This window comes from uncultured Pontibacter sp. (assembly GCF_947492645.1).
GTDB lineage: Bacteria > Bacteroidota > Bacteroidia > Cytophagales > Hymenobacteraceae > Pontibacter.
Genome location: NZ_CANLMZ010000005.1, coordinates 173,015 through 230,685, shown reverse-complemented (window position 1 = coordinate 230,685; position 57,671 = coordinate 173,015). Strand labels below are relative to the sequence as shown.

The following is a 57,671-nucleotide window of genomic DNA, read 5'->3' as shown; positions in this document are numbered from 1 at the left end:
TGCCAACACCCAGGACTCCACATGGCACAATCAATTTCAGCCTTCCGTTAACTGTGGCGTAAATGGCCCTGGCACAGGCTACCGCGCCGATTCGCTTACTATAGTAGAGGCTACACGCATACTTTCGCAGCACAAGCCTAACCTGATGCTCATAAATCTGATGGAGCCGGACGGCTACGCCCATGCAGGTAACTCGGCCTACTACTTAAGAAGTATTTCCAGGTCCGATACGTATGTGAAGCAGCTTTGGGACTATCTGAACAAAAGCAGCTTTTACAAAAACAAAACAACCCTTTTGATTACGAATGATCACGGCAGGCACCTGGATGGAGTTGATGGGGGATGGATGGAGCATGGCGACGATTGTGAAGGTTGCAGGCGCATTAGCTTGCTTGCCATTGGGCCGGACTTTAAAAAAAGAACAACGGTAGCCGCAAAGCATACACTCATAGATATTCCTGCTACTATATCGCCGCTGATAGGCATTAAGCTGGAGAAAGGGGAAGGGCAGGTGATCAGGGAGATATTTACAAAGAAAGCGCTAAAGCAACTGGATGCGGGAGTAAAAACGGTGCAGTAAAATATAACGAACTTCGAGGCCAAACCAGCAGGCGCTCATATTTTCAGGTATAGGATTAAAAGAGGGGAGATAACAGGAGGGACGTGAAAAAAAGATGCGGATAAACAGTAAAGCAGGTTTGCTTAGATCAGCCTGTCTTGCCTTGATTTGGTTGCTGAATGCATCCATACTTGCTCTGGCTCAACCGGAGCAAAAATATACTTTTAGCTCCCAAACGCAGGCTGCCTTCCCAATACCCTACCAAAGCGACTTATTCGACAGCGAAGAGGTGCTTCAGTTTACTTTACTGGTAGACTACAAAGAACTCTTAAAGGACCGTGGCGATGAAAGGGTATACCACAAAGCCTCCATACACTATCAGACCGGGACAGGGCAAACTACTGCAATAGATTTAAAGGTGCGGGTAAGGGGCAAGCACCGCCGCGACCCGAGCGTGTGCAGGTTCCCGCCGCTGCTGCTCAACTTTCCAAAAAAAGCTGTCGCGAACACCGTGTTTGCAGGCACCGATAAACTGAAACTGGTTACCCATTGCATCGGCGAGAAGTATGTTATCCGGGAGTACCTGGTTTATAAATTATACAACGAGCTAACCCATCTCAGTTTTAGGGTAAGGCTGTGCAAGATAGAGTATAAAGATGTGGAAGGCAACCGGAAAATTGGTAGCAACTATGCCTTTCTGATAGAGGACGAGGACGAGATACTGAAGCGGAACAAAGGCGAGAAAATGCCCGAAGAGCTACTCATCCGTATGGACGCCACCGACGACAGGACAATGGCAAAGCTGGCTCTTTTTCAGTACATGATCGGCAACACCGATTGGTCTGTGCCTTACCGCCACAACATAAAGCTGCTGCTCTTAGAGTCATACTCTAAGCCTGTGCCTGTGCCTTACGACTTTGACTATACCGGAATCGTTATGCCGCCTTACGCCAAGCCCCCGCCCGAAATAGGAATCACATCGGTGCGGCAGCGCATTTTCAGGGGCTACAGTTACCCCGACGACGTATTGGCTGAGTTAGTACCTTTCTTCAATAACCGCAAAGAAGCTATTTACCAGGTATATAAGGGCAATCACCTGCTAGACGAAAAATACCGAAAGCAGACACTCCGTTACCTCGACGAGTTCTACGAGACCATCAACAAACCAAAAGACTTTGAGCGCCAGATTGTAAAAGCAGGGCAGCAGAATGAAAGAAGTAGTGTTGTAGTTAAGGGGCTGGATTAGCCGCCGAAGAGGGCATAAAACCTGTTATGATAGCAGATCCTTTATAGCCATGATCAGGAAAGCAATGGTGCCGCCGTATACGGCCACTTTAGTTACAGCCGAAGCATTTTGTAAGAAAGCAGTATGCTGATTATACTTTATGATGCCTAACATTGTAAGGGAAAGGTACACGAACAAAATCAGGGGGATAAGCGTGAAGATAATTTCTCCTATTTTCTGCATGGCTAAGGGCTTGTTAACAGCACAAAGATAAGGGCTTTTTTTGAAGCTGCTTTTGCGTTTTAAAAACAAGGCCTCCAAAACATATGCTCCGGAGGCCTTTTAAATAATTAGTTACAAAACAGCTTAGTAAGCTCTTCCTGCTTTGTTCTCCACGAAATTCATGAAAGCGCGGTTTACAACGCCGGTACCTCCCGGAGTCGGGTAGTTGCCGGTAAAGTACCAATCGCCTTTATGGTTTGGGCAGGCCTGGTGCAGGTCTTCAATAGTTTGGTAAATTACCTGTACTTCAGCTTTTACCTGAGGGGCTTTTACAATCTCAGATACCTTTGCGGAAATCTCTTTTGCTGAGAACTGGTCATAGAGCTCTTTCACAAAGTTTTTTTCCTGGAAGGCAGAGGTGCTTTGAGCCTCAACGCATTTCTGGTAAACATCCTGCACCATGTTGCTCTTGCCGGTATCATCCAGCAAAGCCAGCAGGGCTCTAAAGGCCACAAACTCCTTCATCCGCGACATGTCTATGCCGTAGCAATCGGGGTAGCGAATCTGAGGGGCACACGATACAATAATAATTCTCTTTGGCTCCAGTTTGTCCAGCATCTTGATGATGCTTTTCTCAAGGGTTGTACCCCGCACAATAGAGTCATCGAGCACTACCAGGGTATCAATGTTTTTCTTTACAACCTCGTATGTAGTGTCGTAAACGTGCGTCACCAGGTCGTCGCGGCTGTTGTTGTCGGTAATAAAGGTACGCAGTTTGGCATCTTTTATAACCAACTTGTGCGCTCTTGGCTTATACTGCAGTATCTCGTCAAGTTCTGCTTCGGATAGCTTATTGTTCAGGATTGCCTTTTTACGGTAAGTACGCAGGTAATCTTCGATTCCCTTCATCATGCCCAGCCACGAGGTCTCGGCAGTATTAGGGATATAAGAAAACACCGTATCCTTTAGGTTGTAATCTATCGTCTCTAAAATTTGCTGGCACAGCAGGCGGCCCATGTTCAGGCGTTCATTGTAAATCTCTGGGTCATTGCCTCTTGAGAAGTAGATACGCTCAAAGCTGCAAGACATTTTCTCGCCCTGCGGCAGAATTTCTTTTAGCTCAGGGTTACCCTGTTTGTCAATTATCAGGGCATGGCCTGGCGTAATTTCCTTTATCTGGTTGTAGTCAACGTCGAAGGCGGTTTTGATGGCAGGCTTCTCAGAAGCAATTACCACGATCTCGTCATCCGCATAGTAATACGCCGGGCGGATGCCATTCGGGTCGCGGACCACAAAAGCAGCACCATAGCCTGTAAGGCCGGCCATGGCATAACCACCGTCAAAGTCCTTACAGGCACGCTTTAATACGCGCTGCAGGTTCAGGTTTGTCTCGATCAGGTTGGTTATTTCCTTGTTGGTGTAGTCACCTTTCTTAAATTCATCGAACAGCATCTGGTTTTCTTCATCCAGGAAGTGGCCGATTTTCTCAAGTACGGTGGTGGTGTCTGTTTTTTGCTTTGGATGCTGGCCCAACTCAATCAGTTTGGCAAACTGCTCGTCCACGTTGGTCATGTTAAAGTTACCGGCTACGGCCAGAGAGCGGCTGCGCCAGTTATTTTCGCGTACCATCGGGTGGCAATTGTCTACGCTGTTAAGCCCGTGGGTGCCGTAGCGCAGGTGGCCCAAGTAAACATCACCTAAAAACGGCATGTTTTCCCAAATCCATTCTGTGTTGTTTGCCTGCTCCGGATTTTCCTCCTTCAGGTTTTTGAACTCCTTGCCAATCTTCCCGAAAATGCTGTCGATGGCACGGGTCTTAACCGATCTGAATCTGTTAATGTAGTCTATACCAGGAAGTGCATTGATTTTGATACTGGCAACGCCCGCACCGTCCTGACCACGGTTGTGCTGTTTTTGCATCAGCAGGTACAGCTTGTTTACGCCATACATCGGGGTTCCATACTTCTCTACATAATATTCAATCGGTTTTCTGAGCCTGATCAGGGCAATGCCGCATTCGTGTTTAATAGAGTCGCTCATGGGTGCTTTTATTGTGCCAGTAGTCGGTCGATCCAGTTGAGGAGCAGGTCTGGTTTAAAGAACAGCAGCAGCAACGGGAGCGCGAACAACGCCAGCAGCAGTTTATTCGAAAGTGAAATAACTAAATTTTCTTCAGTTTGATTCCTTTTAAGGAAAAGGTAGAACGGAATCTTTATATAGTAGAACAAGGCTACACCGGTAAGCAGAATGCCGGCAACCAGCAGAGCCAGCAGCATGGGGTTACTGCTTAAAGTATAAGCCTCCCAAATGTTTGTGAAAATAAGCAGCTTGCCTATAAAACCAGCCAACGGAGGCAAGCCTGTAAGCGATAGCAAGTATAACAGCGCCATAACCCCTAAGTAAGGGTATGCTTTACCTAAGCCGGAGAGTTGCTCCAGTTGCTCCACACCCAAATCGTCTTCGGCAATCTGCAGGAAAAGGAAAATACCGAAATTCATAAACAGAAGCACCGCCAGGTAAAAAAGTATGCCAGAAGTATAATTGGTGCCGAAAGCCAGCAAGGCGGCCAGCAGAAAACCTGCATGCGATACCGATGAAAAAGCCATCAGCCTGCGCGGTGTTTTTTGCCATACTGCCGTAAAATTGCCAATGGCTAACGTAGCAAGCGCTGCAATGCCCAGGAACAGCTGTACATCCGGAAAGGCAAGGCTATCGGCAAAAGGCGCTACAAAGCGAAGTATAACCAGAATGCCTGCTATTTTGGGGCCTGTAGCGAAAAGCGCTACTACCGGCATAGGAGCACCACGGTATACATCCGGCACCCAGAAATGAAAAGGCGCTGCCGAAATTTTAAAGAAGAAGCCGGCGAAAACAAGTATGGCTGCAACAGTTACAAGCAAACCATTGGCCTGTACAAGTGCCAGCGCAAACCCCTCTGTAGTATAGTTAAGTGTACCGGTAAAGCCATAGAAAAACGACATGCCATACACCATTACGCCCGTCGAAAGCGAGCCGTAAAGTATATACTTTAGTCCGGCCTCTACAGAGCGGCGATTATCTTTAAGTATAAGTGTAAGGATATAAGAAGCAATGGAAACGGTTTCGATAGCCAGGAAAACCATGAGCAGGTTAACCGACTTCGCCATCAGGTTTAAACCCAGCACCAACAAAAGAATAAGCCCGTAGTATTCGCCGCGGCCATGCTTTAGGTGCTCCAGTTGCTTGTTCTGCAGCGATAGCAATATGGTAAAGATGCCTGCCGTACTAAAGAGTATGCCTCCGAACTGCGCTAGCCCATCCGACAAAAGTAGATCCAGGAAATTGGTGCCACCCAAAGTATAGCCCCCTAAAATCTGCACTACCAAGGTGGCGAATAGCCCGGTAAGCGCCAGCCACGGCAGCAGGTGCTTTAGTGTTTTATACTTGAAGAGATCGAGGGTAACCAGCAGCAGAAAGAACCCGGCCAGCAGCAGCTCAGGCAGCAGCGAGCCTGCACCCGCAAGTATGGCATTGATCTTATCAGATAAAAAAGCTGCTTGTTCGTTCACTTATTTTCTAATCGAAGATAAAACCATGTTTAATTGCTCCTGCCCGTTTTGCAGCACCAGCTCTGTAAAGCCTGTTACTGTAACTCCCATTTTATCGAGCAGCAGGTGCGGGAAAATACCGAACAACAAGGTAAGTATAGCTAGCGGCACCAACATCAAGTACTCTCGTTTGGTAAGATCAGAGATCACGGCGTTTTCGCGCAGCTCTGGGAAGATCCAGTACTTACCAAAGAACATGCGCTGCAAGGCCCACAAGTAATAAGCAGCACTAAGCAGTAAACCAACCACGGCTACAACCGTCATCCAGCGCGGCAGCATGCCCGTAACATCCGGTGCGCTAAAACCGCCTAGCAATACCATCAGCTCCGAAATAAACCCTGAGAAGCCCGGCAAGCCAAGTGAGGCAAAAAACGCGATAACCACAAAGGAGGTATAAGCCGGCATTCTGCTGGCAAGTCCACGGAAGTTTAGAATTACCCTGTTGTGTGCCCGGTCGTAAATTACGCCAACCACCAGGAACAGCATAGCTGAGATGATGCCATGGCTGAACATCATGTAAACAGCCCCGTTAACGCCTTCTACTGTAAGCGAAGCAAGCCCAAGCAACACAAATCCCATGTGAGACACCGAAGAGTAGGCAATCAGCTTTTTGAGGTCATTCATGGCAAGGGCACACAGCGCACCGTAGATGATGGACAGCACGCCCAAACCACCTACAAGTACAGAAAAATAAGCGCCTGCATCCGGGAAGATCGGGTAAACGATTCGTATCAGGCCGTAGCCTCCCACCTTTAAAAGTATAGCCGCCAGCAGCACCGAAATAGGAGTAGGGGCCTCTACGTGGGCATCGGGTAGCCAGGTATGCACGGGCACCGAGGGCACCTTAATGGCAAAGCCGGCAAATAGTAGCAGGAAAGCAATAAACCGGAGTGGCAGATCCCAAAGCACAGAGCCTGAAAGCACATGCAGCAAACTGCCCGGTATAAAGTTGGCAGGCTCCATCATGGCCGGTATGCTGAATGTGCGCACCAGTTCCGAGCCGCTGATCACGTTCTGCTGCAGCATTTGCTGTACCTGTAGGATAGCATCCGGGCTGGCAACGCCATTTTGAAGTAAATCTAACTGTGCTGCGGTAGCTGTTGGGTCAATAACAGAAGTATACAACCCGATCATCACGATAAGTATGAAAAGCGAGCCAACCAACGTATAAATAAAGAACTTGATAGCAGCGTATTCCCGTTTAGGACCACCCCAGATGCCTATCAAAAAGTACATTGGCAGCAGCATGAACTCGAAGAAGAGGTAGAAAAGGAAAAAGTCCAGCGCCAGAAAGCAGCCCATCACGCTCGTCATGAGCAACAGGTAGAGCAGAAAATAGCCTTTTACGTTTTTAGTGATCGTCCAGGAGGAGATGACACCGATAACACCGATAATGCCCGTTAGCAGCACCAGGCCTATACTTATTCCATCTACACCTATAAAATAATCTATCTGGAGGCGGCCCAGGCTACCAAGCTCAAAACCGATCCAGTTCAGCTTCTCCACGAACTGGTAACCTGTTTGCCCATTGGCAAAGGCAGCACCATCGAAACGCAGGTATAAAAGTATGGCCAGCACCAGTTGCGCCACAGCACCTGCAAAAGCCACAAGCTTTATAGGCTGTTGCAGTCGGGCAGGCAGCAGCAACACAGCAAGCGCTGCCAGCAATGGTGAGAAGATTAAGCCGCTAAGTATAAAATCCATCAACTGTTTTTATGGTTGATTGTTAATTGCTGTTTGTCAGTTAAGTTCTCCGCTACAGAAGGCGATGCTTTTAATGAGTTCAATCCTCCTGAATCTGAGGCCAAAGATACTTTAAAACAAAACGATATATAGTATAACCAAAATAAATCCGAATAAAGAATAGGCGTAGTAAGACTGCACCTTACCGTTTTGGAGGCCGCGCCCAAAGCGGCCTGTTAATTTAGCGATAGCACCAATAAGCCATACCGTTCCGTCTACAAACCACCTGTCAAACCAAGCCGTTATCTTGGAAAATACTACCACCCATTTGCTGCCGTAGTCTAAAGTATAATCTATAACACGTTTATCAACCCTGTAAAAAACTCTGGATAGTAGCAGCGCAGGCCTCACAAAAGTAAAACGATAGAGCTGGTCAAGGTAAAAGTGGTTGTAAGATAATTTTGCAAAAGCACCGCTTGGCCTCTCCTGTAGTAGTTCTTCGCTTGTTCTGCTGTTGTAGGTGGCAAGCGCTATGGCTATACCCACCGTGGCAAGTAACGCAGAGGCTACTCCAATAAGAATGTGCGGTAAATGGTTGGCATCGTCTTGTAGCCTTACTGCCTGCACCAGGTTTTCGGCAAGCAAAGTAATGGCGTGATTTTTTAAGCTGATGCCCTGCACAACCCAGCTGCCACTAAAGCTCAGCGGGTTTAGCGAGAAGAAGATGCCCATCGAAAGTATGGCTAGTAGAAGCACAGGCACTAGCATGATGCGCTCTGTTTCCAGCTTATGCGTAAACCTGATCTGTTGCACATCAAATGGCGCCCGGAAACTGCCAAAGAACATGAACCACATGTGCCGCGCCATGTAAAAAGCTGTAAGTAAAACCACCACAAACCCCGTGATCGGAACTGCAAAGTATAAACTGTTGCCGTTTGCGCTCATGGTTTGCGCCCAGGCCCAGGCTACGGAAAGTATAGCATCTTTAGACAGGAAACCTGAGGTAAGTGGGATGCCCGCCAGAGCAGCAGCAGCTATCAGGTAAGTATAAAACGTGAAGGGCATGGTTTTGCGCAGGCCTCCCATGTTACGGATATCCTGTGCATCAACGTGGCCTGTATGGTGCATGTGGTGCAGCCCCCGGTGCATGGCGTGTATTATGATACCGGAATTCAGGAAAAGGGCTGCCTTGAAAAACGCGTGTGTTGTCAGGTGGAAAAGTGAGGCATCGTAAGCGCCAGTACCCATGCCCATAACCATGTAACCTAACTGCGATATAGTGGAAAAGGCCAGTACAGCCTTGATATCATATTGCTTAAGTGCGGCAACAGCACCAACTAAAGCAGTAATGGCACCCACTATGGCGATAATCGTAAGGGCATCTGGGGTAAAGAAGGCATAGCAGCGTGCCACTAAGTATACACCGGCTGCCACCATGGTAGCCGCATGTATCAGTGATGAAACCGGTGTTGGCCCCTGCATAGCATCGGGTAACCAAACCTGCAACGGAAATTGGGCAGATTTGCCCACGCAGCCCATGAAAAGCCCCAGCCCGGCAAGCGTTAAAAACAAGGGACTAAGCTCCACCAGCCATGACTGATGGTTTAAAGTATAGCTAAGTATAAAATTGCTGTTAGCCCAGTTGCCATCTCCTATAAGTGTTCTAAGCGCCTCCAGGTCGAATGTTCTGAAGTAAGTATAAAATGCAAACAGGCCCAGCAGCAAACCAATATCACCAACCCTGTTTACCAGAAAAGCCTTTTTGCTGGCAGCAATGGCGGCTGGCTTTTGGTACCAGAACCCAATAAGGAGGTACGATGAAAAGCCAACCAGTTCCCAGAACATAAACAGCAGCAGTAGATTATCTACCAGCACAATCCCGAGCATGCTAAAAGTAAACAGCCCCAGGTAAGCAAAGTAGCGGTGGTAGCCTTTGTCGCCGTGCATGTAGCCTACCGAGAACAGTTGCACCAGCAAAGAGATAAAGGTAACGATCACCAGCATCAGCACCGTGAGGTTATCTAAAAGAATGCCTGCCGTGAAATCTGAGACAAAATTGGAAGGAATGCTAAACCAGCTGGTGCGGCTATGATAGGTGGCGGTGTTCCAGGTTTGGGTAAAAAGCCACACCGAAAGTATAAAAGCTGCCGCTGTTAAGCTGATGCCCAACCAATCGCCGCGACGCGGTAATTTGCGCCCAAACAAGTATAAAACAGCAAACCCGAGCAGCGGCAGCAAGAGCACTACTATGGCTGTAGTGGTCTGTGGCGTGCCAGCCAATGGCTTTAAAAGTTCGGACAGCTCCAAGTTTATACTTTATCGTTTCGGGTATGTGCGTTTTAGGCTGCCAAAGTTAAGTATATTGCTTTAATATATTAAGCATAGTTTACGCTTTGATTGTGTGGCTTCGGAGGCACGCACGCCATCTCCGGCGGGAGGAGTGGTTAACGTAACTATAAGAATTACTTATCTATTGTCGCGATCTCGTTTAAGTTAGCTGTCTTAAAATGCTGGTACACCCGCAGTACAATGGCAAGAGCAACAGCAGCTTCGGCGGCGGCCACAACTATTACAAAAAGCGAGAACAGTTGGCCCTGCAACAGCGCGGGGTCGTGTCTGCTGAAAGCTATCAGGTTAAGGTTGGCGGCATTAAAGATCAGCTCTATACCCATCAGTACCACCACCGCATGGCGTTTGGTGATAACGGCAAGTATGCCCAGGCTGAAAAGTGCAGCACTTAAAAGGAGAATATGCTCTAACGGAATTTGCTCCATGGTTATACTTTCTGTTTGTCTGTGGCAATGTAAGCGGCTCCCATAAGGGCCATCAGCAGCAGCAGCGAAGCTAACTCAAAAGGCAATACAAAATCAGTCATTAATTTGATGCCTATACTTTGCACCGTGCTTTTCTGGTTGCCCAACACATCTAGTTCGGTAGTCTGAAGCCACGGTAAGCTGCTGATATTGGCTTTAAGTATAGCGTAACTCAAGCCTACAAATATAAGCCCGGCCACCAACGTGCCCCAAATCGTGTTCACGTTCTCCGAAAGCACTGACTTATCGTGCACGCGGCTACTTAGCATGATACCAAAAAGTAGAAGCACCAGCACCCCGCCCACATACACCATTAGCTGGGTAACGGCAATAAAATCGGCGAACAGCAGCACGTAAATACCGGCAATGCTTAGCAACGTGATCAGCAGCGAAAAACCGGCATACAGCAGATTGCGCGTTAGTACCATGTAAGCCCCCGAAAGTATAGCCAGTACGGCGAAGATGTAGAAAAGCACGTTTATAAATCGTTTGCTCTTTGTTGGTTTAGTTTTGCTCTATCTGCACTTGTGCCACCTGATTTCTGAGCGAGTCCTTCAAGGCTGACATAACGTACTGTATATTTTGGCCCATCCTTAGGAGTATCATCAACAGGAGAACCATTTTTATAGTATATGGTATTGCTCTTAAATGGCTTTCCACAATAGGTCATAATTAAATTAACCCTCTTACCTTTCCAAACGTAGTTTGTTATCTCTGCCCCTAAACTGTTCCTTTCTTTCTTGACTACAGGGCTACCATAAAGACTTGTATACAATTTGAGAAGCTCTTTTCCATTTGAATTAAGTAACGTAAAATCAATTCTTAATAATTTGTTATTAAAAAAATAATAAGTCGGTTCGGAGATTTCTATATCCCCAATTTTTACATCATCATTTCTTTTAACATAACTCTTTAAACTATGATCAAGATAACCATCATATTCTTTTGAGTAGTTATCATCTAGTTCAGACAAAATAAATCCATAGTATACTAAGTTTGGATAATTTGACTTCAATGATCCTAGCTTGAAGTTTTTGAAGCCATTCTTCTCATCGAGCTTTGATAAATTTTGTCCGTATACATTTACAATGCTCATAAGGACAATTGAAAAGAGTATAATAAATCTCATATCGAACTTTAATAATATTGTTAAATTAATTTTCTTGCGGCCAATGCCGCCGCCTTGGCCGCTGCCATTTCTTCCTGTTGCTTCGCCAGTAGTTGCTTTTTCTCCTCGGCCTGCTCTGGTGTAAGGTCAGTAAAGTGGTAGATCATGTTTTTGATGTCTACTTCCGCGAAGTCGTACACAGGCGTCATGGTCAGGCAATCGGTTGGACAAACAGTAGTACAAAGGCCACAGTAGCAGCATTTGGCCATATCAATATCAAATACCGGCGCGTAAAGTCGTTTTTTTGTACCGTCTGAGGTTACACCGATCTCTTCAGTAGCCTTAACCGACTCGATGGTGATGCAGTTTACCGGGCATACTTTGGCGCAAAGGTCGCATACAATGCAATCGTCGATCTCGTTGTGCAGGCGGTAACGGCCATTGTCTGGTACAGGTATAGCTTCGTAAGGGTACGTTAGCGTTACCAGTCCGTCGGGTTGGTTAAAGTAATTCTCGTCTGTCACGTACTCGGGAGTGCGGCGGTTCTTTGCATTTTTAAAATGCCGCCACGTCAGGCGCAGGCCACTTACCAGCGACTTCACCACATCCCAGAATCCGTATGTATGTTTCACTTCGTTCAAGTTAAGAGTTATGAGTTAAGAGTTATGCGTTCAAATCACTTTAAACTTTTAACCCTCAACTTTTAACTATAATCATATCATCAACAATCGCCAGATGCCTGCTAGCAATACTATGCCCAGGGCAATCGGGGTCAGTACTTTCCAGCACAGGTGCATGAGCTGGTCTACGCGCAAACGCGGATATGTCCAGCGGATCTGCAGTTGCAGAAACAACAGCACAAAGGTTTTACTTAGCAGCCAAAATCCACCCCAAAGTATACTCGACAATTCACCGATGGTACCGGTAGTCCAGTTGGCAAGTTGTAAAGGACCAATGTTTGGAAGCGGCGTATTCCAGCTGCCCAGGAAAAGTATAACCGCTACCAGGCTAACCAGCACCATCATACTATACTCTGCCAAAAACAAAATCGCAAACCTGAACCCTGAATATTCTACGTGGAAACCCGCCACTAGCTCCGACTCCGCCTCCGGAATATCGAAAGGTGCGCGGTTACTCTCTGCCAGCGAGGCGATGAAGTAGATCACAAAAGCAACCAAAAGTATAGGAGCCCGGAAAATATTCCAGGTGGTGATGCCGCCAATGTTTGTGGTTTCCAGGCCCAGCGCCTCAATGCCAAAAAGCCAGTTTGCTTCGTACTCCAGCCCCGGGAAAATCTGCATTAAGACACCCTGCTGGTAACTGATCTCCTGGAAATCCAACGACTGGCAAACCATCACCACCGAAAGTATGGCCAACCCTGCCGGAATCTCATAAGAAACAATCTGAGCCACCGAACGCATTGCACCCAACATGGCATACTTGTTATTAGAGCCCCAGCCCGCCATTAGTAAACCAACCACGTCTAAAGAGATGATCGCCAACAGGTAAAACACGCCGATACCAATACCAGCAGGCACCAAATCGGGAGTGAAAGGGATAACGGCAAAGCCAGCAAAAACTGCAGCAAAAATTAGGATCGGGGCAAGCTTGAAAAGACTTTTATCAGCAGCGGCAGGTACAATATCTTCTTTCTGCAACAGCTTTAAAACATCCAGCACCGATTGCAAAGAACCATACGGGCCTGCCTCGGTTGGACCAAGCCTGTCCTGCATAAAAGCGGCCACTTTGCGCTCTGCGTACGCCAGCACGATCACTATCAAGAGCAACAGCACAAGTGTAAGCACAAAAGCAAGCATAGGCGGTTATGGTTTATCAGCAGGCAAAGGTAAGTTATAATTTGGAGATGTGCAGGTTATAAGCGAGGGTTTTGTATGGGCAGGTTGTAACTCAATGCTATCTTTTTAATGCGAAATTATCGTTTCGAGCTACACGAAAAATTTGGAGAATTTCATAGTTTCGCAATATTCCAGATTTCTCACGGTGTTCGAAATGACAGCCAGAGTTTAAAACAATAAAAAAAGGCAATATCTCAAATGGAATTCATTTATACTCCCAGCTAATCAAATCCCGTTTGCCTTGGTAAGTATAATCGGTTCTCCGTCGGTGATAAGTATAGTGTGTTCGTGCTGTGCCACAAAGCCGCCTTTTTCAGTAAGTAATGTCCAGCCGTCGCCTTTTTCGTGCGTATAGCTGCCTTTGGTGGAGATAAAGGTCTCTACGGCAACTACTGTATTTTTCTTGAAGCGTTGGGTATTATACTTGTCGTAGAAGCAAGGTATTTCGTGCGGTGGCTCATGCAGGCTTCTGCCTACGCCATGCCCTACCAGGTTTTTGATCACTTTAAAGCCGTTCTTTTTAGCTTCTGTTTCTATTACCCTGCCGATGTCTGAGATTCTTACACCTCCTTTTATTCCGCTCAAAGCTTTATACAGCGCAGCAACAGAGGTCTCCACTAATTTATTTAAACCGTTGATATCCTCTCCGAGCACAAAAGAGCCACCATTGTCTGCAAAATAGCCATTTAATTCAGCCGAGACATCAATATTTACCAGATCGCCGTCTTGCAGCACCGTATCAGTAGAGGGTATGCCATGAGCTGCCTCATTATTAACACTAATACAAGTATAACCGGGGAAATTGTAGGTTACCTTGGGTGCCGATTTTGCGCCGAAAGACTGCAGGATTCCATAACCAAAGTCATCCAACTCCTTGGTAGTCATGCCGGGCTTTGCATGTTCCCGCATTTGTTTCAGCGTAGTGGCAACCGCTTCGCTCACATTCTGCATCCCGATCAGGTCGGCTTCTGATTCTATTGACATAGTTTTATACTTTAAATAAATATTACCCCTCCACCAGATGCGGCACAAACTGCGACAGGTTGGTAATAATGCCTTTTTCACGCCTAAAACCAATCGCACAACCTTCACCTGCCCAGAAAACGCCTGCCTGGTATTGGTAGCCATTGTTGTCTTCGGGTAAGTCGCACCAGCGTTGGTATACCTGCTGCTGGTTATCGTACTCTCCTGCTACTTTGGTTACACGTACTTTATCTACTACTTCTACACTCTGCCCTTCGCGGCCAAAGTATGGCTTGCGGATATATTTGCCGCTTATTGGAACAAGATCGGTTTCGAGTAGCAGCGGGTGGTAGGGGTATGCTTTCCAGAGCCAGGCCAGCATGCCTTTGCTTTGGAACAATAAAGTATAAGCCGGGTTAGCGATGACCACGTTGCGCATACTTGCCAGGTAAGTGAGGCTCTGTAGCAGTTCTGGCTCTTCCCAGGCTATTTGCTCCCAGGGCAGCAGTTTAAACAAGAACGGGAACTGTCGCCATTGCTCGGCATCTACCTGCGCCCAGATACCTTTTTCTGCTCCTTCTGTTGATATGTTTACTTCCCCAATAGGGCAAAGGTGCGCTTCAAAACCGGCCTCTGTAGCAGCCTGGGCAATTACAGCACAGTTTGCTTCGTCTTCGGCACTTGCTCCTATGTAAGTCAGGAGCAGGGCAGGGGCCAGGTCGTCATTTAACATGCGCCAGCTTTTTAGCTGCTCTACGAGCGCCTCATACAGTCCGGAGTATTGGTTAGCGTCGTTTTTACCAGCTGCTGCTAAGCTGGCCCATTGTACTACAGCTGTTTCCGGGATAGAGGTAGCCGTATCAGCATTAAACTCAAGCAGCTTCGGGCCCTCTGGGGTTTGAACCAAATCGAAGCGGCCGTACAGGTGCCAATGCCTGTCGTCGTTCCAGGACTGGCGCAGCATTTCCCACAGGTTTTCGGGTATGCCTACTATTTTTAGGAATTCTTCAGGCAGGTTCTCGGGTATGGCCTGCACCATCATATTGTATAAAGTATCAGCGGCCTCAAGTAAAGCCTCTGCCTCTTCTTCTTTTATTACTACAGCCTCGCCGGGCACGTAGTTGGCGCAGCCGTCCTCTACGCACCATTCCCAGCCGAGCCCGCGTACAGCAGTTTCTATATCGCCGGTGTGGGTAGTCAGGCGAACGTTGTTATTTCCTTTAGCTAACATGGATGACGTTTTTGTTATGCGCCGGCACCGCCGCTGCGCCCACGGAAGTAGCCGCTTCTGCCAGTACGAGGCGCTGTAGATTGCTGGCGATAGGTTTGTACATTCTGGCGCCAGGCAGCTGTATTGTTCATCACACCTGGGTTTGCATAGTAACCCGGGCGAGGCGACATCATACGCCCGGCCATATAGCCCATGCCACTCCACCACAGCACACTACCCAGTCCAAAGCCACCCTGGTTGTAGGTGCCTTGGTTTGCTGCCAAATCCTTCATCTGGTTTTCCAGGGCAAGGCCTTGCAGCGTATCAACACGGCCATCATTATACTTCAAAATAGCCATACTTTGGCCCGGAGCAGTTGTGCGCTCATCAGTTATTTTCCATTGGTCTGGTGCTTCTTCGGTGAGCTCTGTTACAATGCCATCGGGTACAGCTACTTCATCGCCGGTTTTCCACTCGTCTTGTTGGGTGTTGGAGTTGCAACTGGTAAGGCCCATGCAGGCAGCAGCAGCCACAATAAATGCATTGCGCTTAAAGTCGCCTATGGTCAGGTATCGTTTTTTCATCAGAATCTATACTTTGGGTATTGCTTAAAGATATACTTTTTACGCAGAATTACCGCGTCAGGGCCAGATTTATACTTAAGATGTTAGCAATTGCCTGTTTGCCAAACTGCTCTCTGCACCTCCTCAGGGCAAGTTACTGCGCTGTTATACTTGGTCGGGAATAGATGCGTAGAATGTTGCGGATCCAGACGAGTATGCACCAAAAATCATCTCTCGCAACAAATTCAGGTGCAACCGCCTTTTACTCCCAGAGCGGGTAATGTTCCAGGTGCACGCGGCGCTTAAAGAAGATGCGCGTGCTTTCCTCGAAAGAGCGGGTGAAGTCGGAAACGTAAAATGTGTGGTCACCAATCAGCTTATCAGACGCCAGGTTATTTGCCTCCAGGTAATCTTTTACATGCTGGGCTACAATCAGGCTGGCATCCAGCACATCAACTTCACCTTTGTAAAAACTTTCTATCTGTTTTTTGATAAGCGGGTAATGTGTGCAGCCAAGTATAAGCGCTTCTATGTGTTGCAGGTTTGGGTCTGACAGGTAAGTATGGATAACACTCTCCGAAATGGAATCGTTAAAAAAGCCTTCCTCGATCATGGCTGCGAGTAGGGGAGTGGCCTGGGATTTCAGATCGATGCTTTTATCTAGTTCATCAACCTTTTTGCGATACACATTGCTGTTTACCGTTTGCTTGGTGCCAATAAGGCCGATCGTTTTACCTGGGTAAGTATGGCCAATGTAGGATACGATCGGGTCGATTACATTAAGGACTTTGGCTTTGCTGCCTACATATTCTTTCACCAACTCGTAAGCCGCCGCTGAGGCCGAGTTACAGGCAATAAGTATCACCTTGCAATTTTGCTTTATCAGCAGGTCGCAGATTTTTACGGCATAAGCCTGAATGGCAGCCGTAGATTTATCGCCGTAAGGCAAATGGGCGGTATCGCCGAAGTATACGATGCGCTCGTTAGGTAGTAGATTCGTAATAGCCTGTGCAACAGTAAGTCCGCCTATTCCGCTGTCAAAAATACCTATGGGTCTGTATTTAATTTCTGGTGCCATGTAAAACGAAATTATATAAAATCAGGCCAAATGAAACATTCACCATTAAATAAAGTACGTTCACCTGAAAAAAGTAGGGTATTGAATGAAAGTTATGCTATTTAAGTTATAATCAAGAATGGCATATTGCAATTTGTAAAGCATCATGTTTATTTTGTTTAATTTTTTGGCGTTTAAAAACAAAATTATAAATTTAGCTAAATCTACTCCACAACTGGCATATGCTTTATGCCAGCCTGCCAAAGGTGATAAACGTGTATCTGGTAAATCTATACTTAACTCTCAACACTAACAGGAGCCCTTATGCAGTCAGCACTTACCATACCTAACCCAACCGTAAAACGGACCTCTCTGTATGGCAGCCTTGCAACCCGATTTGTCTCTTTTTTAGTAGATACATCGCTTCTTGTTTTTTGGTATACGATTATTTTATACTCTACATCAGGAGAGTCTCAGCAACTCTATACCTGGAAAGATTTAATGAGTGACGGCAGCTTTAGTTTAAGTGAGGTAATGGTTGTTGTTAAAATGCTCTTTTTCAATATTTACCTTCCAGTACTGCACTGGCTCTATTATACTTTACTCGAGTCTTCTCCTAAGCAAGCCACTATCGGCAAATTTACACTTGGGCTTAAAGTCACCGATTTGCGGGGCAAGCGCATCAGTTTTGCACAGGCAAACCTTCGTTACTTCTCCAAGCTGCTTTCTGCTTTGCCAATTTTTCTGGGCTTTTTACTTATACTTACCACAAGGCGCAGCCAAATGCTACACGATTATATAGCACGTACTGTGGTAGTTGCAGACTAAGTTTTTCCTAAAAAAATTGTACTCTTATTGCACCCCTTCTTTTTTGTCTCGTATAAGTTAATTGTATTAACAATTAGAAAGGAGGATTGTAATGAGATTTATTCCAACTCGCTTTCATGGTATTTTGGACTATGTAGTGGGATTACTATTTATAGTATCGCCGTGGCTGTTTGACTTTTCAGATGTAGCATCTGCTACCTGGATAATGGTAGCCGCCGGTATAATTGTACTGGCCCAAACTGTTTTTACAGATTTTGAGGTTGGCCTTGTTCGTAAAATTCCGATGCAGTCGCACTTGATGCTGGATTTCGGACTTGGTGTAATTCTGGCCTTATCGCCTTGGCTGTTTAATTTTGATGAGATGGTATATATGCCGCACTTAGTTGGTGGTATATTCTCCATACTGGCTTCGCTTACGACACACCGTGTGCCTAGCAAAGCTTACAATACACAGCACGCACACCAGGATCCAATGCCATAATTTAATTTAGAAGTTTACATGTAAAATAGCAGGCTGGCCTTTTGGTCAGCCTGTTTTATTTTTGCCTGCCTCTCTGGATATTAATCCCTAAATTTGCTTTATGAATTACCTATCAGCAGATAATATATCGAAAAGCTTTGGCGAACGCTGGCTTTTCAAAAACCTTAGTTTCGGCATTAGCCAGGGCCAGCGCGTGGCTTTGGTAGGCGTAAACGGATCCGGAAAAACTACTTTGCTTAACGTACTGTCAGGAAAACTGCCCCCGGACGAAGGCAGCGTGAGCGTGCGCAAAGAAATAAGCATAGGCTACCTTGGCCAGAATCCGGAGTTTGAGGAAGACCTGACGGTACACCAGAACATCTTCTCGATGCAGAACGAGACGCTGGAGCTGATTAGCCAGTACGAAGCAGCCATTGCTAACCCAGACACCGACGCAGCACTAATGCAGAACCTGATGGAGCGCATGGACGAATTGCAGGCCTGGGATTTTGAAGTAAAGGTAAAACAGATTTTATCCAAGCTGGGCATTAATAACCTGGATGCTAAAATAAAGCATCTTTCGGGTGGGCAGCGCAAACGTGTGGCTATGGCCCGTGTGCTGATTGAAGAGCCGGACATGCTGATACTTGATGAGCCAACCAACCACCTGGACCTGGACACGATTGAGTGGCTGGAGGGATTGCTAAGCACCCAGAACTCTACTTTGCTGATGGTTACCCACGACCGTTACTTTTTGGATAAAGTAGCAAACGAAATTGCTGAACTCGATAACGGACAGATTTATACTTACAAAGGCAACTACAGCTACTTTGTAGAGAAAAAAGCTGAGCGTGAAGAAAACGCCGCCGCCGAAACCGAGAAGGCCCGCAACCTGATGCGCAAAGAGCTGGAGTGGATCAGGAGAATGCCAAAAGCACGCGGCACCAAAGCCAAGTATAGAGTAGATGCTTTTGAAGAATTAAAAGAGAAAGCCGCCAAGAAAACAGCAGCCCCACAACTGGAGCTATCAGTAAAAACTACACGGCAGGGCGGTAAAATTATTGAAGTAGAGCATATCTCTAAATCATTCGGCGATAAAAAGATAGTAGACGATTTTAGCTATGTATTTAAGAAGAAAGACCGCATAGGTATAATCGGGCCAAATGGCGCAGGTAAATCCACGTTCCTGAACATGCTGGTGGGCAATCTTACGCCAGATGCAGGTATGATTGATGCCGGCCAAACAACTGTTTTTGGCTATTACACCCAGGACGAACTGGTTTTTAAAGCTGACCAACGCGTAATCGATATTGTAAAAGAGATTGCAGAGGTGGTGGAGATGGCAAACGGAGAGGTGATTACGGCGAGCCAGTTTTTGCAGCATTTCCAGTTTGCGCCGCCGCAGCAGTACACATTTGTAAGTAAGCTAAGCGGAGGGGAGAAGCGCCGTCTGCAGCTACTGCGCGTGCTCATTAAAAACCCGAACTTCCTGATTCTGGATGAGCCCACGAACGACCTTGACATTATTACCCTAAATATACTGGAGGACTTCCTGCTGAACTTTGGCGGCTGCCTGCTGATTGTAAGCCACGACCGTTATTTTATGGATAGGCTGGTAGAGCACCTATTTGTATTTGAGGGTGATGGCAAAATCCGCAACTTCCCGGGCAACTACACCGATTACCGTGAGTGGTTAAAAGAACAGGAAAAGCAGGAGCAGGAAACCAAGCCCATCGCGGCTCCGGTTGCTGAAAAAAAGGTAGAGCAGCCCAACGAAAAACGAAAAGCCTCTTACCAGGAAAAGAAGGAGTACGAGCGACTGGAACAGGAGATTGCGCAACTGGAAACCCGTAAGAACGAAATCATCGAAGTAATGAACAGCGGTACTGCCACAGACCATGAAACTATCAAATCCCTCTCTACAGAGCTTAAAAGTATTGATGAGCAACTGGAAGAAAAGGAGTTCAGATGGCTTGAATTAGCAGAATTGATGTAAGGCCTTATATTCCCTGCTGTTTTAAGCAGAATCAAGAAGTATAAGCTATACTTTAAAATAAAAAAGGGGCAGGTTTCGATACAGAAGCCAGCCCCTTTTTTATTACTGTTATAACATTGTACTTTTTTACTAATTATACTTAATAAGTTGAACTTTAGAAGGAAACTTGAAGTTGGAGCAATAATTCTACAAATAATTGATTGCCAAATTTTAATCAGAGTCAGTCTTTCTTTCCAAGGTATGAAGTACAAATTTACGCTGTTTCAAAAGATTTTCGGGTGTGTTTTAGCTGTTGGTTTTCTCTTTAGTTCTGCCGCTGCCGCACAGGTTAGTATGGGAAAGTATAACACCCATTACAGCCAGAATTTTGATGGTTTTCCTGTTAAGGAAGATGGTGTTTGGGCAAGCGGCACCGAGTACTTTGCCGGTTGGAGATTGCACCGCACCAAAACAGAGCTAATCAAGGATGGTATACGCACCGATTTGAATACATTGGTTGTAAACCCAGGCACAAGTAATACAGGTAACCTTTTTAACTATGGCTCTTCAAATGCTACAGATAGAGCACTTGGTGCGCTGGGCTCAAGTAATGCAGGAGAGTTTGCTTACGGCTTGTTGCTTCAAAACAACACGGGTAGCACTATCTCTGCTCTTGACCTAAGTTACGTAGGGGAGCAATGGCGAACCGGCAATAGAACAACAGGCATACACCACATTACGTTTTGGTATGCCATTAGTAGTGATAAAAACGCCTTTAACCTCTGGCCCTCCGGCGACAAAGGGTGGACCCAGGTGCCGGAATTAACCTTTTTCTCTCCCATATATTTTACAGCTGGCATGGCCTTAGATGGAAATGCCGCTGCCAATCGCAAAATGCTTTTCCATACTTTGCCGGTTACAATACCCGCTGGGTCTTATATCATGCTGCGCTGGAAAGATGCGGATGAACCAGAAGCCGATCATGGTTTGGCTATAGACGATTTCTCGCTGAATTGGAGAACCGATGCCAACTCAGGACCAATTATAATGCCCGTTGAGCTTATGAGTTTTACAGCCACTCCAAACAAAAATAGAGTAGAGCTTCATTGGAAAACGGCCTCTGAACAGGATAATAATCATTTTGTGGTTGAGCGAAGCGCTGACGGACATTTATTTGAGGGCATTGGTCTGGTTAATGGTACAGGCACCTCGAGCCGGACCAACAGCTATACTTTAACGGATGAGCATCCGCTCAACGGCACGTCATACTACAGGCTAAAACAAGTGGATACAAATGGTAAGTTTACCTACTCCCGCCTGGTAAGTGTTTCCAAAGTATTCGCGAAAGAAGAAGTACAGGTATATCCAACTATTACGGCAAGTGCGTTAAACATTCAGCAATCAGCTTTACAAAAGTATAGCTATGCAACTGTTATTGATGTGATGGGCAAGCAGGTGCTGCAAGTGCCGCTTGATGCCGCTAAAGTGCAAAGTATACATGTGGGCCACTTAGGTAGCGGCACGTATGTACTGGTGCTTCAGGATGAAAAAGGCAACCGTGTGAGTAAGCGCTTTAAGAAAGTATAAGCTATAGCAAATATAAAACAAGAAAGGGCTGCTAAGATATTAGCAGCCCTTTCTTGTTTTATACTTATGAGGTATGATTTATACCGAGAAACTGTCGCCGCAACCGCAGGTACGGGAAGCGTTTGGGTTGTTAAAGTAGAAGCCTTTGCCATTTAGGCCGTCCGAGAAATCAAGTTCGGTACCGGCTAAGTATAAAAAGCTCTTCATGTCTACCACCACTTTTACGCCTTTGTCCTCAAACTCCTGATCCATGGGTTTAACCTCATCATCAAAGTCAAGTTTGTACGAAAGGCCAGAGCAGCCGCCACCTGCAACAGAAGCGCGCAAACGGAACGTATCATCCAGCTGTGCATCCTGCTTAAGCCTAATAACTTTCTCTTTTGCTTTATCTGAAACTGTGATCATAATATTTTACTTTTAAGATACCGGATTTAAAACAACACTAAAAACAGTAATCGTGTTCATATCGCGGCCATAGTATAACTTATCAAGTGCCTCATACATATTACGTGCCCTAAAGTATGAAGTCTGCAACTCTTTATCGTCGCGGGCCATCCATTGCACCGTATATGAGCTCTCTTTGTCACGGTAGTTCTGAACGTAGTCCAGCATTTTACGCAGCACATCCACTTTGTCGTAACCAGTTTCTGAATGGAACAGGAACGACTGCTGATGGCGAGGATTTACCGTAATCAGGTCGAGGCGTAGCTTGTTGTCAATCTGCCTGAATTCAAAAAGCAGACTGTTACCGCCTATTCCTAAGTGGTTCTCAATCTGCTTCTGAATGCGTGCACTTTCTACATGCACTTCCGTGTTTGACTCCATTGAGTCCTGTTTCTTAGTGGTGAGACTTAGGCAGCTCTAAAGCTGGTAAACCATTCTTTATTCTATAGTCGTTGATGGCAGTTTTGATTGCATCCTCGGCAAGTACAGAGCAATGGATTTTTACCGGAGGCAATGCCAGTTCTTCCACAATATCCATGTTATCGATAGCCAAAGCCTCGTCTACGGTTTTGCCTTTCAGCCACTCTGTAGCCAGAGAAGAAGAAGCAATAGCAGAACCACAACCAAATGTTTTAAACTTAGCGTCAGTAATCACCTGGTTCTCGTCTACCTCAATCTGAAGGCGCATTACGTCGCCGCACTCAGGGGCACCAACAAGGCCGGTACCAACGTTATTTTTTGATTTATCAAGCGTACCTACGTTACGTGGGTTGCTATAATGATCAATTACTTTATCTGAATAAGCCATAGCTTTTTATTAATTACGTATTGTTAACTTCTAATTATGGATTGAATCAGTAATTATAAAGTATAAACCTGCTGGTAAAGCCATTCATGATCTATAATTACTGATTCATAATTATCTTAGTGTTCTGCCCACTCAATTGTGTCCAGATCGATACCTTCTTTAAACATTTCCCATAGCGGAGACAGTTCACGAAGTTTCGTTACAGCTTCTTTTACGTGATCGATTGCGTAGTCAACTTCTTCGTCTGTTGTAAAGCGGCTCAAGCCAAAACGCAGGGAAGAGTGTGCCAGATCGTCGCTTAAGCCTAGAGCTTTAAGCACATAAGACGGCTCCAAAGAGGCAGAAGTACAAGCAGAACCAGAAGATACTGCAAGGTCTTTCACACCCATCATTAAGCCTTCGCCTTCTACATACTTAAACGAGATGTTTGAAACATGCGGCAGGCGATGCTCTGTAGAACCGTTCACATAAGACTCTTCTAGTGTAAGAAGTTCTTTCTCCAGGCGATCGCGCATGGCAATAATACGCTTGGTATCAGATTCCATGTCCTGCTTTGCGATTTCGGCAGCCTTGCCTAAACCCACAATGCCAGGTACGTTAAGGGTACCAGAACGCATACCGCGCTCGTGACCACCACCGTCCATCTGGGCTGTTACTTTAACACGTGGGTTTTTACGACGCACGTAAAGGGCACCAACACCTTTAGGGCCATACATCTTGTGAGCAGAGAAAGCCATCAGGTCAATGCCATCCGCCTCTACATCCACAGGTATTTTGCCTACTGCCTGTGTGGCATCAGTAAAGAACAAAATTCCGTTCTTTTTAGCAATGGCAGAAATCTCACGGATTGGCTGAATAACACCAACCTCGTTGTTGCCAAACATAACGGAGATAAGGATTGTCTTATCAGTAATTGCTTCCTCTAGTTGCTTCAGGTCGATAAGGCCTTCTGCATTAACTGGCAAGTATGTTACTTTGCCGCCCAGCTTCTCGATGTGCTTACACGTATCAAGTACAGCTTTGTGCTCAGTAGTAACAGTAATAATGTGGTTACCTTTAGAGGCATACATCTCAAAAACACCTTTTATGGCAAGGTTGTCTGATTCTGTAGCGCCCGACGTAAAGATGATTTCTTTTGGAGAACAATTGATAAGTGCTGCGATCTGCTCGCGAGCATAATCAACAGCCTCTTCGGCCTGCCAACCAAATGGGTGGTTACGGGAAGCTGCGTTACCAAACATGTTTGTCATGTAAGGCATCATTGCTTCCAATACACGGGGGTCTAGCGGCGTAGTGGCGTTGTTATCCAGGTATATCGGTAATGTTAGCATATAAATCGTTTTTCTCTACTTTTATCCTGTTACCTAAACAGTTTAAAGAAATTATTAGTTTTGAATCAGATGCAAAATTAACAAAAAAACCTTACTTAGACTAATTACAAACTCAAAATGAAAAACGTAGAACATATAGGGATCGCAGTTAAGAATTTTAGTGAAGCAAACGGTTTATACTTTAAACTTTTAGGGGTAGAGCCATACAAGACCGAGTTTGTGGAATCAGAAAACGTGAATACTTCTTTCTTTAAGGTAGGCGGCACAAAAATAGAACTGCTTGAAGGAACAACTCCGGATAGCGCCATATCTAAATTTATAGAGAAACGCGGTGAGGGCATACACCACATTGCCTTTGAGGTAGAAGATATATATGCTGAAATGGAGCGGCTTAAGAAAGAAGGCTTTACGCTTCTGAATGAACAACCGAAGAAAGGAGCCGACAATAAACTTGTTTGCTTCGTACACCCTAAGAGCGCTAACGGCGTGCTGATAGAGCTCACGCAGGAAATAAGATAATTATCCGGAGATTTTTACATCAACAGCGAGTAGTTAGCAGCCGATAACCAAATATTAAAGCTATGAGTCAGTTAGTTAAAGAGATACAGGCAGCCGAGGAGGAGATAATATTGGGCAATGTTATACTTTACCCAACCGATACAGTTTGGGGGATCGGTTGTGATGCAGAGAACGCACGGGCAGTAAAGAAAATCTTCAAGATAAAAGAACGCGAAGAGTCCAAGTCGATGATTTTGCTGATGGCTGACCTGGACATGCTGAAACATTACGTGAAGGAGGTGCCGGCAGAACTGGAGCAACTGCTACAGGAGCAGGAGCGGCCAACCACGTTTGTGTTATCGGGCGCCCAAAACCTGCCACAAGAAGTAATTGCAGAGGATGGAAGTATAGCAGTACGCATTACGAAAGATGAGTTCAGTCATCGTCTGATCCGTCAGGTGGGCAGGCCAATTGTTTCTACCTCTGCCAATATAAGCGGGCAAGGTACCGCTGCGGCCTTTAAAGATGTATCTGAAAGTATAAAAGAGCGGGTAGACCACGTAGTGCGCTGGCGACAAGACGAAGCGGTGGATGCGAAGCCATCGCGCATTATAAAAATAGAACCGGATGGAAAGCAAAGTATACTTCGGGATTAAATTTTGGCTAAAGGCATCATGACAAGGATAGTTTTATAAAAGATAAAAAAGACACTTTGGGCAAGAGCATGTAAAGCAACCTCAATTGTAAAACGCCGGGAGATAATATTAGATATTTTTCCTATGTCCATTGTCTTTTGTCAGGTACATTCAAGAGGAAAAGTCCTTCGTCTAGAAATTAAACCTTATTTTTGCACCTCAGGCCACGAAAACGTAGCCTGAGGTGTTTGATTTTTACTGATGGAGAAAATAAAATTACCGGAACATTCCATATTTGAAGTAGTGGCCGAGGCTGCTGCGGAACTAGGTGTAGATGCCTATGTGATTGGAGGTTTCGTGCGCGACCTGGTGCTTAAAAGGCCTTCTAAAGATATTGATGTAGTATGTGTAGGCGATGGCATTAGCCTGGCATCGGCTGTAGCCCAGAAGCTTCCGCACAAACCTAAAGTATCCATCTTTAAAAATTTTGGCACGGCCATGCTCCGCGACAATGAATGGGAAGTAGAATTTGTAGGAGCCCGAAAAGAATCTTACCGGGAGCACTCGCGCAAACCAGAAGTAGAACAGGGTACGCTGGATGACGACCTTAAACGCCGCGACTTTACCATCAATGCGCTGGGTATAAGCCTGAACAAAAACGATTACGGCAATTTGATAGATGCGTTTGATGGTATAAAGGACATGAGGCGGCAGCTAATACGAACACCTCTGGAGCCTGGCATTACCTTCTCAGATGATCCGCTCCGCATGATGCGAGCCATCCGTTTTGCCTCGCAATTAGGATTTGACATTGATCCGGATACGTTCGACGCCATCATCGATAATAAAGAGCGCATCAAGATCGTGTCGCAGGAGCGGGTGATTGATGAACTAAACAAGATTGTACTTTCTCCGAAGCCAAGCTATGGCTTTAAATTGCTTTTTGCATCAGGCTTGCTGCAGATTATATTTCCTAAAATGGTGGAGTTGCAGGGCGTGGAAACGATAAACGGCAACTCACATAAAGATAATTTTTACCACACGCTGCAGGTGCTCGATAATGTAGCCGAAGTGTCAGACGATTTGTGGCTGCGGTGGTCTGCCATTATGCACGATATTGCCAAGCCAGATACAAAACGTTATCACCCGAAGATAGGGTGGACTTTTCATGGACACGAGGACCGTGGCGCGCGCATGGTGCCAAAACTGTTCCGGGACCTGAAGCTGCCGTTAAATGAGCACATGAAGTTTGTGCAGAAGCTTGTAAGATTACACCTGCGCCCCATTGCGTTGGTTAAAGAAACCGTAACAGACTCGGCGTTGCGCAGGCTTTTATTTGAGGCAGGCGATGACATTGATGCATTAATGAAACTTTGCCGCGCTGATATTACCTCCAAAAACGATACAAAGGTAAAACGCTATTTACAAAACTTTGATAAGGTAGAGAAACGCCTGGTGGAGGTGGAGGAAAGCGATAAGCTGCGCAATTTCCAGCCAGTAATTACCGGTGAGGTTATTATGGAAACCTTTAACCTGAGTCCATCTAAGATTGTAGGAGAACTGAAAGAGGTACTTACAGAAGCTATATTGGAGGGCAAGGTTAAAAATGAGTTTAAAGCCGCTTATAGTTTCCTGCTACGCGAGGGTGAGAAGAGAGGCTTACAAGTAGCACAGCTTGTAGAATATGGTGGCGCTGATGCACCAGAAGGCGAAGACCAAAGTATAGACCTGTAGTCTTAATTTTATACTTAAAAAAAGGCGAGGCTATCATCTTGGGATAGATATAGCCTCGCCAGTACTCTCATTAAACAACTAAACAAACACTATATCATTAACGGTTCATACTTTTGGTTTAGTATAATTAACATCCAGGTATTGGCCCGCATTCACAATTTCATAGTTAGGGTTATTCTTCATAATGTCTTGCAGCACACCAATGTGTGTCTGTCCCATTATTAACAGTATTCTGTTGCCTTTGTTTTTAAGCTGCGCATTTAAAATGTTAGAGTAGATCTTCAGATTGCGTTCGTAAAAAAGCGAAATAAACTCAGCCCCTATCTGCGTAGTATCTATAGTGCTCCGTTGCAGGCCTTCATAGCTCTTAAAACCCCCATTTTGTACATAGGCCGGCAGGTTATAAAATTGCCTATGGGATAGCTCAATTGTTTCAGGTTTGTTTAAAAAGACCAAAAACTCTCTGAAGGTCATCTTGCCAGCCATGAAATCGGCAGTTACACCCCGGGAAACCTTTTGGAAGTTTTGCAATCCGCTCTGAAACAGCGCTATATTATCGCCTGAGTTTAATAAGCCCTGTGAGGTGCTCTGGTCATAATCTACACAGTAAAGCTGTTCGTGATTTAGCTTACCGGCTAGTTTAAAAGCAAACTGATACACTTCTCCCGTGCCTCCGTCAAGCTCGTTTACTTTAATCTGGCCCTGCCGGTGCAATTTAAAGAGGCTGTCATACCTGGCTTGTTCTGCGGGAGCTCTCTCAATCATGATCATGTCGGGGGCAAAAGCCATCAATACCTCATTTACCTCTGAAATTTCCTGTTGCCTTTTCTGGCTTAAGAAATTGGAGGAGGGCTTGCCGGCATCATGAAACTGGTTAAAGTGTAACGAGCCCAGCATCATGATCTGAATTTTACCAGAATTATCTGCCTGGCTTGTATTATTGCTACTGCTAGTTTGTGAGCCTGAGCAGGAAAGTATAAACAGGAGTAGAGGCAGGAGCAGTAAAGGTTTTTTCATAGTATGGCTTTGTTGCGGCGCCTGGAAATGGCTAGTTTTACTTTGTACTAAGAGGCGGTGTTTAAAAGCCTGACTGCAATTACAGCCAGGCTTTATACTTTATTAACGGCGCTTAATTGAGCTTGGGCCGGAAGTATCAATAGTTGTGTTTTTGGGATTGCCAGCATAAGTGATGCGGCTTGCCCCAGAAGCATCGGCTCGTAAGGTGTTGGCAGCATATACTTCGGCTACACTAGCCCCTGTTACGTCAACATCCACAGAGTTGGCTCTTAAGCTGGCTGCATCTACTTTACCTGCTCCGGTTGCGTCTAGCTTAAAGTTATCGGTACGGCCAACGAATTTGCTTACGGCTGCACCCGAAATCTCAACTCTTAAATCGCGCACATTTACATTTGCATTAGACTGTATGGCGCCTGCAAAGCTCATGCGCAAATTATCCGACGTGATGCCTGCTATGTCGGCTTTGATGGCACCAGAAAGATCTATTGTTTTGATGTTTGGGGCTGTGATCTGGATGAGTACTGGTTCGCGGTCGCCGAACAGGTTGATGTTCTTTTCTGAGGATTCAATCCGCAGCTCATCGCCTCTCAGGCTGGCCTTCAATTTATTTAGTTCATCACTATCGCCTCTAAGGCGCACGCTGTAGTTGCTGCCCTGGCGAAGTTGCACGTGGTAAGGTCCTGTAACCACTATGGCATTAAAGTCATTGTAGTCAAGGGTTTTCGTGTTGCTGCCATATGCGCTTTCATTCAGCAAAACATTTCCGCTTATACTTGCTTCTTCATTCATGAAGCTCTCATCATAGTTGCCATCTTCCGTATCCAGGGTATCAGAAGCACAGGTAAGGCATTCCAGCATGTCGCCTTTTACCTGCCAGGTGTTGCGCACAATTTTGTCGCGGCTGTAGTCCTCGTCGAAGGTGGCGGTAGGTAGCAGGTAAGTAAACTCGCGCGTTAGGCGCAGGGGCTTGTTTTTTGGCAGCCTTAGCTCAACTACAAGTTCCTGGTCACGGAAAACTGCGCCATCTTTAAACTCATAGCTGTTGTCAAAGCGCAGCACAGAGTCCTTTTGCACTACCTGGTACGTGATCATGCGGGCATTTTGCTGTGCTTCGGCTTCTGTTTTGCCTTTAGCCTCAGTACGTTGGATAACTTCTACATCATTACCATTATGCTCCTGCACATCAATGTAAATTCTGTCAAAGTCTAAGTCGGTATCATAGGCATCAAGTACAAGTGTGTTGTAATTGGCTACAGGTATAATTTTACTTGTAACTACCTCGCCACTTCTGCGGAAGTTATTGCTGTACATTATGATAGTGGCAATCAGGGTGAATAAAGCCACCAGCCATACCCCAAACATCGACCAGCCAACAATAGGGCGCATAAATGTACGCTTGGCCAAAAGGCTAACCGCAAGTATGATCAGCAGCAGCAGCGGGATAAGGCCTACAAAAAAGCCGGCTACAAGCCCAAGCGTAGGAAAACCTCCTAAAAACACAGATACAGGGAAATCACCAAAATTTGCGTATTCAGACTCATTAACAACGCCTAAGGCAACGAAAAGAGCAGAAAATAAGCCGACAGTAAGGCCAATAGAAATGATCAGAAGTATAACCCCTGCTGCAATTCTTACAAGTGTGATAAGTACAGCAAGTATAGGCCCTAAAGATTTGCCAAGCCAGTTAAAAACCTGCGATATGATTCTGATTGGCAATAGTATAAGTTTTGCTAAAGGTGTTTCCTGGCCGTTGTTGTCGCGCATGTTCAGGTTATCCTTTAAAGAACGCTCAATACCAGCCAATGTAACCGGGTCGCCTTGCATCTGCATGCGCTCTGTTAGCGTAACTGCCTCGGGTACTGCAATCCACAGTACCACGTAGGCAAGTATACCAAAGCCTCCTAAAAATATAAACACCAGGAACAGAATTCGAACTACGGCAACATCTACCCCAAAATATTTTGCTATACCGCTAGCAACGCCTGCTATCTTTTTATCATCAGTATCGCGGAAAAGCTTTTTAACATTGGTTTCTGGCAAGGCAGCGCTTGGTGGCATGGCTATCCAGAGTACAATGTAAAGTATAATGCCAAAGCTAGTGATGCCGCCAGAGAACGGAATGCCAACCACCAGAAGTATAAACAACAGCCTAACCCAAACCATATCGATACCCAGGTAATTGGCGATGCCAGAGCAAACACCTGCTATTACCTTATGGTTGATGTCGCGGTACAGTTTTCTATACCCTGGTGCTGCGTGCGCTCCAGTTGTATAAGTGCCGTCGGCAGCCGGGCCAGCCTTAGGTATATCTTCTTCAACTGGCTCCTCCACTTCAAAGTCTGTTACATTACCCATGCGTGTGATAAGGTACTCTACATCCTCCAGCGAGATAACCTGTTTAGTGGGGTTTAATCTGGCAGAAAAAATTTCGGCAATTCTGGATTCAATATCGGCTACAATCTCTTCGTGCCCTTCATAGTTGGAAAAGTATGTTCTGATAGAAGCCAGGTATCTGCTTAACTGCTCATAACCATCTTCCTCTATATGGAAGATCATGCCCTGCAAGTTGATACTTATATTCTTTTTCATGATTGCTGCGCTTTCTTGTTTTGGATGATGTATTCTGTGGAGTCAACTAATTCGTACCAGGTAGCGCGGAGGTCGTTAAGGAACTGCGTGCCGGTTTCAGTAAGCTTGTAGTATTTTCGTGGCGGCCCTGATGTAGATTCTACCCAGTTGTATTCCAGAAGCGACGCGTTCTTCAGGCGGGTGAGGAGTGGGTAGAGTGTACCCTCCACAACGATCATTTTGGCCGCTGTAAGCTCTTCTAACATGTCGGACGCATATACTTCACCACGAGAGATAATCTCCAGTATGCAGAATTCGAGAATTCCCTTCCTCATCTGCACTTGCGTGTTTTCTACTTTCATGATGATTCTTTTATAATGATGAAGCAAAGATATTAAAAGGTACTATGTAAAACAAGGTACTGTTTAAAATTAATTACGAGCCTTTTTTTAATTAGTTATCAAAGCAGGCAACTATAATTTTAATTCTGTATTTTTGGACTAAAATATTATTAGTAGAAAAGTCAACTAAATGCCTTAAAATGGTGTTAGAGGTGCATCTTTTCACCTGGTGTGTTGGATTGTGGAGTGGCAGGCTGGCCTGCCGGAACAGATAAGTATGAAAGAATCTTTACTTCTTGAGCATGTATAAAATCACCCTTCGATTTTGTTTTGTAGTGGCAATGCTTGCATTTGGCGCTGCTGCTACAGCCCAGGTGTCTACACCAAAGTATAGCAACGAGTTTCTGAATATAGGCGTGGGGGCACGCGCGCTGGGCATGGGTAACGTACAGGCAGCCATTGCCGACGACGCTACGGCTGGCTATTGGAACCCAGCAGGCCTGTTAAACCTGCAGTACAAGTATAATATTGCCCTGATGCATTCGGAGTTGTTTGCAGGTATAGCCAAAAACGATTACGGCAGTTTTGCCATGCCTCTAGATGATAAAAGTGCATTGGGGGTTTCTGTGATCAGGCTAGGGGTGGATGACATTGCGGACACGCGCAGATTGCAAAACGAGTATGGTTACATTCAATATGACAGCATCAGGTTTTTTTCTGTTGCTGATTATGCCATGCTTGTGTCCTATGCCCGCCGCAGCAATCTGATAGAAGGCTTGCAGTTAGGTGCTAGTGCCAAGCTAATTTACCGTAACGTAGGCGAGTTTGCCAATGCGTACGGTTTCGGGATAGATGCGGGAGCCCAGTTAAAGCGCGGCTCCTGGCAATTTGGCGTTATGGCAAAAGATATCACTACCACGTTTACCGCCTGGACTCATAACGTAGAGGCTCTGGAGCAAGCATATCAGCAAACCGGAAACGATCTTCCTGAGAGTTCCGCAGAACTTACATTGCCCCGTCTTGTACTGGGTGCCGGTAAGAGCTTCCAGATCAACGATAAATTCTCTGCTCTAATCGCCACCGACATTGATTTTACTTTTGACGGAAAGCGCAATGTGCTGCTTAAGTCCGATGTGGTGTCTGTGGATCCGCATGTAGGGGTTGAGTTGGCCTATGCGAATACAGTATTTGTAAGGGGAGGCCTTAACAACTACCAGGAAACGAAGAATTTTGACGGGGGCATGGCAAAGCGCATGCAGCCTAATTTCGGGGTTGGCTTCAGAACAAACGGCCTCAACCTCGACCTTGCCCTTTCCCGCATTAACGGCAAAGAAGCTAATGCTATTTCAAGTGGTGGCATTTCATCGGTTATCATCTCTTTCGGATACGCTTTTAACTAATGTATACACAGCAAGCCACACAGTTAGTACTCAGTTCGAATATGCGGAAGCATTTTATACTTGTATTTATACTTGGAGCCTTAAGTTTTGCCCTGCCTGCGCAGGCACAGAAAATTTATGGCAACGAGTGGATAAAGCATGATCAAACCTATTATAAGATAAAGGTAGCTCAGACAGGTCTTTATAAATTAGATTACGCTTACCTGGATAAATTAGGTATGGCAGGGGCAGACCCGCGCAACATCCAGTTATACCGCCGCGGCAAAGAAGTGCCTTTGTATGTAGCAGGAGAAGCAGACGGTAATTTAGGCCCCCAGGATTACATTGAATTTTTCGGCGAGCGGAACGATGGAGCCCTGGATAATGAGCTATACAAGAACCCTGTGCACCAGGTACATCAGCTTTACAGCTTATACACAGATACTGCTGCATATTTTTTAACAGTAGCCCCAACAGCTGGCAAACGCGTACGCGAAATCAACCCTGAAAGTGTAGGTAAAACTCCAGAACCGTATCACATACACAAGGCTACAGCTGTATTTGCGAACAACTATGAAAATGGCAAGGTATACGGTGCTGCCCGGATGAGCTGGATGGATAAAGCCGAAGGATGGTCTGGTAGTGCATCAAGATTTGAAAGAGTTCCGAACGCTGTCGCTTTCAGGATAAGTGATATTGCAAATGTAGAGACAACCGGACCTAAGCCAGAAGTAAGTTTTAGTGCATATGCAAGAAACAACATTGTACATTATTTCGGAATTAAAACAGGAACAACATCTACTCCAGGTAGAGTACTGCAGCGCTTTGAAGTAGATGGCTTTGGTACTGTAACGGGAAAGGCTGCACTAGAATTTTCTGAAATTACTATGCCAGGTACTTTCATGCTTTGGACCTCTCCCGATGTGCATGAAACTACTGATAACCAAATAAGCATATCACATTGGCGATTAACTTATCCCCGCAAAAATATCCTATCGGGTGCGTCGATGTTTATTTATACAGATTCTTCCCGAAGCGTTAATCCATACTTTGAATTTGCAAATACTCCTTCATCGGTGGTGGCTTATGACCTTACGGATTCTGAAAATATTGTAAGGGTGCAGGGCAGAGTTGTTGGTAGTAGCAAAGGTTTTGTAATTGAAACCGGTAGCAAATCGCATAAGGTCTTACTGGCAAATACGGCCAATGCTCTTGTTCCAGCAGGCGTCGCGCAAAAGGTAACTTTCCGGCCGATAAATCCGGATTTGGTTAATTATATTCTCTTAAGTAATAAACGTTTGGCTGGTGCGCTTGCGGCTCCTAAGCAATATGCTGCTTACAGAGCTTCAGCCGCAGGCGGAGGTTATGATACGCTTTTAGTTTATATAGATGATATTATCAACCAGTACCATTACGGGGAATTTTCTCCTAATGCTATTAGGCGGTTTGTGTCCCATATGTCAGCTTCTTCGGTTGCTAAGCAAATGCTTATACTTGGCAAGGGCATCGAGTATAATCGGATTAACCATCGGAATGCGACACAGCGTTTACTGGATTTTGTGCCAACCGGCGGTACTCCTTCTTCAGATGCCATGTTTGCCATGGATTACCGCAACAATAATTTTAAAGTTACAATGCCAATAGGGCGTGTCGCGGCAACCTCAGCAACGGACATCATCAATTACTTAAATAAAATCAAAGAATATGAGGCGGTGCCGGATGGGCTGGAATGGCGAAAGAATATACTGCAGCTTGGCGGCGGTAAATCAGTAGGAGAGATAAACCAGATTGCCAATTACTTAAAGTCTTATGCCAAAATTGCTGAGGGACCACTTTTAGGTGCTATTGTAACCGAGAAGTATAGGCAGAATGTGAGTGAGGTAGTAGAGGTAGTAAACGTGTCGGAGGAGGTAAATAGAGGCCTTTCTCTTATCACGTTTTTTGGCCACAGCTCTCCGGGCACAACAGACCTTGACATTGGCTATGCTTCCACAGCGGTGAACAATTACAAGAACAAAGGCAAGTATCCTATTATGCTGATGAACGGTTGTAACGTAGGAGACTCGTATGTGCCTAACTCGGTATCGTTTGGCGAGGACTGGCTAAATACACCTGATAAAGGGGGAATTGCTTTGATAGCTCATGTGGGAGCAGGCTATATGAATTTCCTGGATTTGTATTCGTCATACTTCTACACAGTAGCGTTTGAGGAAGAAGCGTTTTATGGCGCTACCTTAGGCCGGGTGCAGCAGGAAACTGTAAACCGCGTAGCGCAGACTACAAGCAACGACATCGCTACTGCCATGGTAGCTGAGATGGCCTTACAAGGCGACCCTGCGCTTAAAGTATACAATCCGAGCAAGCCTGATTACTTGTTTAAGGATAATAGCTTTAGCGTAACTAGCCCAGCAGGCGAAACAGTAATTGCCACTGCGGATGAGTTTGTTGTTACGGTAAATGTAAATAACCTCGGCAAGGTCATTACTGACTCTGTAACTGTTACTGTTACCAGAACCCTTGCAAACAACAGTACTGTATCCTACGATCCAATAAAGGTAGGTCCGATTATGAGGGCGGGCAAAGTGCGGCTAAAACTAAACAACAAAGGTATGTCGGCACTAGGCATGAACTCCTTTGAGGTTAAACTGGATGGCACAAATGCGGTGGATGAATTAAACGAAGGGAACAATACAGCTACTTTTCAACACTTTTTCCCTATAAGCGGTTTGGTGGCTTTAAGCCCATCTAACTATGGTATTGTGAATACAACCAAAGTAACGTTGGCTGTGCAGGCAACTCAGCTTAACACCAATACGAAGGGTTTTTACTTCGAGCTGGATACCACCCAAGCATTTAATAGTCCGCTAAAGCAAAGCCATACTTCAGCTTATACGTTAATGCCATCATGGGATGTGAACTTACCCAAAGGAGCCGCTGATACTGACAGCACAGTATATTACTGGCGCGCCAGGTTTGCAACTTACGCAGCCGGCGAAGATACGGCATGGGCTGCGAGTTCATTCCGCTTTATTCCAAACGGTGGCAACGGATGGTCTCAGAGCCACTACGGGCAATTTAAAACCGCAACTACAAGTAAACTTGCCAACGAAGGGAAAGAAAGTGTAAACTGGAATTTCGATCGGATTAAAGCGGAGATAGCAATAAAAACAGTTGGGGGCGATTTTCGATTTACAAATTCGCCTTACGGCATCTACTTGGATGGCATAAGGGTATTCGAAGGTTCTTGTAGCGACCCAGGTGGTAGCGCTACAGGGCGGATATTTGCCATTGTGATCAATGACAAAACCTTGAAAAAAGTAGAAGGCTTAGGAGCATCCTTCTGTCAGAGTTATCCTTACATCTATGAATTTGGCGACATGAATGTTGCTGCCAACAGAGAGAAGATTATCGCTTTTATAAATGCGGTGCCACAAGGGCATTACGTGGTGGCCATGACTGTAAACAAAGTGCCTTTTGAGAGTTTTACGGGAGCACAAAAAGCAGCGTTTGGTCAGATCGGATCAACGTTAATCAACGACCTGAAGAACAGTTATCCTTTCGGTATTATTGGCCAGAAAGGAGCAGCGCCCGGAACAGCTAAGGAGCAGACAGGGGTTACTGACGAAACGACACCGATTACGTCTCAGGTAGTGATTATGAATGATGTGCTATACTCAAGACAAACAGAGGGTACCATCACATCTACAATCATCGGTCCTGCGCTTAAATGGACTTCGCTGCACCATAATATCGAAAAGTATAAAAATGGAGATGACACTTACCAGTTAAGCCTGATTGGGATTAATGCAAAAGGTGAGGAAAAGGTTTTAGTGGAAGAGGTTTCCCAAAAGATATTTGATCTGTCAACTATAAATGCTTCAGAGTATCCATCGCTTAGGCTAAAGGCCCAGCTATCTGATGAACAAGATAGAACGGCTCCGCAATTAAGAGAATGGTTTGTGTACCACGATGCAGCTCCGGAGGGCGTGATCAGACCAGATTTGGTAAACATAAGCGAAGCCATACTTACAGAGCAAGCCACAAAAGGAAGTATAACTGTGCCAATGGCATTTCAGAACCTTACACCAACTGCTTTCCAGGATTCTGTAACTGTAGAGTTAACGCTTACAGGAGAGAAATCAGATCCGGTAGTGACGAGGTTTAAAATTAAGCCTATCGGGCCAAACGAAACTGTAAATTTCCAGCGCACTATTTCTACGTTGCAATTAGAGGGCGAATACAAGCTTAATATATTTGTAAACCCACGCGTTTTGCCGGAGCAGCAATACTTTAATAATGTGTACGAAGTTAAGTTCGCGACAAGGCCAAAACTGCATCCTATCATGGATGTTGCTTTTGATGGCGTACATATCCTGGATGGCGAACTGGTAGCACCTAGCCCTTTAATAAGTATAACTGTGAAAGACGAGAACCGCTTTGTTTTTCTGCAAGACCCATCTACTATGTCTGTGATTCTTTTGGATCCGAACGGAAACGAGCTGGATGTCTCGTTAATGAATAATCCAAGTGAGGTCCGCTACTTCCCGGCAGATGAGAAAAATGACTTTAGATTGGAGTATAAACCTGAGAAGCTGGAAAATGGCAAGTATACGCTAGAGGTGCGTGCCCGTGATATGGCAGGCAGAGCTTCAGGAGTGTCGCCTTACCGCATTAGCTTTGAGGTAGTGAACGAGTCTAAGATCACAAACTTCTACCCATTCCCGAACCCATTCTCTACTAAAACGAATTTTATCTTTACCCTAACCGGTAACCAGGTGCCTGAGCATCTCAAGATACAGATCATGACTGTGACGGGTAAGGTCGTAAAGGAAATCATGAAAGAAGAGATCGGCCCTATCAGGATAGGCAATAATAAAACAGAATATGCCTGGGATGGAACAGATGCATACGGTGACAAACTTGCCAATGGCGTTTACCTGTACCGTGTGGTAATGAGCCAAGTGGACGATGGCATGAAGCACATGTATAAGACCGGAGATAAATCGTTTAAGAACGGTTACGGTAAAATTTACATACTGCGCTAATCCTTGCCAAGTATAAAACAGAAGAGGCCGCTAGCAGTAGCGGCCTCTTCTGTTTTATACTTATTTTCTTTTAAGAGTCAGGAAAGTATAGCTGTACTTATTTTTTTCGTCAGGATCATGCTTTTCTTCTGCCACTACCTGCCATTCTTGCTCCTTTATTTCAGGAAAATAAGTGTCTCCGTCAAAACTGTGGTGGATTTTTGTTAATTCAATACAATCGGTTAGCGGTAAAGCTTGTCTGTAGATCTCTGCCCCGCCAATAATATACACTTGCTCGTCCAGTTCTTTTGCTTTTATAATAGCCTCCTGCACCGAGTATGCAACAAGGCAACCTTCGGCCTTGAAATCTTTTTGGCGGGTGATGATGATGGAAGTGCGGCCTGGCAGCGGTTTGCCAATTGACTCATAGGTTTTGCGGCCCATCAGTATTGGGTGCCCCATCGTTAGCTGCTTAAAATGCTTTAGATCGGCAGGCAGGTGCCAGATCAGCTGGTTATCCCTGCCAATTACATTGTTCTCTGAGGTGGCTACAATAATGCTTACCATATTTACACGTTAAAAGTATAACCTCTCAGCAAATCCTGAATTGGCATTCGTTTCTTTCCTTCCATTTGCAGATCAAGTATAGAAATGGCACCGGCAGCGGTTTGCACATGCAGGAAAGTTTTATTGTCGGTATGGATGGTGCCGGGCTCAGAAGTATAAGCTGAATTCTCCAACGCATCAACTTTAAATATCTTAAAAGCCTTGTCCTGGAAACGGGCCCAGGCGGCAGGGTAGGGGCTTAAACCGCGAATAAAGTTACGTACCTGCTGTGCCGGATGATTCCAGTTAATCTCGCAGGTTTCTTTAAAAATTTTGGGCGCATGCTTGGTTTCAGAGGAGGTTACCTGTGGCTGTGTTATTATTTCTCCAATTTCAATGGCCTGCACCGTACGCAGCGCGAGCTCTGCACCGGTATGCTTTAGCTTTTCATACATGCTGCCAAAGTCATCCTCTTCAAGCACCGGCACCCGCTCCTGAAAAATCAGGTCACCGGTATCTATTTCGTGCTTCAGGAAAAAAGAAGTAACGCCTGTTTCTTTCTCGCCGTTGATAATAGCCCAGTTGATAGGCGCCGCACCACGATATTGTGGCAAGAGTGAACCATGAATGTTAAAAGAGCCTAACTCTGGCATGCTCCAAACCACTTCAGGCAGCATCCTGAAGGCCACAATTATTTGCAGGTTTGCATTGTAGCTGCGCAGCTCCTCCAGAAAAGCCTCCGACTTTAGGTTAGTAGGCTGTAGTACCGGGATACCCTGCGAAGCAGCGTACTCCTTTACCGGCGACTGGTGGATTTTCTGTCCGCGTCCGGCTGGTTTATCGGGGGCGGTTACAACGGCTACTATAGTATACTTATGCTCGACAAGTGTTTGTAGGGTAGGTACGGCAAAATCCGGTGTACCCATAAAAACTATCCGTAAATCTCTCTTCATGTTAAATAAAGTATAAAAGCAACCCTGCGTTACAAATTAGGGTTGCTTTTAAAATTAATGTTGAGTTATGATAACGATACTTTACTCAAAGTCTGGGTACATCAGGTACTGCTTGCGCATTTTCTTGTAGTTGCTTAGGCCTGGCTCCCAAGTGGCTCTAATCTCTGCTTCGGTTTTACCAGCTATAACCTGCTCTCTTAGCTTAGATGTACCTGCTAGCTTCTCGAAAAAGTTGTTAAAGAACTTATCCTTGTTGCTTGAGTTCTGGTACATATCCAGCAGGTAAGATAGGTCAACTTTATCTGCAACCGCTACATTTGTTAAATCCTTGCCATAGCAAACTACATCCTTATGCGGAGGATTTGTAGCGCCTGGCGTGCTTACAGGTTTAAAGCTGAAAGTCTTCTTAGTATAGTATGGGCTACCAATTACCTGGAACGGAGTTGGCGTGCCACGACCCACACTCACATCAGTACCCTCGAAAAAGCAGATGGAAGTATAAAGTTTGATAGCCTGATCGTTTGGCAGGTTAGGTGATGGCTTTACAGGTAAAGAGTAAGGCATTTTATGTGTATAGTTAGCTACAGGCACCACCGTGATCTTTGCCTGGCGCTGTCCCTCCAGCCATTTTTCGCCATTGATCATGTTGGCAAGCTCGCCTACCGTTAAACCATGAACGATCGGAATTGGGTGCATCCCTACAAAAGAGGTATGCTCTTTTTCCAGTACCGGACCATCCACGTAGTGCCCGTTCGGGTTTGGCCTGTCAAGTATAAGCACTTCTTTTCCATTTTCGGCGGCAGCCTCCATTACATAATGCATGGTGCTGATGTACGTATAGTAGCGCGTTCCCACATCCTGTATGTCAAACAGCAGTACATCAAGATCTTTGATTTGCTCAGCCTTCGGCTTTTTGTTGGCGCCGTAAAGCGAAATAATAGGCAAGCCTGTTTTAGTATCTTTTGCGTCTTTTACGTATGCACCTGCGTCGGCATCGCCTCTAAAGCCATGCTCAGGAGCGAATATGGTTGTAATCTTTACACCACGGGCCAGCAAAGTATCAACTAAGTGTGTCTGGCCAATGGTGGATGTCTGGTTGACCACCATGCCCACGCGCTTACCTGCAAGCTTTGGCAAGTATAAATCAAGTTGTTCGGCTCCGGTTTGCATCGGTTTCGCTACTGGGGCAGCAGCTTCTGTTTGAACTTGTGCGGTCTCAGGTTGTGTGGCAGGTGCCTGCTTAGGAGTGCATGCGCTAAAGGCAAGCACCGCCGAAGTAAAAAGGAATAGCATAGGCTGTGTCATAGTCATAAGGGATAAATCAAAATTCATACCTATCTTTAAGGCATATTAGAAACAAGCGCGAGTGAACATCTCCAAGTACATATCCGATAAAATATCCGAAGTGCAGGCCGGCACGTTTACATCGTCGGTTACAAAAATAGCAATTATAAGCATAGCAGCAGGCATTGCTATCATGATTGTGTCTTTTGCTATACTAGAAGGCTTCCGAAATGAGATACGAGACAAGATATTCAGCTTTGGCTCGCACCTGCAGGTTTCCAAGTATGATACGAACAACTCCTACGAGGGTGCACCTATAAGCAAGAATATCGGCCTTACAGATTCGATTGTAGGAGTTAAAAAAATACAGCCGTTCGCCCGTAAAACTGCCATCATCAAAACAGAAGATGAGGTACTGGGTGTGGTGCTGAAAGGTGTGGGCAGGGATTACGACCTGAGTGCCATGCAGCAGAATCTTAAAAGCGGTGAACTGATTGCCTACAATGATTCATCGTCGTCGTTGGATGTGCTACTAAGTCAAACCATTGCATCAAAGCTTCAGCTGGACATCGGTGATGAGGCTATCTTCTATTTTATCCAGACACCGCCCCGGGCACGCAAGCTAAAGGTTAAAGGCATTTTTAATACCGGCCTGGAGGAGTTTGACGAGGTTTTCGTCATCGGAGACATTGGCCTGATACGTGAACTGAACAACTGGCCTGATTCCCTTGCCGGAGGCATTGAAATAGTGCTGACAGATTTTAACCAGATTGACCAGGTGGCAGAGCAGGTGTTTGACCAAATGAATTATGACCTGCAGCTGGAGAAAATCACAGACCGCCACGCCCAACTTTTTGACTGGCTTAAGCTGCTGCAAAAGAATGTTGTTATCTTCTTGGTACTCATAACTTTTGTGGCCACTTTCAATATGGTATCTACGGTGTTTATCATGATTATTGAGCGAATTAACATGATTGGTGTACTGAAAGCAGTAGGTGCCACCGATGCTCAAATCAGAAAGATATTTGTTTTTAGAGGATTAAGTCTGACGCTGAAAGGGCTACTTTGGGGTAACGTCATAGGTCTTGGTTTCTGTGCGCTGCAATATTATTTCGAATTTATACCGCTAGATCCTGAAAACTATTATATGGACCGCGTTCCAATTAGCTGGAACTTCGGAATGGTGTTGATTTTAAATGTCGTTACCTTGGTGCTTACCATGCTAGCTATACTTATACCTGCTGCCATGGTGGCCCGTATTAAGCCCGTAAAAGCAATTAAGTTCGATTAGGATAAAAGTCAAAGGCCCGGCAATTGCCGAGCCTTTGACTTTTATGTGTGTTGTGCTTCAATAAGCTTTTACCATTTTTAGTTAATATAATCAGCTAGAGATTGGCTATACAAATTATCTTTCTGTACTAAGCTTTCATGATTTCCACAATCACTAATGACACCTTCTTCAATAAGGTAAATTCTATCAGCGGACTTAGCAGTATGGATACGGTGAGTTACTATAACTACTCCCATTTCAGCTTTAAGCTGCTGTAGCAGATTAAGTATAAAACGCTCAGTATTTCTGTCCATAGCAGATGTTGCCTCGTCAAGGAGCAGTAGCTGTGGTTGTTTAAACAAAGCACGAGCAATTGCCATTATTTGTTTCTGCCCACCAGACATATTGATGCCTTCTTCTCCTACTAAGGTTAAATATCCCTGCGGAAACTCAAGGAAAAAACGATCAAAGCCATACTTTTGGCAAAAGGTATGAAATTCCTGTATGGATCCGACTGCTTCTCCTAATGTTACATTATCTAATAGAGTACTATTAAATACCTTAATGTCTTGAGGTACTGTAGCAATGACACTACGCCACCTAGTTATATCAAATTGTTTGATATTCTCTCCGTTTACCAAGATAGAGCCTTTCTCGGGATGATAGAAACTTTGAAGTAATTGCAGGGTAGTACTTTTGCCGCATCCGCTCTCTCCAAGTATAGCAATTAACTCTCCTTTACTTAAACTAAAAGAGATGTCCTGAAGAATAGCTTTTCTGCCAGGGAATCGGAAGGCAACACGCTGCACATCCAAGTGTTTAAAATCAAGTCTATTTTCTGTTAATTCTTTTTGTTCAAACTCAGGCTTTACTGATACAAATTCATACATTCTATCAAAGGCAATATATGCTTCCTGTATTTGTAGATTTGTTTGTGATAGTCGATGCACAGAGGGTAATAAACTTCCAGCCATTGATATAATAGCGACCATTTCACCAATTTTTAATTGCTCCTGAATTACCAGGTATGATGAAAAGGAAAGTATAGCTACTGTCATTACCACACCGAGTGCCTCTGAAATAAACATAAACTTATTAGCCACCTTGCCCAACTCAAAGGAGGATGTCTGAAATAGCCCGAATATTTGCTGCGTTACATTAGCAAAAAAGCTTTCGCGGTTGTTCTCCTTTATTGTAGCTATACCTTGTATATGATCAACGTAGCTGCTTTCGGTACGGGCGTAGGCAGCCATAACCTGCTGTTGTTGTCTTTTTATCGGGTTGATAAACTTGAGCACCGTAAATACTATGATTGGTATAAATACAAGGCTAAGAAGCGCAACTGGTACAGAATAGATGAAAAGGAAAGTAAGCGTTACCCCAATTACAAGTATATCTACAAATACAGTTCCTGTAACATAGGCAATGTTTTTTTGGATGCGCTGTGTATCGTTAAGCCGAGCCGTCATGTCGCCTGTTTTGCGATGGTCGAAGAACGACTTTGGCAGGTAAAAAAGAGCCTGCAGAAAACTACCCGTAATGCGCTCGTTAAAGTCTTTGCTTTGCTGCAATACAAAATGTTGCCTAAGGTAAGTGAGCGCACTTTTAAATAGGAGTATGATAAGCAGCAGTACTAATCCAAGAATTAACCTGTCTAGCTTTCCAGCCGGCAAGATATCATCAATAAGTTTCTGAGAGAAAATTGCTGTAGATAAACTTGCAATAGTAGTGACAAGTCCTAAAACAATATTGATTATAAGGATGTTAACATCTTCCTGAATCAATTTTCTAAACCATTGCCATTTATTCTGCCGCTCAGTTTTTTGATGTACAAATTCAGTATTTGGTTTTAACAGTAATGCAGCTTTACTCTGCCATATCTGGCTTAATTCCTCCTCACTCATTTCTACAAGTCCTTTACCAGGGTCACCTATCAGGAAGTTGCCAGATGAGTTATGCTGTTTACCATAGCAAATAACATAATGCTGCAATCTGTTTTCGAGAAGGACATGTAGTATAACAGGCTCCTGTTGCTGGTTAAGGTGGTCAAAGTCCATTTCAACCCCCTGCACCTCAAATCCATTTTTACTAGCACATTGGTATAAACCAAGGAGTGTAGTTCCACTTATACTGGTACCGCTTTCCTGGCGCAGCTTTTCAAGCGTTTGATTTCCGCCATGGTACTTAATAACATTTAATAAACAGGTAACGCCGCAGTCACTTTGGTCATGTTGGCGCTGGAAGGTTCTGGTGATTTGTTTAGCTGGAGAAGACATTTTGTTTAAATGTAGTGGTATAGCAGGGCAATATTATCACGTTAAACTTAACAGGTTTTAATTAAGTGCTTGAAAGTCTATTTTATATTAATTATAGTAGGGGCAGTACTCGCAGAAATTGAGCATGATTGCCTAGTGTAAGTGCTTTATGATAGCTTCAGCCTTAACTTCGCCAAAGTATTCTTTTACTAATTGCTGCTGCCTGTCGTAGATGTACACAGAAGGTACAGTTGCATTACCAAATAGCTTGTAGAACAAATGCTCTTTATCCCAAAGCACTTGTATGGTAGGGTAGGAGCCTAAGTGAAATTGTTTGGTAAAGTCTGCTATTTTTTTTGGTGTATTTGCCGAAATCATAAAGATTTGTGAATGCCCAAACCTTTCAATATTACTTGTTATTTCTTTTGTTTCACTTTCACAATGGCTACAATCAGGGTCAAAGTAGACGATGCAGGTGCTGCTGCCTACTTCTACAATACTATTTGATACTGCAAGAGAGTCTAAAGTATAAAATTGGAGAGTTGGTAGGGTTTGTCTTGTTAGCTTATTTTCTTCATTCTGTTTGCTTTTTGAGTAAATTTCAACTGACATGAATGCCAAGGCGCTTACAAAAAGAAGGGCTACTAAGAAGAGTAAAGGCTTCTTCATACTATATATTTGGATTGAGCGTAACAGTCAAAAACATAATAAAAACAACCCACAAAAGCATAGCTGGTAAATAGCTGCTAAGAACAAGGCGTAGTGATTTATCAAAATCGGAGTTAATAAGCTGCTTAATACCAAAAGCGAGGAAAAACCAATATATTACCTCAAAGATGTTGAGCAGCTGTAGTGGATATACCCAAATTTGAGATATAGTGCCAGTATCAAAAATGTTTAGTAGGGAAAATGGGTAAAAGAATTGAAGGTCTTCAAGAGTATAGTTGCTTTGGAAGAAGTAAAACCAAAAAAATTTTAATACAAGAGGAATAAGGAAAATGAATTCTGCTAAAATTACAACTTTAAGAACGTTGTTGAATTTTACTTTTAAGCCAAAGATGATAATTCCAATGTAGAGAATTAGAGTAATGCAACCATATTTTAATAAGTTAAAAGTTACTAATAAGATATAGCTTGCAAATTCATATTTGCTTTGTACGTTTAAAAGTTGCGTTATCTGATCAATGGAAAACTTTTCGTCTAAACTTTGATAATAAAGCTCATCTGTTATCAAACAGAATTTAGTTAGCAGAATAATCAAAATGGTAAAAAAATTTAATAAACCTAAAGAAGTAACAGGTTTAATTAATAGAATATTTTTATAAGCTTTCGATATGATCATATTAAAATTATTGTGTTTAATTATAAATTAGCTCTTTAACAGTAAATAAATTCAGTACCGATAAATTGAAAACGTGAACTAAATAATAATGCTATATATAGGCTTAACGAAGAGCTATGTTAAACATTAGGGGCATCTAGTTCATTATAGTGTATTTTTAGAAGAGTTTATATTGTAAAAGTACTAATAGCGCCAAGTGAAAGTCTAACATAATTCCTTGTTGCACAGATTTATTGAATTTTAAGTAATATATGTCCAAACAAGTCTTTTTTAGGCTGTGGTATACAATGTATGATTAGCTGTAAAGAAGTATGAAACCTGCGTAAAAGTATATTAAACCTGCTCCAGTTTAATGTAAAAGTCATTCAGATAATAATTTTCTCTCTGAATCTACTTGTACTCCCTTCATCATACATTGTATACCACTACCCTTTTTTAATGGAGACGTATTGAGTATTGTGAAAGAAAAAGATTCATCTGCAAGCAGATGAATCTTCTGATTTTACTTAGACTCTTTTAATCTTTTATTCAAGTCCCAAGCATAAAATGACATTCCGAGTGCCAATAATAATTGCGCGATAACTTTAGAATAAAATGAGAAATCAAGTTTAGAATTAGTATAATAAGATCCTAATACTGTAGTAATAAATAAGCCTATACTAATACCGAGTATAATATAAGCTATAGTAAGGGCTCTTCGTAATTTAGTATTATCCTTCATAGCAAAAGGATAGTTACCAAATACAAGATCCGATAGCCATGCCTGTCGATAAACCAGTTAATCCTGCTACAGGTAAAATTGCGAAACCTGATGGTGGGAAGACGATAATTGTGGCAACTGCTCCGGCTGCTAATAACAAGTTGAATGCATCGCTAGCATCACACTCACCTCCATTCAGATTTTCCATCTGATTTAATTGTAAAGTTTTCATATTATATAAGGGTTGTTATTTCTTCCTAAAAGCAGGAATTGATACAAATCTGATAAAGATGACTCTTATAAGCTATATCCTAAAGTTCTAATTTATAGCTCTAGGTTTTAGAATGGTTAGTATAAATTTGTATATATAATAATTATAATATGTTGCTCCTGAAGCATGTTGAGCTTTTTAAAATTTTGGCTTCCGGATTTTTGCTAAAGACATCTTTTTAATAAAGTTTTAGTTAATAGGTTTATACCTTAAGCGGTTAAATAATTATTAATTTAAGCATTTTAATCTATGCAGTAAGAGGACTTTTACCTTTGCGGATTTACTGATATATTATGCTAAGTTATTTATTCATTGTGCTTTAGATGCGTCTGTTGGGCAACCTTAGGCTGAAGACTATTATCTTGCTACCACATTAAAAAGAGCTAGGGATAAATTAATTTGATAACTAATTTACCTGTTCCTAGTTATCTAGAGTTTTGATGGCAAGCACCAATTACTGTCAAAATTCTTTTCAGGAAAATAAGTTGAAATAGGACTTTATTTGATACCATGTTAAAAAAAACTTGTGTATAACATAAAGTATATATATTATTGTTAAAGATGCTTATTAGAAACAAACAAACTTAGTTCAACTTTGGTAGTGTATGGTAATCAAAAAAATCAGAAATATTCGCCAACAGAAAGGCTATAGTCAGGAGTATATGGCTCACAGGTTAAACATCTCACAAAATGCTTATTCGAAGATAGAGAGAGGTTTTACAGATGTTACGGTAAAAAGAATTTATGAAATAGCTGAAATACTAGAAATTTCAGTTTTTGAGTTATTACCTAAAAGCAACTGCACGAATAAGAACCACGCAACAGTTGCTGTAGACATTAGAAGATACTAGTTAAATTAAAGCTACTGCATCCAGTACATGAAGTATAAAAAGCAAAGGCCCGGTAATTACCGGGCCTTTGCTTTTTGGAAGTTACTTTAAGCCAGTACTGGCTTTCTGGTTAAGCATTTCCCTTCTAGGTACCGGAAGCGCAATATTGTTGGCTTCAAATGCAGCCTTTGCTTTCTCAGTCATTTCCCAGAATAATGGCCAGTAGTCTGTGCGGTTACACCAAATACGTGTGCTGATGGTAATGGCGTGCTCAGCAAAATTGGTAACCACTATGGCAGGCTCGGGTTCTGTTAAAATACGGCTGTCTTCGTTAATTAATTGCTGTAAAAGCTGGCGTACTTTTCCGATATCATTGTTCACCGAAATTGTAAACAACAGTTCCACACGGCGAGTGTTCTCTACAGAATAGTTTACTACTACAGAAGATGCCAAAGGGCCATTAGGAAGGTAGATCGTTTTATTATCGCCGGTCTTAAGAACGGTATTAAAAATGTTGATGATGTGTACTGTTCCGCTTTGGCCTTGCGCGTCAATAAAATCGCCAACCCTAAAAGGCTTAATGGTAAGTATAAGCACCCCGCCCGCAAAATTGGCCAGGCTGCCCTGCAGCGCCAAGCCTATAGCTAAACCAGCAGAGCCAAGTATAGCGATAAACGAAGTCATCTCTACACCAATCTGTGAAATGACCACCACAATTAAAGATACCCATAAAACCACGTTGATTATACTTCCCAGGAATGGCCTCAGAGATGGATCCACGTTTCGGCGCACCATCAGGTTCGAGATAAACCTGTTAAGGCTTTTAACCACCCAGGCACCAATGGCAAGTATAAAAATGGCCACAATTAACTTCATGCCATACAGCACCACAAAATCTATTAAAACACTATGGTACTTTCCAATGTCAAACATACTTTTTAACTATAAATTTAAAGTAATACAAAAAGGCGCTGCCTGCTCAGCAGCGCCTTAAATGGCATTTTAACTAAAATTTTGTGGTTTTGCAAAACTATGGCAGATGCCGGCATTGCAGAATCAGGTTGGGGTTGGGGCAAAGCGCCTCATACTTGGCCTTGTCTGCGGTGGTGGCCACACCAGGGTAGTCGCCATACTTATCGTCCATGCTACACATCACTTGGAAGTGCAGGTGCGGCGGCCAGTTGCCATTCTCTGGGTAGGGGCCTACTTCAGCTATTTTTTTACCTTTGGCAAACTGCTTTCCTGGTTCTAAGCCCTCTAGTGAGGCACGGTTCAGATGACCATATAAAGTATAAAATGTAACACCTTCTAATTCGTGCTCCAGTATGATGGTAGGGCCATAGTCGCCGAAGTTGTTGTTGTCCTGGAAACTGTGCACCGTAGCATCTAAGGGTGTAAAAACAGCGGTGCCTGCGTCCAGCCATACATCTACGCCCAGGTGCAGGTTTCGGCTTTCAGCCGCCACATCAAAGTGCCTGCTTCTGCGGTAAATAAACCTGTCCTCCAGGTAACCCCCCACTCCTATACTTGCTTTTTTATCGTGCAGCATCTGCATAACGGCATCGTTAAATGCGTCGGTATCAAGTAAGTCAGTTTGTTGCAGGCGGGTGTTGTCTGCGGTAAAGTCGAGGGTGCAAACTGCATCTGCGTTAAGGTCTGCATCCAACACAGGAGCAAAGGCATGCCTGTGCCTGTTTAGTATAGCACTAAGGCTTTTAGTAGTATCCATATTTATAAAACACGGGGAAACGCAGATGCAGTTTTAATGCTATACCACCTCTGCTTCTACATATTTCGAGAGCGTTTTAAGGCTCTTGGTTTTCCCGAAAAGTTCTTCTGATTTTTTACTGTAAGCCGACGCGGCCTCTTGCAATGTTTCGAAAGTGCCCAGGTTAATGCGTTGCTTGTTGTAATGGATAATGGCCCTGTACTTTTGGGCTTCTTTGTGCACACCACGCACGCCTAACTTGTTCTCTGTTTTAGAAGTGTTTCTTACAATTTTGCAGAGCGGCGCCCATTCCAGGTTTTCGCGACGGCAGTCAAGCTTGTTGCCATTAATAAAATGCACATAAAGCTTTATGTCGCTTTCCGGCTTCTCCAGCAACTGCTCACCTATCATCTTATGCAGGTAAATGGTTTCGTTGCGGTACTTGCCGTCTTTTAAAGGCCAGTTCTTCTGGAAGAAGGCGTAGCCGTTGGAGTGAATGCGCAGGTGCTTCAGAAATTCTATCTGCTGCAGGTACGCATTGTTTTGAATGTACTCGTAGGTGCGGTCATCCACAACTACGGTTTTTTCACAGTTTTTGAGTGTTAGTTTGTAGAGCATTATTGTTTTCAATAGTTTTTTTGCAAAGGGCGGCGGCTTGGCTCTTAAGAAAGCCAGGTCTCGTTTTGGTGCTTAAAAGCACACTACAAAGTTGCGTATTTTTTTTATATCAATTGCAACTAATATTTATTTAATTACATTAAATATTGAAAAAATTTAGTGAACTACCTTTTTTTACCCGACACGTTCTCGGATGACTCTAGATTATCGTAACTTTCAGTTCCAAAACATGTTTAAAAGCAAATTTCCAGAGTTAAAACATAGCAAAATGAGTAGTATATACTTAAATCTGAAGGTGGTGGAAGTCACCCGCGAAACTTCAGATGCAGTTACCATACATTTCGAACATCCTGAGAAGCAAATCATACCTTACAAGCCAGGTCAGTTTCTGACGCTGATCTTGAACATAAACGGAAAAGAAGTACGCCGTTCGTATTCGCTAAGCAGCACGCCGCAAGAGGCTCCAAGATTGGGCGTTACAGTAAAACGTGTTTCTGGTGGCGTTGTATCTAATTATCTGCTTGATCATGTTAAAGTAGGCGAAGAGATAAAGGTGATGCAGCCAATTGGCAATTTTTGCCTCACCTGTGCTCCGGATAACCAGCGCCATGTACTTTTGTTTGGTGCCGGCAGCGGTATCACGCCGCTTATGTCTATTTTAAAGGCGGTGCTGCACGAAGAACCTAAGAGTAACGTAACGTTGCTTTACGGTAACACCGATGAAGATTCTATCATCTTCAAAGACAAGTTAGAGGCTTTACAAAGCCAGTATGCTGACCGTTTTAAGGTAGTATACATCTTTAGCCAGCCAAAGCAGGCCTGCGAAAACCGTGGGCGTATGAACCAGAGCCTGATTATTAAAATTCTGGAGCGCCTGCAACTGGCTAAAGTAGAAAACGCGATGTATTACATGTGTGGGCCTGAGGGTATGATGGACGAGGTGCGTCATGCTTTGGACGTATTGCACGTGCCATCTCAAAATATTTTCAGGGAAAGCTTTGTAAGCAACAAACTAATAGAGCAACAGCAGCAGGCACAGCATGGCGATGTACTGGCATCTGATGACGACGGGGAGATAATTACCCAAACTGTAACTATAATTTATGAGGGTGCAGAGTACCGGGTAGAGGTGCAGCCAGACCAGACAATATTAGAGGCTGCCCTTGACCAGGATGTGGATCTGCCATACTCTTGCCAGGCCGGGCTTTGTACTGCCTGCCGCGGAAAATGCCTGAGCGGCAAAGTGCACCTTGATGAGCGTGAAGGCCTTTCTGATGCGGAACTGGATGAAGGATATGTGCTTAACTGCGTAGGGCATCCGTTAACAAATAACGTAGTAATCGAAATCGGTTAGCAAAAATTAACGTATATACATGCAATAGGGCCACATCTATCAAGTTGTGGCTCTATTCTTTTTTGCACTTTCGTAAGAAGTCGCTATATTACCTTTTTATTATATGTTTTATAACTATGACTGCATCCACCAAAACCTTACACATACCAAAACGAAAACAAAGAGCTTATCTTTCCGAAGATTTTAAAGTTGAAAAGTGGGAGACCATTGAGCCCTATTTTGAAGAGTTAAAATCACGGGAAATCAATAGTGTGGAGGAGCTGGAGAAATGGATGTATGACCGTAGCGAACTGGAGAGTGTGTTATCTGAGGAGATGGGATGGCGTTACATCCGCATGACCTGCGACACGCAAAACGAAGAAACCACAAAAGCATTCCAGTACTTTGTGTCAGAGATTGAGCCTAAAATAGCACCACTAGACCATGAGCTGAATCTGAAGCTGATGCACTCGCCATACGAGCCCGCATTGGAGCGTGAAAAGTATAAAATATACCTGAGAGGGGTAGAGCGTGCGCTTGAGATATTCAGGGAACAGAACATTCCGCTTCAAACTGAGATCAGTACGAAGCAGCAGCAGTTTGCTGCCATATCAGGTGCTATGACGGTTGTGCTGGATGGAGAGGAAATGACACTACAGCGTGCCGCAGACCGCTTGAAAAGAACGGATAGAGCTGTGCGTGAAGAAACATGGCGCACAGTACAGGAAAGACGCTACCAAGATCACGAAAAGCTTGATGAGCTGTTTGATGAGTTACTTAAGCTACGTCACCAGGTAGCTGTAAATGCTGACTTCGATAACTTCCGCGATTACATGTTCGCGGCTATGGGGCGTTTCGATTATACCCCACAGGATTGCTTCGACTTCCATACTTCTATCAAAGAAACCATTGTTCCGCTTCTGACCAGGATTGACGAGGAACGAAAACAGCAATTGGGCCTGAACGAGCTTCGCCCTTGGGATTTAGATGTTGACCCGACAGGCAAGAAACCGCTGGAGCCATTCCAGACCGGCGAAGAGCTCCTGGAGAAAACGGTACAGGTGTTTTACAAATTAGATACTTACCTGGGCGATTGCCTGGCTATCATGCGCGAAATGGGCCACCTGGACCTGGAGTCGAGGAAGGGCAAAGCGCCGGGTGGCTATAATTATCCACTAGATGAGATAGGCGTGCCGTTTATTTTTATGAATGCCACTTCCAGCCTACGCGATGTAATTACAATGCTGCATGAAGGAGGCCACGCGGTACACTCTTTCCTAACCCGTGAGTTGCCGCTTAATGCTGCCAAGCACCCGCCTTCAGAAGTAGCAGAACTTGCCTCTATGTCGATGGAGCTAATCTCAATGGATTACTGGGATACTTTCTTTGAAGACGAGGATGAACTGAAGCGCGCCAAGCGAACGCACTTGGAGAGTGTTCTGGAAACGTTCCCGTGGGTGGCAACAGTAGATAAATTCCAGCATTGGATATACGAGCACCCGAACCAAACTCAGGAAGAACGCCAGCAGGAGTGGGTTAACATTTTTGAAACATTTAACCACCAATTAGTGAGCTGGGATGGCATCGAGAAGTATAAACCGTTTATGTGGCAAAAGCAGCTGCATATTTATGAGGTGCCTTTCTACTACATTGAGTATGCTATGGCCCAGTTAGGCGCAATTGCTGTCTGGAAGAACTATAAAGAAAATCCAGCGGAAGGTCTTGCCGCTTACAAACGTGCCTTAAGCCTGGGGTATACTGTTTCAATCGGAGAGGTATACGAGGCAGCCGGCATCAAATTCGATTTCAGCACAGCCTACATCAAAACGCTGGTTGACTTTGTGAAAGAAGAAATGGCTAAGATCTAAAAACCATAAAGTATATTTTGAGGAGCCCCGTTGCTGCATAATCATGTGCTAACGGGGCTTTTTGCTGTCATGCAATTGTTCTAAAGTGTAATAATAATTTTGGTTTAGCCCATGCTGTCATCAAGTTGTATTTTTAATAAATAGAGCTATGTTTAAGATTAGATTTTTAATTTTCGCCAACTTTCTCATACTTATTTTAATTAGCTCCTGCGCTACAAATAAAGTAGATACAAACGCAGGTAGTACATCCCATAATGATGTCGTTGAACAGGAGCAGGTAGGAAGTAATTTGGAGGATTTACAAGAGAAGTATGAGCAAGGAGTTGATTTTGTGGCTTCAGGAAACGAGCCTTTCTGGACGCTGGAGATACATGGAGATATGTTGATCGACTTTAAAACCACAAGCCCGGAAGATGCCAGTATAAAAGTGCCCATGTCAGTAGTTGTGGAACTTAAAGACGGTGAGAATATATCCTACCAAGCGGAAACTTCTGATGGCGTTTTTACTGTGAAACTGATGCTTGAAGATTGCCAAGAGCCGTTGTCAGGCAAAAAATCACCTTATTCGGTACAGGTAAACTACAAGAATACAGTATACAAGGGCTGTGGAAGTTATCTCATCAACTCCAGGCTAGAAGGCAACTGGATATTGGAGCAGCTAAATGGCAAAGAAGTTACTGCTGAAAAGGGGCCATTTCTTAATCTCTCTTTAAAAGACAATAGAGTGTCAGGGAACGCAGGCTGCAACCGCATCTCGGGTAGCTTAGAGGCGAAGCGCCATACTTTATACGTTGGTGCTATAGCTGCGACACGTATGGCTTGTCCGGATTTAGAGATTGAAAATGAGGTGCTGGAGTTGCTGAACAAGTCAGCGTTTGAGTATAGAATAGTAGACGGCAAACTGCTGCTGTTCCAAGGTGGGAGTGAGGTAATGGTGCTCCGGAGGTAAGTATAATCAGGAGAGATAAAACCAGAAGCGCCAGCTAAGCTATAGCTGGCGCTTCTGATTTTATCTTTTTATAGTGGCTTAAACTGCTCAAACATTTGTTTGCAATTGTTGCAGTAGTGCATCGAACGGCAGAGTGTAGGGCCAAATGGTGTGCGCAGGTCCGTATTTTCGCTGTCGCAGTAGGGACACTTCACATGTTCTAGGATGTCTAAGTCCAGAATCAAATCATACTTTGGCGGCGGGGCCAAACCAAATTCTTTTAGTTGCCTGCGGCCTTTTTCGCTGAGCTTGTTGCTGTCCCAAGGCTTATCAAAAGACATCGTAACTTTGTAGTTGCTGATGCCATGCTTCTCCAGGGTACGTTCTACATCTTTCTTCATGTAGTCCATGGCAGGGCAGCCGGCAAAAGTAGGCGTCATGTTCACGGTTACGTGGTCATCTTCCGTTACCTCCACACCCGTGATCACCCCCAGGTCCACCAGCGACAGAACCGGTATCTCAGGGTCTTTTACCTCCTCCAGCAGGGTTAATATGTTTTCCTTGGTTAGCATTTCTTATCGTATCTCGTAGCACGTATCAAGTATCACGACTGTTATGAGTAAAAGTACACGAACATCGTGCTTCGTGATACGTGTGTCGTGTTACGTTAAAAGAACTACCACTCAGCAGTCGGATCTATTTTAAATACTTCGGCCATTTCGTCGAGCAGCGGTTGCAGGTGCTCGGTGTGCTTGCCGTAACGTCCACCAAATTTAGGTTCTATACTTGCCAGGTCAGGTAATTTCAACTCAGTTTTCTCGATCACAGCTTGGATGCGCTTCAACCATTCAGCTTTCACAGCCTCTTCGCCAGCGTAAATGCCGGCATCAATCAGCTCCTGCTCATAGGTTGATTGCTCGAACATACCCAATGCATAAGGCAGCGCCTCGTTCAACGACGATTGCAAGCGAAGTATAGCTTCTTCTGTAGATGCGCCTAAGTTCTTAATCCAGGTATTGGCGTGCAGCACATGGTACTTCACTTCGCCTTTCAGTTTGATAGCCACCTTTGCAATTGGCTCGTAACTCGACTGTGAAAGCATCTCAAAACGGATGATCTCCGCATTATCGTACAGGAAATGACGGATCAAACTGAAATCGTACTCACCGTTTGGTAACTCAACCAACTGACTGTTGTGGAATTGGTTGGCGTTGCGGGTAAAGGCAACCGTATCCGGCTCAGCTTCGCCTAATTCCTGCAGCAATGTATAAAATGCCAGGCTATGGCCTATCTTATCCTGCGCCATCGACGAGAAAGCAATGTCCTCCTCCAATATCGGGCCGAAGCCGGTCCATTCGGAGTTGCGGTGGCCAAGTATAAGCTGGTCGTCTGCCAGTTTGTATAAAAGGTCTTTTATCGCTAGCTCGTTCATTATTGCGCAGTTGTAGGTTTATTTTCTTCTTTATACTTCGTGATCTTGTCCATTACTTTATAGGCAATAGCTTCGCGGTACTTCTTCTCCGGAATGGTGGTCCACATGTCCTTGTCTTCTTCCGCAGACTGCAGCACATCTTTCGACTTTACTACCCACACATTTACAATTGGTCCTTTGTCGCCAAAAGCTTGTTTTGCTTCTTGCAGGGCTTCTAAGTATGATGTTGCTGCCACGCGACCAGCATGCGTATGCGCCTTACCGCGTTTCTTCAGGTGGAAAATCTCATAAGCCTCCGGCTGTTCGCTCCGCTCTATTGGTTCTTGAAAACGTAGCGCGTCATATACGTTTTCGCCATCATTACCATACACCGTTAGCTGAATATTCTCGGTGCGTGCTATCCAGAGGCCGGTGCAGGCAAAACGGCGGCTATACTGCTCTTTTGCAAACAGAAAAGCCACGTCTTCGTTTGGTGCATGCACAGGGCCAACATAAGTATAAGCAGCTCCTTCTTTCTTTTGATGAAAGGCTTCGTAGGTTTCAAATTGATCCAGTACCGGCTTTGGCTCCATGGCAGGAACTTCACCTTCCGGCAGGTTCAACCTCGTTACTCTTGGGTCTAGAGATGTCAAAGACATAGTTAAAAGTTAAGAGCTTAAAATTAGTTAAGAGTTAACAGTTGAGAGTTAAGAGTTATTGAATGGAGAACCACTTTTAACGCTTAACTCTCAACTGTTAACTGCCGCTAAGCTAGCGGACGAACGTATTTCGCTTTCGGGTTAAGCAGAGCTCTGCGTACCCAGGCACCTCGCTCTTCGGCGGTGCGGCGCACGGCAAGGCGCTCAGCGTTACAAGGGCCATCGCCGTTAATTACGCGCTTAAACTCATCCCAGTCAGGCTCAGTATATTTCCATTGGCCGGTTTCCATGTTTTTCTTTAGTTTAGAATCCGGCACCGTTAAGCCAAGCTCCCATATTTTTGGCACGTACATATCTAGGAACTGCTGACGGCACTCGTCGTTAGAGGCCATCTTTACTTTCCAGCGCATCAGCGTTTCGGTGTGCGTACTCATCTTATCAGAAGGCCCGAAGAAGGTCATGATTGGTGGCCACCAGCGGTTAAGCGCAGCCTGTATCATTTCGCGTTGCTTTGGTGTGCCTGTTGCCATATGTACCACAGCATCGTGGCCATACTTTAAATGGAAAGCCTCTTCAGCGCAAATACGCTCTAAAGCACGCGAATAAGGGCCGTAGCTGCCTTTGGCGTTTGCCATCTGGTTCACAATAGCACCCGCATCTATCAACCACGAAATAATATTGGAGTCTGCCCAGGTAAAGGCTGGGTAGTTGAACACGTTTGAGTATTTGGATTTGCCGTTGATCAAATCAGTCAGCATCTGCTCACGCGACTTGCCAAGTGTTTCGGCGGCAGAGTATAATAACTGTGCGTGGCCTACCTCATCCTGTACTTTAGCCATTTGTGCCATTTTACGACGGAAACCAGGGGCTCGTGTAATCCAGGTTCCTTCCGGCAATGCACCAATAATCTCAGAATGCGCGTGCTGCTCAATCATACGGATAAGCTGCTTGCGGTAAAGTTCCGGCATCCAATCAGTAGGTTCAATTTTTTCGCCGCGGGCAATGCGGGCTTCAAATTCGGCTAATTTTGCAGGATCTTCTGTCTGCAGGTCATCGAATTTTGTCGCTTCAAAAACGTTTCCTCCTCCGTACATAATATTTATAGTTTAAAGGTTCAGTAAAAGGTGCCGGGCTGCGTTACCAGCCCGGCGGTTAGTTAGTTAGGTGTATTAAGGTGAGTAGGGGTAAGTGTAATATCTTTTTGTGTGTTGTTCAGGCCGGTTAAAAGCATTGCCGATAAGTTTTCAGCAATTTGCGCAGGGTTCATCTTACCTTCTGGTTTATACCAGGTATGTATCCAGTTAAGCCCGGAAAACACAGTCAAGGCTGCAAACTTTTCGTCCGGAACAGAGAACTCGCCGCTGTTAATGCCCCTGCGAATAATCTCTCTAAAGCGGCCTTCGTATTTATCGCGCAGCAAAAGGTATTCTGTCAGGTATGGCTCGCTAAGGTGGCGCCACTCGTGCAGAAAAACCGCCGAGGCGGCTGTGTTCTTTGTTAGCACCTGCACATGGGCTGCTATGGCACGCTTCAGTTTTTCAGTTGCCGGGCCATCTATACTTTCAGCGGCATCAAGGGCATCAAAAAACTCCTGCGCCATTCTAAAGCACACCCGCTGCAAAATCTCTTCTTTAGACTTGATGTGCGAATAAATACTTGCAGCCTCAATGCCAAGCGCATTCGCAAGGTCACGCATCGATGTAGCCGAAAAACCTTTCGATTTGAAAAGGGCTGTGGCTGTTTTCTCGATTTGTTCTTTTCTGCTCAATACTGCTTCCATGTATAATTAACAAATATAGGCAACCTAACGTTCGTTAGCAAATATTTTTAATAAATAACGAGTTGCCCTTTTAAAGGTTAGCATTATGTGATTTGGCGTTAAAATACTGATCTGAAGTATAGGCTAAATTAGGTCGGGCAAAAGATTTATACTTCCGTATATTTGATTGAATACTTTTTAATGAAAACATACTATGAGCGAACTCACAGATAATACAATAACGCAGACTATGGAATTTGTACGCTATGAGGTAAAAGAGCGTGTGGGATACATTACCCTGGCCCGCTCCGAAAAGCGTAATGCTTTAAACTATGAAGTAGTAACAGAACTGAAGCGCGCTTTTGCCTTCGCCGAGGAAGACGAGGATTGCAAGGTAATTGTACTCAGAGCGGAGGGAAAGGTGTTCTGCGCTGGAGCCGACCTGGAGTACATCCAGAAGC

General features: G+C 44.5%; 53 protein-coding genes (2 of these 53 running past the window's edge). 17 read left to right on the top strand and 36 right to left on the bottom strand.

Annotation, left to right across the window (positions count from 1 at the left end):
- Together Q1A23_RS06335 and Q1A23_RS06330 are read left to right on the top strand one after the other, a co-directional pair.
- A protein-coding gene (locus tag Q1A23_RS06335) for a sulfatase-like hydrolase/transferase (protein ID WP_299821123.1) crosses the window boundary here: on the top strand, positions 1-580 show its 3' portion. It extends 488 nt beyond the left edge of the window; only the last 580 of its 1,068 coding nucleotides appear in the window; its start codon lies beyond the left edge, outside the window; it ends in the stop codon at positions 578-580.
- Between the two features lie 118 nt (positions 581-698).
- Complete coding sequence (locus Q1A23_RS06330; protein ID WP_299821120.1) at positions 699-1,805, top strand: hypothetical protein; 1,107 nt, start codon at positions 699-701, stop codon at positions 1,803-1,805.
- Positions 1,806-1,829: 24 nt separating this feature from the next.
- On the opposite strand, the gene Q1A23_RS06325 is transcribed toward Q1A23_RS06330, so the two are convergent.
- From Q1A23_RS06325 to murI, 14 genes are all read right to left on the bottom strand, one after another.
- A complete protein-coding gene (locus Q1A23_RS06325) occupies positions 1,830-2,027 on the bottom strand; it encodes a hypothetical protein (RefSeq protein ID WP_299821117.1) in 198 nt (65 codons plus the stop codon).
- Between the two features lie 123 nt (positions 2,028-2,150).
- A complete protein-coding gene (locus Q1A23_RS06320) occupies positions 2,151-4,046 on the bottom strand; it encodes an amidophosphoribosyltransferase (protein WP_299821114.1) in 1,896 nt (631 codons plus the stop codon).
- Between the two features lie 8 nt (positions 4,047-4,054).
- Complete coding sequence (locus tag Q1A23_RS06315; protein ID WP_299821111.1) at positions 4,055-5,554, bottom strand: NADH-quinone oxidoreductase subunit N; 1,500 nt, start codon at positions 5,552-5,554, stop codon at positions 4,055-4,057.
- Positions 5,555-7,297, bottom strand: coding sequence for an NADH-quinone oxidoreductase subunit M (locus tag Q1A23_RS06310; protein ID WP_299821108.1), 1,743 nt, complete (start codon positions 7,295-7,297; stop codon positions 5,555-5,557).
- Positions 7,298-7,408: 111 nt separating this feature from the next.
- Complete coding sequence (nuoL, locus tag Q1A23_RS06305) at positions 7,409-9,583, bottom strand: NADH-quinone oxidoreductase subunit L (RefSeq protein ID WP_299821105.1); 2,175 nt, start codon at positions 9,581-9,583, stop codon at positions 7,409-7,411.
- Between the two features lie 155 nt (positions 9,584-9,738).
- Positions 9,739-10,050: an NADH-quinone oxidoreductase subunit NuoK gene (gene nuoK / locus Q1A23_RS06300; RefSeq protein ID WP_299821103.1), complete on the bottom strand. Its 312-nt coding sequence runs from the start codon at positions 10,048-10,050 to the stop codon at positions 9,739-9,741.
- A gap of 2 nt (positions 10,051-10,052) precedes the next feature.
- A complete protein-coding gene (locus Q1A23_RS06295; RefSeq protein ID WP_299821100.1) occupies positions 10,053-10,565 on the bottom strand; it encodes an NADH-quinone oxidoreductase subunit J in 513 nt (170 codons plus the stop codon).
- A gap of 2 nt (positions 10,566-10,567) precedes the next feature.
- Positions 10,568-11,218: a hypothetical protein gene (locus Q1A23_RS06290; RefSeq protein ID WP_299821097.1), complete on the bottom strand. Its 651-nt coding sequence runs from the start codon at positions 11,216-11,218 to the stop codon at positions 10,568-10,570.
- 20 nt (positions 11,219-11,238) lie between these two features.
- Complete coding sequence (locus Q1A23_RS06285) at positions 11,239-11,829, bottom strand: NADH-quinone oxidoreductase subunit I (protein WP_299821094.1); 591 nt, start codon at positions 11,827-11,829, stop codon at positions 11,239-11,241.
- Between the two features lie 81 nt (positions 11,830-11,910).
- Positions 11,911-13,014 carry a complex I subunit 1 family protein gene (locus tag Q1A23_RS06280; RefSeq protein WP_299821091.1) on the bottom strand — a complete coding sequence of 368 codons (1,104 nt, stop codon included), beginning with the start codon at positions 13,012-13,014 and terminating at the stop codon, positions 11,911-11,913.
- Positions 13,015-13,278: 264 nt separating this feature from the next.
- The gene (gene map, locus Q1A23_RS06275; RefSeq protein ID WP_299821088.1) at positions 13,279-14,037 is read right to left on the bottom strand and encodes a type I methionyl aminopeptidase; all 759 of its coding nucleotides are present in this window, start codon (positions 14,035-14,037) and stop codon (positions 13,279-13,281) included.
- Between the two features lie 22 nt (positions 14,038-14,059).
- Positions 14,060-15,247: a glutathionylspermidine synthase family protein gene (locus Q1A23_RS06270; RefSeq protein ID WP_299821085.1), complete on the bottom strand. Its 1,188-nt coding sequence runs from the start codon at positions 15,245-15,247 to the stop codon at positions 14,060-14,062.
- Between the two features lie 14 nt (positions 15,248-15,261).
- The gene (locus tag Q1A23_RS06265) at positions 15,262-15,810 is read right to left on the bottom strand and encodes a hypothetical protein (protein WP_299821082.1); all 549 of its coding nucleotides are present in this window, start codon (positions 15,808-15,810) and stop codon (positions 15,262-15,264) included.
- Between the two features lie 241 nt (positions 15,811-16,051).
- Entirely contained in the window at positions 16,052-16,867 is an 816-nt protein-coding gene (murI, locus tag Q1A23_RS06260) for a glutamate racemase (RefSeq protein ID WP_299821079.1), read from the bottom strand.
- Positions 16,868-17,170: 303 nt separating this feature from the next.
- Here murI and Q1A23_RS06255 point away from each other — a divergent pair, with 303 nt between their 5' ends.
- The 4 genes from Q1A23_RS06255 (at position 17,171) to Q1A23_RS06240 (ending at position 21,696) form a co-directional block, all read left to right on the top strand.
- Positions 17,171-17,674: an RDD family protein gene (locus Q1A23_RS06255; protein ID WP_299821076.1), complete on the top strand. Its 504-nt coding sequence runs from the start codon at positions 17,171-17,173 to the stop codon at positions 17,672-17,674.
- A 91-nt stretch (positions 17,675-17,765) separates the two neighbouring features.
- On the top strand, positions 17,766-18,155 hold the full coding sequence (locus tag Q1A23_RS06250; RefSeq protein ID WP_299821073.1) for an SPW repeat protein: 390 nt from the start codon (positions 17,766-17,768) through the stop codon (positions 18,153-18,155).
- A gap of 100 nt (positions 18,156-18,255) precedes the next feature.
- A complete protein-coding gene (locus Q1A23_RS06245) occupies positions 18,256-20,130 on the top strand; it encodes an ABC-F family ATP-binding cassette domain-containing protein (protein WP_299821070.1) in 1,875 nt (624 codons plus the stop codon).
- A 240-nt stretch (positions 20,131-20,370) separates the two neighbouring features.
- A complete protein-coding gene (locus Q1A23_RS06240; RefSeq protein ID WP_299821067.1) occupies positions 20,371-21,696 on the top strand; it encodes a T9SS type A sorting domain-containing protein in 1,326 nt (441 codons plus the stop codon).
- A gap of 78 nt (positions 21,697-21,774) precedes the next feature.
- On the opposite strand, the gene Q1A23_RS06235 is transcribed toward Q1A23_RS06240, so the two are convergent.
- The 4 genes from Q1A23_RS06235 to Q1A23_RS06220 form a co-directional block, all read right to left on the bottom strand.
- On the bottom strand, positions 21,775-22,101 hold the full coding sequence (locus Q1A23_RS06235) for an iron-sulfur cluster assembly accessory protein (RefSeq protein WP_299821064.1): 327 nt from the start codon (positions 22,099-22,101) through the stop codon (positions 21,775-21,777).
- A 12-nt stretch (positions 22,102-22,113) separates the two neighbouring features.
- A complete protein-coding gene (locus Q1A23_RS06230; RefSeq protein ID WP_299821061.1) occupies positions 22,114-22,521 on the bottom strand; it encodes a hypothetical protein in 408 nt (135 codons plus the stop codon).
- Between the two features lie 13 nt (positions 22,522-22,534).
- Positions 22,535-22,948 (bottom strand): Fe-S cluster assembly scaffold IscU, encoded by a 414-nt coding sequence (iscU, locus tag Q1A23_RS06225; protein WP_299821058.1) that lies wholly within the window; start codon positions 22,946-22,948, stop codon positions 22,535-22,537.
- A gap of 116 nt (positions 22,949-23,064) precedes the next feature.
- On the bottom strand, positions 23,065-24,279 hold the full coding sequence (locus Q1A23_RS06220) for an IscS subfamily cysteine desulfurase (RefSeq protein ID WP_299821055.1): 1,215 nt from the start codon (positions 24,277-24,279) through the stop codon (positions 23,065-23,067).
- A 117-nt stretch (positions 24,280-24,396) separates the two neighbouring features.
- On the opposite strand from Q1A23_RS06220, the gene mce reads away from it, so the two are divergent.
- The 3 genes from mce (at position 24,397) to Q1A23_RS06205 (ending at position 27,146) form a co-directional block, all read left to right on the top strand.
- A complete protein-coding gene (mce, locus tag Q1A23_RS06215) occupies positions 24,397-24,798 on the top strand; it encodes a methylmalonyl-CoA epimerase (RefSeq protein ID WP_299821052.1) in 402 nt (133 codons plus the stop codon).
- 62 nt (positions 24,799-24,860) lie between these two features.
- Positions 24,861-25,433: an L-threonylcarbamoyladenylate synthase gene (locus Q1A23_RS06210; RefSeq protein ID WP_299821049.1), complete on the top strand. Its 573-nt coding sequence runs from the start codon at positions 24,861-24,863 to the stop codon at positions 25,431-25,433.
- A gap of 240 nt (positions 25,434-25,673) precedes the next feature.
- Entirely contained in the window at positions 25,674-27,146 is a 1,473-nt protein-coding gene (locus Q1A23_RS06205) for an HD domain-containing protein (RefSeq protein ID WP_299821046.1), read from the top strand.
- A gap of 105 nt (positions 27,147-27,251) precedes the next feature.
- Here Q1A23_RS06205 and Q1A23_RS06200 read toward each other — a convergent pair whose 3' ends face one another.
- The 3 genes from Q1A23_RS06200 to Q1A23_RS06190 all read right to left on the bottom strand — a co-directional run bounded on the left by Q1A23_RS06200 (position 27,252) and on the right by Q1A23_RS06190 (position 31,093).
- Complete coding sequence (locus tag Q1A23_RS06200; protein WP_299821043.1) at positions 27,252-28,163, bottom strand: DUF5694 domain-containing protein; 912 nt, start codon at positions 28,161-28,163, stop codon at positions 27,252-27,254.
- Positions 28,164-28,265: 102 nt separating this feature from the next.
- Positions 28,266-30,752 carry a PspC domain-containing protein gene (locus Q1A23_RS06195; protein WP_299821040.1) on the bottom strand — a complete coding sequence of 829 codons (2,487 nt, stop codon included), beginning with the start codon at positions 30,750-30,752 and terminating at the stop codon, positions 28,266-28,268.
- Positions 30,749-31,093: a PadR family transcriptional regulator gene (locus Q1A23_RS06190; RefSeq protein ID WP_299821037.1), complete on the bottom strand. Its 345-nt coding sequence runs from the start codon at positions 31,091-31,093 to the stop codon at positions 30,749-30,751. Before Q1A23_RS06190 ends, Q1A23_RS06195 begins: the two co-directional genes overlap by 4 nt.
- Before the next feature lie 281 nt (positions 31,094-31,374).
- On the opposite strand from Q1A23_RS06190, the gene Q1A23_RS06185 reads away from it, so the two are divergent.
- Both Q1A23_RS06185 and Q1A23_RS06180 read left to right on the top strand, forming a co-directional pair.
- Positions 31,375-32,472, top strand: coding sequence for a PorV/PorQ family protein (locus tag Q1A23_RS06185; protein ID WP_299821034.1), 1,098 nt, complete (start codon positions 31,375-31,377; stop codon positions 32,470-32,472).
- On the top strand, positions 32,472-37,496 hold the full coding sequence (locus Q1A23_RS06180; RefSeq protein WP_299821032.1) for a C25 family cysteine peptidase: 5,025 nt from the start codon (positions 32,472-32,474) through the stop codon (positions 37,494-37,496). The genes Q1A23_RS06185 and Q1A23_RS06180 overlap by 1 nt, the downstream gene beginning before the upstream one ends.
- Positions 37,497-37,556: 60 nt before the next feature.
- Here the strand turns inward: Q1A23_RS06180 and Q1A23_RS06175 are convergent, their stop codons facing one another.
- From Q1A23_RS06175 to Q1A23_RS06165, 3 genes are all read right to left on the bottom strand, one after another.
- Positions 37,557-38,042 (bottom strand): dihydrofolate reductase, encoded by a 486-nt coding sequence (locus tag Q1A23_RS06175; RefSeq protein ID WP_299821030.1) that lies wholly within the window; start codon positions 38,040-38,042, stop codon positions 37,557-37,559.
- A gap of 2 nt (positions 38,043-38,044) precedes the next feature.
- Positions 38,045-38,974, bottom strand: coding sequence for a methionyl-tRNA formyltransferase (gene fmt, locus Q1A23_RS06170; RefSeq protein WP_299821027.1), 930 nt, complete (start codon positions 38,972-38,974; stop codon positions 38,045-38,047).
- An 81-nt stretch (positions 38,975-39,055) separates the two neighbouring features.
- Positions 39,056-40,267, bottom strand: coding sequence for a DUF1343 domain-containing protein (locus Q1A23_RS06165; RefSeq protein ID WP_299821024.1), 1,212 nt, complete (start codon positions 40,265-40,267; stop codon positions 39,056-39,058).
- 73 nt (positions 40,268-40,340) lie between these two features.
- Between Q1A23_RS06165 and Q1A23_RS06160 the strand changes: the two genes are divergently transcribed.
- Positions 40,341-41,549: an FtsX-like permease family protein gene (locus tag Q1A23_RS06160; protein WP_299821022.1), complete on the top strand. Its 1,209-nt coding sequence runs from the start codon at positions 40,341-40,343 to the stop codon at positions 41,547-41,549.
- 77 nt (positions 41,550-41,626) lie between these two features.
- Here the strand turns inward: Q1A23_RS06160 and Q1A23_RS06155 are convergent, their stop codons facing one another.
- The 4 genes from Q1A23_RS06155 to Q1A23_RS06140 form a co-directional block, all read right to left on the bottom strand.
- Positions 41,627-43,804: a peptidase domain-containing ABC transporter gene (locus Q1A23_RS06155; RefSeq protein WP_299821020.1), complete on the bottom strand. Its 2,178-nt coding sequence runs from the start codon at positions 43,802-43,804 to the stop codon at positions 41,627-41,629.
- Between the two features lie 132 nt (positions 43,805-43,936).
- Positions 43,937-44,452 carry a redoxin domain-containing protein gene (locus tag Q1A23_RS06150; protein WP_299821018.1) on the bottom strand — a complete coding sequence of 172 codons (516 nt, stop codon included), beginning with the start codon at positions 44,450-44,452 and terminating at the stop codon, positions 43,937-43,939.
- 1 nt (position 44,453) lies between these two features.
- Positions 44,454-45,125 (bottom strand): hypothetical protein, encoded by a 672-nt coding sequence (locus Q1A23_RS06145; protein WP_299821015.1) that lies wholly within the window; start codon positions 45,123-45,125, stop codon positions 44,454-44,456.
- 734 nt (positions 45,126-45,859) lie between these two features.
- Positions 45,860-46,057 carry a hypothetical protein gene (locus Q1A23_RS06140; RefSeq protein WP_299821012.1) on the bottom strand — a complete coding sequence of 66 codons (198 nt, stop codon included), beginning with the start codon at positions 46,055-46,057 and terminating at the stop codon, positions 45,860-45,862.
- A 644-nt stretch (positions 46,058-46,701) separates the two neighbouring features.
- Here Q1A23_RS06140 and Q1A23_RS06135 point away from each other — a divergent pair.
- A complete protein-coding gene (locus Q1A23_RS06135) occupies positions 46,702-46,947 on the top strand; it encodes a helix-turn-helix transcriptional regulator (RefSeq protein ID WP_299821009.1) in 246 nt (81 codons plus the stop codon).
- Positions 46,948-47,028: 81 nt separating this feature from the next.
- Here Q1A23_RS06135 and Q1A23_RS06130 read toward each other — a convergent pair whose 3' ends face one another.
- From Q1A23_RS06130 to Q1A23_RS06120, 3 genes are all read right to left on the bottom strand, one after another.
- Positions 47,029-47,859, bottom strand: a complete 831-nt coding sequence (locus Q1A23_RS06130) for a mechanosensitive ion channel domain-containing protein (protein WP_299821006.1) — start codon at positions 47,857-47,859, stop codon at positions 47,029-47,031.
- 97 nt (positions 47,860-47,956) lie between these two features.
- On the bottom strand, positions 47,957-48,655 hold the full coding sequence (locus Q1A23_RS06125; RefSeq protein WP_299821003.1) for a peptidoglycan DD-metalloendopeptidase family protein: 699 nt from the start codon (positions 48,653-48,655) through the stop codon (positions 47,957-47,959).
- Positions 48,656-48,694: 39 nt separating this feature from the next.
- Positions 48,695-49,252 carry an HNH endonuclease gene (locus Q1A23_RS06120; protein ID WP_299821002.1) on the bottom strand — a complete coding sequence of 186 codons (558 nt, stop codon included), beginning with the start codon at positions 49,250-49,252 and terminating at the stop codon, positions 48,695-48,697.
- A gap of 268 nt (positions 49,253-49,520) precedes the next feature.
- Between Q1A23_RS06120 and Q1A23_RS06115 the strand changes: the two genes are divergently transcribed.
- The 3 genes from Q1A23_RS06115 (at position 49,521) to Q1A23_RS06105 (ending at position 53,402) form a co-directional block, all read left to right on the top strand.
- Entirely contained in the window at positions 49,521-50,606 is a 1,086-nt protein-coding gene (locus Q1A23_RS06115) for a ferredoxin--NADP reductase (RefSeq protein ID WP_299820999.1), read from the top strand.
- 116 nt (positions 50,607-50,722) lie between these two features.
- Entirely contained in the window at positions 50,723-52,453 is a 1,731-nt protein-coding gene (locus tag Q1A23_RS06110; RefSeq protein ID WP_299820996.1) for a M3 family oligoendopeptidase, read from the top strand.
- A 148-nt stretch (positions 52,454-52,601) separates the two neighbouring features.
- The gene (locus tag Q1A23_RS06105) at positions 52,602-53,402 is read left to right on the top strand and encodes an META domain-containing protein (RefSeq protein ID WP_299820993.1); all 801 of its coding nucleotides are present in this window, start codon (positions 52,602-52,604) and stop codon (positions 53,400-53,402) included.
- Positions 53,403-53,470: 68 nt separating this feature from the next.
- On the opposite strand, the gene paaD is transcribed toward Q1A23_RS06105, so the two are convergent.
- From paaD to Q1A23_RS06080, 5 genes are all read right to left on the bottom strand, one after another.
- Positions 53,471-53,953: a 1,2-phenylacetyl-CoA epoxidase subunit PaaD gene (gene paaD / locus Q1A23_RS06100; protein ID WP_299820990.1), complete on the bottom strand. Its 483-nt coding sequence runs from the start codon at positions 53,951-53,953 to the stop codon at positions 53,471-53,473.
- Between the two features lie 104 nt (positions 53,954-54,057).
- Complete coding sequence (gene paaC, locus Q1A23_RS06095) at positions 54,058-54,813, bottom strand: 1,2-phenylacetyl-CoA epoxidase subunit PaaC (RefSeq protein ID WP_299820988.1); 756 nt, start codon at positions 54,811-54,813, stop codon at positions 54,058-54,060.
- Positions 54,813-55,451: a phenylacetic acid degradation b gene (locus tag Q1A23_RS06090; protein ID WP_299820986.1), complete on the bottom strand. Its 639-nt coding sequence runs from the start codon at positions 55,449-55,451 to the stop codon at positions 54,813-54,815. The genes paaC and Q1A23_RS06090 overlap by 1 nt, the downstream gene beginning before the upstream one ends.
- Before the next feature lie 107 nt (positions 55,452-55,558).
- A complete protein-coding gene (gene paaA / locus Q1A23_RS06085; protein ID WP_299820983.1) occupies positions 55,559-56,545 on the bottom strand; it encodes a 1,2-phenylacetyl-CoA epoxidase subunit PaaA in 987 nt (328 codons plus the stop codon).
- A gap of 62 nt (positions 56,546-56,607) precedes the next feature.
- A complete protein-coding gene (locus Q1A23_RS06080; RefSeq protein ID WP_299820980.1) occupies positions 56,608-57,231 on the bottom strand; it encodes a TetR/AcrR family transcriptional regulator in 624 nt (207 codons plus the stop codon).
- Between the two features lie 229 nt (positions 57,232-57,460).
- Here Q1A23_RS06080 and Q1A23_RS06075 point away from each other — a divergent pair, with 229 nt between their 5' ends.
- On the top strand, positions 57,461-57,671 hold the beginning of the coding sequence (locus Q1A23_RS06075; protein WP_299821216.1) for an enoyl-CoA hydratase-related protein. Its footprint extends 563 nt past the window's final position; 211 of the gene's 774 nt are visible here — the first part of the coding sequence; its start codon is at positions 57,461-57,463; its stop codon lies off the right edge, out of view.

Coding starts and splice junctions, on each gene's coding strand:
- Q1A23_RS06310 (WP_299821108.1), bottom strand. CDS start 7,297: ATGGATTTTATACTTAGCGGCTTAATCTTCTCACCATTGCTGGCAGCG.
- Q1A23_RS06150 (WP_299821018.1), bottom strand. CDS start 44,452: ATGAAGAAGCCTTTACTCTTCTTAGTAGCCCTTCTTTTTGTAAGCGCC.
- mce (WP_299821052.1), top strand. CDS start 24,397: ATGAAAAACGTAGAACATATAGGGATCGCAGTTAAGAATTTTAGTGAA.
- fmt (WP_299821027.1), bottom strand. CDS start 38,974: ATGAAGAGAGATTTACGGATAGTTTTTATGGGTACACCGGATTTTGCC.
- Q1A23_RS06135 (WP_299821009.1), top strand. CDS start 46,702: ATGGTAATCAAAAAAATCAGAAATATTCGCCAACAGAAAGGCTATAGT.
- Q1A23_RS06250 (WP_299821073.1), top strand. CDS start 17,766: ATGAGATTTATTCCAACTCGCTTTCATGGTATTTTGGACTATGTAGTG.
- Q1A23_RS06175 (WP_299821030.1), bottom strand. CDS start 38,042: ATGGTAAGCATTATTGTAGCCACCTCAGAGAACAATGTAATTGGCAGG.
- Q1A23_RS06200 (WP_299821043.1), bottom strand. CDS start 28,163: ATGAAAAAACCTTTACTGCTCCTGCCTCTACTCCTGTTTATACTTTCC.
- Q1A23_RS06105 (WP_299820993.1), top strand. CDS start 52,602: ATGTTTAAGATTAGATTTTTAATTTTCGCCAACTTTCTCATACTTATT.
- Q1A23_RS06110 (WP_299820996.1), top strand. CDS start 50,723: ATGACTGCATCCACCAAAACCTTACACATACCAAAACGAAAACAAAGA.
- Q1A23_RS06195 (WP_299821040.1), bottom strand. CDS start 30,752: ATGAAAAAGAATATAAGTATCAACTTGCAGGGCATGATCTTCCATATA.
- Q1A23_RS06155 (WP_299821020.1), bottom strand. CDS start 43,804: ATGTCTTCTCCAGCTAAACAAATCACCAGAACCTTCCAGCGCCAACAT.
- map (WP_299821088.1), bottom strand. CDS start 14,037: ATGTCAATAGAATCAGAAGCCGACCTGATCGGGATGCAGAATGTGAGC.
- Q1A23_RS06325 (WP_299821117.1), bottom strand. CDS start 2,027: ATGCAGAAAATAGGAGAAATTATCTTCACGCTTATCCCCCTGATTTTG.
- Q1A23_RS06120 (WP_299821002.1), bottom strand. CDS start 49,252: ATGCTCTACAAACTAACACTCAAAAACTGTGAAAAAACCGTAGTTGTG.
- paaD (WP_299820990.1), bottom strand. CDS start 53,953: ATGCTAACCAAGGAAAACATATTAACCCTGCTGGAGGAGGTAAAAGAC.
- Q1A23_RS06180 (WP_299821032.1), top strand. CDS start 32,472: ATGTATACACAGCAAGCCACACAGTTAGTACTCAGTTCGAATATGCGG.
- Q1A23_RS06145 (WP_299821015.1), bottom strand. CDS start 45,125: ATGATCATATCGAAAGCTTATAAAAATATTCTATTAATTAAACCTGTT.
- paaC (WP_299820988.1), bottom strand. CDS start 54,813: ATGAACGAGCTAGCGATAAAAGACCTTTTATACAAACTGGCAGACGAC.
- Q1A23_RS06185 (WP_299821034.1), top strand. CDS start 31,375: ATGTATAAAATCACCCTTCGATTTTGTTTTGTAGTGGCAATGCTTGCA.
- Q1A23_RS06205 (WP_299821046.1), top strand. CDS start 25,674: ATGGAGAAAATAAAATTACCGGAACATTCCATATTTGAAGTAGTGGCC.
- Q1A23_RS06320 (WP_299821114.1), bottom strand. CDS start 4,046: ATGAGCGACTCTATTAAACACGAATGCGGCATTGCCCTGATCAGGCTC.
- Q1A23_RS06235 (WP_299821064.1), bottom strand. CDS start 22,101: ATGATCACAGTTTCAGATAAAGCAAAAGAGAAAGTTATTAGGCTTAAG.
- Q1A23_RS06265 (WP_299821082.1), bottom strand. CDS start 15,810: ATGAAAAAACGATACCTGACCATAGGCGACTTTAAGCGCAATGCATTT.
- Q1A23_RS06210 (WP_299821049.1), top strand. CDS start 24,861: ATGAGTCAGTTAGTTAAAGAGATACAGGCAGCCGAGGAGGAGATAATA.
- Q1A23_RS06220 (WP_299821055.1), bottom strand. CDS start 24,279: ATGCTAACATTACCGATATACCTGGATAACAACGCCACTACGCCGCTA.
- Q1A23_RS06090 (WP_299820986.1), bottom strand. CDS start 55,451: ATGTCTTTGACATCTCTAGACCCAAGAGTAACGAGGTTGAACCTGCCG.
- paaA (WP_299820983.1), bottom strand. CDS start 56,545: ATGTACGGAGGAGGAAACGTTTTTGAAGCGACAAAATTCGATGACCTG.
- iscU (WP_299821058.1), bottom strand. CDS start 22,948: ATGGCTTATTCAGATAAAGTAATTGATCATTATAGCAACCCACGTAAC.
- Q1A23_RS06230 (WP_299821061.1), bottom strand. CDS start 22,521: ATGGAGTCAAACACGGAAGTGCATGTAGAAAGTGCACGCATTCAGAAG.
- Q1A23_RS06125 (WP_299821003.1), bottom strand. CDS start 48,655: ATGGATACTACTAAAAGCCTTAGTGCTATACTAAACAGGCACAGGCAT.
- Q1A23_RS06080 (WP_299820980.1), bottom strand. CDS start 57,231: ATGGAAGCAGTATTGAGCAGAAAAGAACAAATCGAGAAAACAGCCACA.
- Q1A23_RS06115 (WP_299820999.1), top strand. CDS start 49,521: ATGAGTAGTATATACTTAAATCTGAAGGTGGTGGAAGTCACCCGCGAA.
- Q1A23_RS06130 (WP_299821006.1), bottom strand. CDS start 47,859: ATGTTTGACATTGGAAAGTACCATAGTGTTTTAATAGATTTTGTGGTG.
- Q1A23_RS06255 (WP_299821076.1), top strand. CDS start 17,171: ATGCAGTCAGCACTTACCATACCTAACCCAACCGTAAAACGGACCTCT.
- Q1A23_RS06290 (WP_299821097.1), bottom strand. CDS start 11,218: ATGAGATTTATTATACTCTTTTCAATTGTCCTTATGAGCATTGTAAAT.
- Q1A23_RS06140 (WP_299821012.1), bottom strand. CDS start 46,057: ATGAAAACTTTACAATTAAATCAGATGGAAAATCTGAATGGAGGTGAG.
- Q1A23_RS06245 (WP_299821070.1), top strand. CDS start 18,256: ATGAATTACCTATCAGCAGATAATATATCGAAAAGCTTTGGCGAACGC.
- Q1A23_RS06165 (WP_299821024.1), bottom strand. CDS start 40,267: ATGCTATTCCTTTTTACTTCGGCGGTGCTTGCCTTTAGCGCATGCACT.
- nuoK (WP_299821103.1), bottom strand. CDS start 10,050: ATGGAGCAAATTCCGTTAGAGCATATTCTCCTTTTAAGTGCTGCACTT.
- murI (WP_299821079.1), bottom strand. CDS start 16,867: ATGGCACCAGAAATTAAATACAGACCCATAGGTATTTTTGACAGCGGA.
- Q1A23_RS06240 (WP_299821067.1), top strand. CDS start 20,371: ATGAAGTACAAATTTACGCTGTTTCAAAAGATTTTCGGGTGTGTTTTA.
- Q1A23_RS06280 (WP_299821091.1), bottom strand. CDS start 13,014: ATGCTTGCTTTTGTGCTTACACTTGTGCTGTTGCTCTTGATAGTGATC.
- Q1A23_RS06190 (WP_299821037.1), bottom strand. CDS start 31,093: ATGAAAGTAGAAAACACGCAAGTGCAGATGAGGAAGGGAATTCTCGAA.
- Q1A23_RS06270 (WP_299821085.1), bottom strand. CDS start 15,247: ATGTTAGCTAAAGGAAATAACAACGTTCGCCTGACTACCCACACCGGC.